57 protein-coding genes (2 of these 57 cut by a window edge) are annotated in these 57,671 nt (G+C 51.4%); 51 read left to right on the top strand and 6 right to left on the bottom strand.

The annotated features are described in order from the left end of the window. Positions 1-388, top strand: the 3' portion of a protein-coding gene (locus DWX59_RS17870; RefSeq protein WP_117560571.1) for a glutamine amidotransferase. 368 nt of this gene lie to the left of the window's left edge; 388 of the gene's 756 nt are visible here — the last part of the coding sequence; the start codon falls outside the window, past its left edge; its stop codon occupies positions 386-388. 111 nt (positions 389-499) lie between these two features. Here DWX59_RS17870 and DWX59_RS17865 read toward each other — a convergent pair whose 3' ends face one another. Then, positions 500-1,225 (bottom strand): GntR family transcriptional regulator, encoded by a 726-nt coding sequence (locus DWX59_RS17865; protein WP_117560628.1) that lies wholly within the window; start codon positions 1,223-1,225, stop codon positions 500-502. A 277-nt stretch (positions 1,226-1,502) separates the two neighbouring features. Between DWX59_RS17865 and DWX59_RS17860 the strand changes: the two genes are divergently transcribed. From DWX59_RS17860 to DWX59_RS17815, 10 genes are all read left to right on the top strand, one after another. Beyond that, the gene (locus DWX59_RS17860; protein WP_165642712.1) at positions 1,503-2,447 is read left to right on the top strand and encodes a sugar kinase; all 945 of its coding nucleotides are present in this window, start codon (positions 1,503-1,505) and stop codon (positions 2,445-2,447) included. Positions 2,448-2,457: 10 nt separating this feature from the next. Further along, positions 2,458-3,321 carry an amidohydrolase family protein gene (locus tag DWX59_RS17855; protein WP_117560569.1) on the top strand — a complete coding sequence of 288 codons (864 nt, stop codon included), beginning with the start codon at positions 2,458-2,460 and terminating at the stop codon, positions 3,319-3,321. Next, positions 3,309-3,740 (top strand): secondary thiamine-phosphate synthase enzyme YjbQ, encoded by a 432-nt coding sequence (locus DWX59_RS17850; RefSeq protein ID WP_117560568.1) that lies wholly within the window; start codon positions 3,309-3,311, stop codon positions 3,738-3,740. Before DWX59_RS17855 ends, DWX59_RS17850 begins: the two co-directional genes overlap by 13 nt. An 18-nt stretch (positions 3,741-3,758) precedes the next feature. Then, entirely contained in the window at positions 3,759-5,297 is a 1,539-nt protein-coding gene (locus DWX59_RS17845; RefSeq protein WP_117560567.1) for a sugar ABC transporter ATP-binding protein, read from the top strand. Positions 5,298-5,300: 3 nt separating this feature from the next. After that, complete coding sequence (gene mmsB / locus DWX59_RS17840) at positions 5,301-6,467, top strand: multiple monosaccharide ABC transporter permease (protein ID WP_117560566.1); 1,167 nt, start codon at positions 5,301-5,303, stop codon at positions 6,465-6,467. A 44-nt stretch (positions 6,468-6,511) separates the two neighbouring features. Next, positions 6,512-7,585 carry a substrate-binding domain-containing protein gene (locus DWX59_RS17835; RefSeq protein WP_117560565.1) on the top strand — a complete coding sequence of 358 codons (1,074 nt, stop codon included), beginning with the start codon at positions 6,512-6,514 and terminating at the stop codon, positions 7,583-7,585. 15 nt (positions 7,586-7,600) lie between these two features. Continuing rightward, on the top strand, positions 7,601-8,431 hold the full coding sequence (locus tag DWX59_RS17830) for a sugar phosphate isomerase/epimerase family protein (RefSeq protein WP_117560564.1): 831 nt from the start codon (positions 7,601-7,603) through the stop codon (positions 8,429-8,431). Between the two features lie 104 nt (positions 8,432-8,535). Further along, entirely contained in the window at positions 8,536-9,549 is a 1,014-nt protein-coding gene (locus DWX59_RS17825) for an SIS domain-containing protein (protein WP_117560563.1), read from the top strand. A gap of 97 nt (positions 9,550-9,646) precedes the next feature. Further along, the gene (locus DWX59_RS17820) at positions 9,647-10,456 is read left to right on the top strand and encodes a Cof-type HAD-IIB family hydrolase (protein WP_117560562.1); all 810 of its coding nucleotides are present in this window, start codon (positions 9,647-9,649) and stop codon (positions 10,454-10,456) included. Positions 10,457-10,779: 323 nt separating this feature from the next. Continuing rightward, the gene (locus DWX59_RS17815) at positions 10,780-11,745 is read left to right on the top strand and encodes a uroporphyrinogen decarboxylase family protein (protein WP_117560561.1); all 966 of its coding nucleotides are present in this window, start codon (positions 10,780-10,782) and stop codon (positions 11,743-11,745) included. 98 nt (positions 11,746-11,843) lie between these two features. Here DWX59_RS17815 and pepT read toward each other — a convergent pair whose 3' ends face one another. Together pepT and DWX59_RS17805 are read right to left on the bottom strand one after the other, a co-directional pair. Beyond that, positions 11,844-13,067 carry a peptidase T gene (gene pepT / locus DWX59_RS17810; RefSeq protein WP_117560560.1) on the bottom strand — a complete coding sequence of 408 codons (1,224 nt, stop codon included), beginning with the start codon at positions 13,065-13,067 and terminating at the stop codon, positions 11,844-11,846. A 255-nt stretch (positions 13,068-13,322) separates the two neighbouring features. Next, positions 13,323-13,820 carry an L-2-amino-thiazoline-4-carboxylic acid hydrolase gene (locus tag DWX59_RS17805; protein ID WP_117560559.1) on the bottom strand — a complete coding sequence of 166 codons (498 nt, stop codon included), beginning with the start codon at positions 13,818-13,820 and terminating at the stop codon, positions 13,323-13,325. 356 nt (positions 13,821-14,176) lie between these two features. On the opposite strand from DWX59_RS17805, the gene DWX59_RS17800 reads away from it, so the two are divergent. From DWX59_RS17800 to DWX59_RS17695, 21 genes are all read left to right on the top strand, one after another. After that, complete coding sequence (locus tag DWX59_RS17800) at positions 14,177-15,130, top strand: ABC transporter permease (protein WP_117560558.1); 954 nt, start codon at positions 14,177-14,179, stop codon at positions 15,128-15,130. A 12-nt stretch (positions 15,131-15,142) separates the two neighbouring features. Beyond that, positions 15,143-16,024 carry an ABC transporter permease gene (locus DWX59_RS17795; protein ID WP_117560557.1) on the top strand — a complete coding sequence of 294 codons (882 nt, stop codon included), beginning with the start codon at positions 15,143-15,145 and terminating at the stop codon, positions 16,022-16,024. A gap of 49 nt (positions 16,025-16,073) precedes the next feature. Continuing rightward, positions 16,074-17,741, top strand: coding sequence for an ABC transporter substrate-binding protein (locus DWX59_RS17790; protein WP_117560556.1), 1,668 nt, complete (start codon positions 16,074-16,076; stop codon positions 17,739-17,741). Between the two features lie 40 nt (positions 17,742-17,781). Further along, the gene (locus tag DWX59_RS17785; RefSeq protein WP_117560555.1) at positions 17,782-18,783 is read left to right on the top strand and encodes an ABC transporter ATP-binding protein; all 1,002 of its coding nucleotides are present in this window, start codon (positions 17,782-17,784) and stop codon (positions 18,781-18,783) included. Continuing rightward, a complete protein-coding gene (locus tag DWX59_RS17780; RefSeq protein ID WP_117560554.1) occupies positions 18,767-19,744 on the top strand; it encodes an ABC transporter ATP-binding protein in 978 nt (325 codons plus the stop codon). Before DWX59_RS17785 ends, DWX59_RS17780 begins: the two co-directional genes overlap by 17 nt. Continuing rightward, positions 19,710-21,206 carry a Sapep family Mn(2+)-dependent dipeptidase gene (locus tag DWX59_RS17775; RefSeq protein WP_235845093.1) on the top strand — a complete coding sequence of 499 codons (1,497 nt, stop codon included), beginning with the start codon at positions 19,710-19,712 and terminating at the stop codon, positions 21,204-21,206. The genes DWX59_RS17780 and DWX59_RS17775 overlap by 35 nt, the downstream gene beginning before the upstream one ends. Positions 21,207-21,422: 216 nt before the next feature. Then, positions 21,423-22,097: a GntR family transcriptional regulator gene (locus DWX59_RS17765; protein WP_117560553.1), complete on the top strand. Its 675-nt coding sequence runs from the start codon at positions 21,423-21,425 to the stop codon at positions 22,095-22,097. 257 nt (positions 22,098-22,354) lie between these two features. Next, the gene (locus tag DWX59_RS17760; RefSeq protein WP_227116791.1) at positions 22,355-23,119 is read left to right on the top strand and encodes a GntR family transcriptional regulator; all 765 of its coding nucleotides are present in this window, start codon (positions 22,355-22,357) and stop codon (positions 23,117-23,119) included. A gap of 123 nt (positions 23,120-23,242) precedes the next feature. Further along, positions 23,243-23,962 carry a GntR family transcriptional regulator gene (locus DWX59_RS17755; RefSeq protein ID WP_227116790.1) on the top strand — a complete coding sequence of 240 codons (720 nt, stop codon included), beginning with the start codon at positions 23,243-23,245 and terminating at the stop codon, positions 23,960-23,962. Positions 23,963-24,124: 162 nt separating this feature from the next. Continuing rightward, positions 24,125-24,544, top strand: a complete 420-nt coding sequence (locus DWX59_RS17750) for a PTS sugar transporter subunit IIA (RefSeq protein ID WP_117560552.1) — start codon at positions 24,125-24,127, stop codon at positions 24,542-24,544. Positions 24,545-24,555: 11 nt separating this feature from the next. Then, positions 24,556-25,029: a PTS sugar transporter subunit IIB gene (locus DWX59_RS17745; protein WP_117560551.1), complete on the top strand. Its 474-nt coding sequence runs from the start codon at positions 24,556-24,558 to the stop codon at positions 25,027-25,029. Positions 25,030-25,039: 10 nt separating this feature from the next. Further along, on the top strand, positions 25,040-25,810 hold the full coding sequence (locus tag DWX59_RS17740; protein ID WP_117560550.1) for a PTS mannose/fructose/sorbose/N-acetylgalactosamine transporter subunit IIC: 771 nt from the start codon (positions 25,040-25,042) through the stop codon (positions 25,808-25,810). After that, on the top strand, positions 25,797-26,615 hold the full coding sequence (locus DWX59_RS17735) for a PTS system mannose/fructose/sorbose family transporter subunit IID (protein ID WP_117560549.1): 819 nt from the start codon (positions 25,797-25,799) through the stop codon (positions 26,613-26,615). The genes DWX59_RS17740 and DWX59_RS17735 overlap by 14 nt, the downstream gene beginning before the upstream one ends. A gap of 30 nt (positions 26,616-26,645) precedes the next feature. Then, on the top strand, positions 26,646-27,644 hold the full coding sequence (locus DWX59_RS17730) for an SIS domain-containing protein (RefSeq protein WP_117560548.1): 999 nt from the start codon (positions 26,646-26,648) through the stop codon (positions 27,642-27,644). A gap of 29 nt (positions 27,645-27,673) precedes the next feature. Further along, complete coding sequence (locus DWX59_RS17725) at positions 27,674-28,531, top strand: PfkB family carbohydrate kinase (RefSeq protein WP_117560547.1); 858 nt, start codon at positions 27,674-27,676, stop codon at positions 28,529-28,531. A gap of 5 nt (positions 28,532-28,536) precedes the next feature. Further along, positions 28,537-29,181: an HAD family hydrolase gene (locus tag DWX59_RS17720; RefSeq protein WP_180215745.1), complete on the top strand. Its 645-nt coding sequence runs from the start codon at positions 28,537-28,539 to the stop codon at positions 29,179-29,181. Positions 29,182-29,411: 230 nt separating this feature from the next. Next, the gene (locus DWX59_RS17715) at positions 29,412-30,314 is read left to right on the top strand and encodes a PfkB family carbohydrate kinase (protein WP_117560545.1); all 903 of its coding nucleotides are present in this window, start codon (positions 29,412-29,414) and stop codon (positions 30,312-30,314) included. 56 nt (positions 30,315-30,370) lie between these two features. Further along, on the top strand, positions 30,371-31,855 hold the full coding sequence (locus DWX59_RS17710) for a sugar ABC transporter ATP-binding protein (RefSeq protein ID WP_117560544.1): 1,485 nt from the start codon (positions 30,371-30,373) through the stop codon (positions 31,853-31,855). Between the two features lie 2 nt (positions 31,856-31,857). Continuing rightward, complete coding sequence (locus DWX59_RS17705) at positions 31,858-32,820, top strand: ABC transporter permease (protein ID WP_117560543.1); 963 nt, start codon at positions 31,858-31,860, stop codon at positions 32,818-32,820. Between the two features lie 44 nt (positions 32,821-32,864). Then, positions 32,865-33,887, top strand: coding sequence for a sugar ABC transporter substrate-binding protein (locus DWX59_RS17700; protein ID WP_117560542.1), 1,023 nt, complete (start codon positions 32,865-32,867; stop codon positions 33,885-33,887). Between the two features lie 98 nt (positions 33,888-33,985). Beyond that, a complete protein-coding gene (locus tag DWX59_RS17695; RefSeq protein ID WP_117560541.1) occupies positions 33,986-34,822 on the top strand; it encodes a TIM barrel protein in 837 nt (278 codons plus the stop codon). Here DWX59_RS17695 and DWX59_RS17690 read toward each other — a convergent pair. Then, a complete protein-coding gene (locus tag DWX59_RS17690; protein ID WP_117560624.1) occupies positions 34,817-35,542 on the bottom strand; it encodes a GntR family transcriptional regulator in 726 nt (241 codons plus the stop codon). The genes DWX59_RS17695 and DWX59_RS17690 overlap by 6 nt on opposite strands. Before the next feature lie 219 nt (positions 35,543-35,761). Between DWX59_RS17690 and DWX59_RS17685 the strand changes: the two genes are divergently transcribed. Next, entirely contained in the window at positions 35,762-36,775 is a 1,014-nt protein-coding gene (locus tag DWX59_RS17685; protein ID WP_117560540.1) for an SIS domain-containing protein, read from the top strand. 106 nt (positions 36,776-36,881) lie between these two features. On the opposite strand, the gene DWX59_RS17680 is transcribed toward DWX59_RS17685, so the two are convergent. Next, positions 36,882-37,592: a GntR family transcriptional regulator gene (locus tag DWX59_RS17680; protein ID WP_117560539.1), complete on the bottom strand. Its 711-nt coding sequence runs from the start codon at positions 37,590-37,592 to the stop codon at positions 36,882-36,884. 256 nt (positions 37,593-37,848) lie between these two features. On the opposite strand from DWX59_RS17680, the gene DWX59_RS17675 reads away from it, so the two are divergent. The 7 genes from DWX59_RS17675 to DWX59_RS17645 all read left to right on the top strand — a co-directional run bounded on the left by DWX59_RS17675 (position 37,849) and on the right by DWX59_RS17645 (position 44,213). Continuing rightward, entirely contained in the window at positions 37,849-38,298 is a 450-nt protein-coding gene (locus DWX59_RS17675) for a PTS sugar transporter subunit IIA (RefSeq protein WP_165641877.1), read from the top strand. A gap of 51 nt (positions 38,299-38,349) precedes the next feature. After that, positions 38,350-38,835: a PTS sugar transporter subunit IIB gene (locus DWX59_RS17670; RefSeq protein WP_117560537.1), complete on the top strand. Its 486-nt coding sequence runs from the start codon at positions 38,350-38,352 to the stop codon at positions 38,833-38,835. 16 nt (positions 38,836-38,851) lie between these two features. Then, positions 38,852-39,640: a PTS mannose/fructose/sorbose/N-acetylgalactosamine transporter subunit IIC gene (locus tag DWX59_RS17665; RefSeq protein ID WP_117560536.1), complete on the top strand. Its 789-nt coding sequence runs from the start codon at positions 38,852-38,854 to the stop codon at positions 39,638-39,640. Continuing rightward, positions 39,640-40,473 (top strand): PTS system mannose/fructose/sorbose family transporter subunit IID, encoded by an 834-nt coding sequence (locus DWX59_RS17660; protein ID WP_117560535.1) that lies wholly within the window; start codon positions 39,640-39,642, stop codon positions 40,471-40,473. Before DWX59_RS17665 ends, DWX59_RS17660 begins: the two co-directional genes overlap by 1 nt. A gap of 11 nt (positions 40,474-40,484) precedes the next feature. Continuing rightward, positions 40,485-41,618 (top strand): SIS domain-containing protein, encoded by a 1,134-nt coding sequence (locus DWX59_RS17655; RefSeq protein WP_117560534.1) that lies wholly within the window; start codon positions 40,485-40,487, stop codon positions 41,616-41,618. After that, a complete protein-coding gene (locus DWX59_RS17650) occupies positions 41,615-42,262 on the top strand; it encodes an HAD family hydrolase (protein WP_117560533.1) in 648 nt (215 codons plus the stop codon). Before DWX59_RS17655 ends, DWX59_RS17650 begins: the two co-directional genes overlap by 4 nt. 277 nt (positions 42,263-42,539) lie before the next feature. Then, positions 42,540-44,213, top strand: coding sequence for an ABC transporter substrate-binding protein (locus tag DWX59_RS17645; protein ID WP_117560532.1), 1,674 nt, complete (start codon positions 42,540-42,542; stop codon positions 44,211-44,213). A gap of 61 nt (positions 44,214-44,274) precedes the next feature. On the opposite strand, the gene DWX59_RS30050 is transcribed toward DWX59_RS17645, so the two are convergent. Beyond that, positions 44,275-44,436: a DUF6783 domain-containing protein gene (locus DWX59_RS30050; RefSeq protein WP_319638818.1), complete on the bottom strand. Its 162-nt coding sequence runs from the start codon at positions 44,434-44,436 to the stop codon at positions 44,275-44,277. A 67-nt stretch (positions 44,437-44,503) separates the two neighbouring features. On the opposite strand from DWX59_RS30050, the gene DWX59_RS17635 reads away from it, so the two are divergent. From DWX59_RS17635 to DWX59_RS17585, 11 genes are all read left to right on the top strand, one after another. Continuing rightward, on the top strand, positions 44,504-45,490 hold the full coding sequence (locus tag DWX59_RS17635; RefSeq protein WP_117560530.1) for an ABC transporter ATP-binding protein: 987 nt from the start codon (positions 44,504-44,506) through the stop codon (positions 45,488-45,490). Further along, on the top strand, positions 45,477-46,493 hold the full coding sequence (locus tag DWX59_RS17630) for an ABC transporter ATP-binding protein (RefSeq protein WP_235845091.1): 1,017 nt from the start codon (positions 45,477-45,479) through the stop codon (positions 46,491-46,493). The genes DWX59_RS17635 and DWX59_RS17630 overlap by 14 nt, the downstream gene beginning before the upstream one ends. A 1-nt stretch (position 46,494) precedes the next feature. Continuing rightward, positions 46,495-47,442, top strand: a complete 948-nt coding sequence (locus DWX59_RS17625; RefSeq protein ID WP_117560529.1) for an ABC transporter permease — start codon at positions 46,495-46,497, stop codon at positions 47,440-47,442. 60 nt (positions 47,443-47,502) lie between these two features. After that, a complete protein-coding gene (locus DWX59_RS17620; RefSeq protein WP_117560528.1) occupies positions 47,503-48,474 on the top strand; it encodes an ABC transporter permease in 972 nt (323 codons plus the stop codon). Then, the gene (locus tag DWX59_RS17615) at positions 48,471-49,397 is read left to right on the top strand and encodes an acetamidase/formamidase family protein (RefSeq protein WP_117560527.1); all 927 of its coding nucleotides are present in this window, start codon (positions 48,471-48,473) and stop codon (positions 49,395-49,397) included. Before DWX59_RS17620 ends, DWX59_RS17615 begins: the two co-directional genes overlap by 4 nt. Then, positions 49,394-50,287, top strand: coding sequence for a LysR family transcriptional regulator (locus DWX59_RS17610; protein ID WP_117560526.1), 894 nt, complete (start codon positions 49,394-49,396; stop codon positions 50,285-50,287). The genes DWX59_RS17615 and DWX59_RS17610 overlap by 4 nt, the downstream gene beginning before the upstream one ends. Before the next feature lie 202 nt (positions 50,288-50,489). Continuing rightward, on the top strand, positions 50,490-51,617 hold the full coding sequence (locus DWX59_RS17605) for an efflux RND transporter periplasmic adaptor subunit (RefSeq protein ID WP_117560525.1): 1,128 nt from the start codon (positions 50,490-50,492) through the stop codon (positions 51,615-51,617). 14 nt (positions 51,618-51,631) lie between these two features. Next, on the top strand, positions 51,632-54,679 hold the full coding sequence (locus DWX59_RS17600; RefSeq protein ID WP_117560524.1) for an efflux RND transporter permease subunit: 3,048 nt from the start codon (positions 51,632-51,634) through the stop codon (positions 54,677-54,679). Between the two features lie 461 nt (positions 54,680-55,140). Next, positions 55,141-55,449, top strand: coding sequence for a hypothetical protein (locus DWX59_RS17595; RefSeq protein WP_117560523.1), 309 nt, complete (start codon positions 55,141-55,143; stop codon positions 55,447-55,449). A gap of 87 nt (positions 55,450-55,536) precedes the next feature. After that, positions 55,537-57,552 carry a V-type ATP synthase subunit I gene (locus tag DWX59_RS17590; protein ID WP_117560522.1) on the top strand — a complete coding sequence of 672 codons (2,016 nt, stop codon included), beginning with the start codon at positions 55,537-55,539 and terminating at the stop codon, positions 57,550-57,552. Between the two features lie 2 nt (positions 57,553-57,554). After that, positions 57,555-57,671, top strand: the beginning of a protein-coding gene (locus tag DWX59_RS17585; RefSeq protein ID WP_008724579.1) for a V-type ATP synthase subunit K. The gene runs 366 nt beyond the window's last position; the window shows 117 of its 483 coding nt (coding positions 1-117); the start codon lies at positions 57,555-57,557; its stop codon lies off the right edge, out of view.

Here is a 57,671-nt window from a genome sequence, read left to right as displayed (position 1 = left end):
GGGGATTGAGGGAAAGGGCAAGTGGCATAACACGGTTATTGAGGAACTGCTGCCTGTTACCATGATGGAAGGGGACGACCGGGAGGAACATCCGGAAGGACTGGTCCTGGAAATCGACCCCCAGAGCCATCCGCTGCTGGCAGGGATGCCGGAAAAATGGCCGCCGCTTTTGGGATATAATAAGCTGGCTGCCAAGGCGGATGCGGATGTTGTGATATCCTGGAAGGGCGACCCAATCCTTGCATTGGGTACATATGGGGAAGGCAGGAGCTTTGCATGGGCCAGTGATTGCGCTCCACATTGGATGCCTGCTGATTTCTGCGGGTCGGACTGCAACCGTATGCTTTGGGAGCGGGTTCTGAACTGGGTGACAAAAAGAAGCTTTTAATAAGGACAAAGATCATGATAAGAACAACGGCTGCTGTCAGCACAGGTGTGTATTACCTGTCCTGGCAGCAGCCGTTTTATTTTACCCTCATAGGAAACCGTCTCATCCGCCTTATAAATAAAAAACCATATCCTGCGTATTGTACAGCTGTTTTGCAACGAACAGCGGGGTATCAAACCCGCCTGACTGGAAATCCCTGAACAGCAGGAGGGAGGAATTGCGCTTTGTCTCAAGCAGCTCCGCCTCATAGGCAGTGGCAGTGGATATCTCCAGGGTCCGCTGGCTGGTATGTACGGATATTCCGTGTTTGTTGAAGCATTCAAAGATGGAACCTTCCAGATTCTCATGGAGAAGGAAATCATATTTCTTTAAAAAGTGGGATGTCTCAATCACGGTGGGGCGTCTGTCAATAAACCTTAACCGTACCACTTCTATAATCTGTTCACTTTCATCAATTTTCAGAAAATCACATTCGGCTTTTGTCGCATAGGAATAACCAGCTGATAACACCTGGGAGTGCAGTTCTTTGCCCAGGCGCCTGCAGGACTCGGTAAGTCCTGTTGTATCGTTAGCAGACTGAAGCTTTTTCTTTGGGGCCACAAAGGTTCCCTTTCCCTGACTGCGGATTAAAAGCCCGTCCGACACCAATTCCAGGATTGCCCCTCTGATGGTCACCCTGCTGACATTGAAAACCTTCATGAGCAGGAGTTCGGAGGGGAGTTTTTCCCCGGCGGCTATGTTTCCCATGTCAATCTCTTCGGTTATCACATTGGCGACCTGCTTATACAGAGGAATCATGCTGGTGGGGTCAATGCTGTTTGAATCGAAATTAAACATATGCTTCACCTTAATCATACCAAAATAGTCTTTGGCAAAAATCCTTTCTTAATACATTATAATACAACATAAATCAGCTTTTGGCAAGATGATACGGTGCAAACAAGGCTCCCCCTCCCTTGTTGCACATAGATATGTATTAATACAATATAAAATAATATAGTTAAAAGTGCTATAAAATAAAAATATATTCTAATTTTATAATATATATTGACAAATAGTGTATTAGAATGTATTATGACATATGAGGACAATAAATGGTGTTGGAGGTGAAGCAATGAAGTATGATTTGTTAACAGTCGGTTTTCCTATTGTTGAAATCATGCGGAAGGAAAGAGGGGTTTCCTTTGAAGAACCAGCTGATTTTACCGGCCCTTATCCAAGCGGGGATACATGTATTGTTTTAGATGTTGCGTCCAGGCTGGGGTTAAAGTGCTGCTTTTTGGGAACCGCGGGCACAGACGCATTTTCAGACGTGGTGTTAAACCGGCTGGAGCGGGATGGGATTGACCTGTCACATGTAAGGAAGGTGGATGGGGCATCCACGGCAATTGTTTTTGTAAGATATGATAAGGATGGGAAACGGGAATACCTGAATGTGATGGAGCACACTGCGTTTTCCGATTTTAATGAAAGCGATATCTGTGCGGAAGCCGTGAAAGAAGCAAGGTGGATACACTTCAGCGGGGAGGTGCTTTGCATCGCATCCGACGTGGGCAGGAGAAAGGCAATGCTCAGGCTGCTGGAGGCCATACCGGCTGACAGCAGGGTATGTCTTGACCCGAATTTCGTGGATGACCAACCAGGTATCATGGATATCATGAAGCCGTTCATAACCAGGGCCGACCTTATCCTGCCCAGTGAAGGGGAGGCGGGGAGGATGATGGGCACGGATACGGATGAGGAGGCATGCAGGGGCCTGGCTGCCCAGGGGAAGACGGTGGTGCTGAAAAAGGGCTGCGCGGGCTGTGACGTCTATACAGCAGAAGGAGTATGCCATATCCCTGCATTCCACATAGAGGAGAAGGACCCCACCGGATGCGGTGATTCATTCTGCGCAGGGTTCATTACAGGGCTTGTGGAAGGACAATGCATCCGGGACGCGGGTACGTTAGCCAATGCGGCCGGCGCCCTCCAGGCCATGTATGTAGGCCCCATGGAAGGCGCCTTATACAGGGAAGAAGTGGACGGATTCATACGGAATCACAAAGCAGCTAAATAAGGAGGACAATATGGTAATCGATGCACACTATCATCCTGCATTCATAAAAGAGGTCTGCGGGAATGAGGAATTGGCCCAAAGGCGCAGAAACGATATGGCATATTATAAGACCGGGGTTGCTGAGGTAAAGCGGATCAAGGAACGGATGAGGTCATCCGGAGTTGACAGGTGCTTCCTTCTTCCCCATGATTACTCCACGGTGTCCGGCGACCGGATTTCCAATGAGGAAATGAAGGACCTGGTGGAACTGGGGGAGGGGATGTTTTATGGGTTTGCCTCCGTGGACCCCAATCAGGAGGATGCGGGGGAAAAACTGGAATATGCGTTCAGGGAACTGAACCTGTCGGGGCTGAAGCTTCACCCCTCCAAACAGGGCTTTTATCCCAATGACAAAAAGATGTACGGCCTTTACGAAACATGTGTGAAATATAACAAGCCGATTCTGTTCCACGCAGGGTTCACATGGCAGCCGGGAACACTGGCAAAGTACTCCCATCCCCTGAACTTTGAGGAGGTTGCGCTGGATTTCCCAAAACTGCGTTTCTGCCTGGCCCATATGGGATTCCCATGGGTGAAGGAAACAGCCATGATGATCCTCAAGTATCCCAATGTGTATGCGGATACGTCGGCCCTGTACTTTGACAGCGCTTATGAATTTTACGGATATCTGTTTCAGCAGGAGCTGGGATACGGGTGGCTGGACCGCAGCCTGCGCCACAAGGTGATGTTCGGTTCCAATATGCCCAGGTTTGAGGAGATGAGGATGCTGGCAGCTTTAAAAAGACTTGGTTTGCGGGATGAAACCGTGGGACTCATAACAGAGGACAACGCGTTGGTATTCCTGGGAGAGAGGGAACAGGCATGGTTAGGTTAGAGAAATTCGTGATCCATACAACAAAATACAATGATTTCATCAATATAACGGACCGGGTGGAGGAACTGGTGGAACAGTCCGGGATCAGGGAGGGGATGGCCCTTGTGATGACAGCCCATACAACAACAGGCATCACTGCCAACGAGGCCCTGGAATGCCTGCAGAGCGACATGAAGGATATGCTGTGGAGGCTGGTTCCGGAATATGGGCATTATGCCCACAGCAGGATGCTTCATTCCTACGGCACAACGGCCGGAAACCCCACAGGCCACCTAAGGGCCATGCTTACGGGAAACCATGCGGTTTTCCCGGTATGGGACGGTAAAATGGTCCGGGGGGACGCCCAGGAAATCTTTTTCTGTGAATTTGACGGCGCCCAGAGCAGGACGGTCTACGTAGAAATAATGGGTGAATCATGATTGAAAGGAGGCACCTGGATGCCAGAGGATTACATACTCAGGATTGACAAGGTGGTTAAGCGGTTCGGCAATGTCACGGCGCTTGAGAATGTCTCACTGAATGTAAGGCGCGGGGAGATCCACGTATTGTGCGGTGAAAATGGGGCTGGCAAATCAACCCTGATGAATATCATCAGCGGCGTATATCCGCAGGGGACCTATGAGGGGAACTTTTACTACAATGACAGGGAATGCAGGTTCCGCTCCATTGGAGACAGTGAAAAAGAAGGGATTGTAATCATCCATCAGCACCTTGCCCTCATACCGTCCCTTTCCATTGCGGAGAACATATATCTTGGAAATGAAATAAAAAGGGGCGTGTCCATTGACTGGAACCGGACCAGGCGGGAGGCAGCACGTTTCATGGGCATTGTGGGGCTTCACGAAAGCCCGGATACCCTGATACAGAACATCGGAGTGGGCAAACAGCAGCTGGTGGAGATCTGCAAGGCCATATCAAAGAATGTGAAGCTTCTTATCCTGGATGAACCTACGGCTGCGCTCAATGACGAGGAAAGCGACACCCTGCTGAACCTGATACAGGAATTTAAGGAACAGGGCATTACATCCATCCTGATTTCCCACAAGCTCAGGGAGGTCACAAAGGTCTGCGATGCAATTACCATTATCCGGGACGGGGAAACCATAGAGACTTTATACAAAGGAGTGGATGAGATAACCGAAGCCCGCATCATCAAGGGCATGGTGGGCAGGGAGCTGACCAACCGGTTTCCGGCCAGGGAAAGCGCCATTGGCGGCGTAAGCCTGGAAATCAGGAACTGGAACGTATATGACCCGGTAATCGCAGGAAAGCAGATACTCCACGACATCAGCATGTATGTGAGGAAAGGGGAAGTCCTTGGGATTGCAGGCCTGATGGGCGCAGGCAGGACGGAACTGGCCATGAGCATTTTCGGCAGGAGCTACGGGACGGATATATCCGGTGAGCTGCGGATGAACGGAAACCCCATACAGGTCCGCAATGTGCCGGAGGCCATCCGAAACGGGATTGCCTACGTATCAGAAGACCGCCATGCATACGGGATGATACAGGGACAGTCCATTACCAATAACATCACCCTGCCCAGCCTGGGAAACTTTGTGGAAAGAGGCACCATTAACAGCAACAAAGAGGTGGTGGCTGCAAATGAATACAGGGAAAAACTGAGTATCAGGTGTTATAACGTGGAACAGGATGTATCCAAGCTGTCAGGCGGGAACCAGCAGAAGGTCATATTCAGCAAATGGGTGCTGGCGGGTTCGGATGTGCTGATCCTGGATGAACCCACCCGGGGCATAGACGTGGGGGCAAAATATGAGATATACCAGGTAATCAATGAGATGGTGGCCCAGGGTAAGTCGGTCATATTGATTTCATCGGACATGCCGGAGATACTTGGGATGTGTGACCGCACATACATCATGAATGAAGGCTATGTGGTAGGTGAACTGGAAGGAAACGAGATTGCGCAGGTAAATATAATGAATGCAATCATGCAGAATAGTAAGGTGGGTTAAGTCATGAAAAATAATAAAAAGATTCCTGCCATCAATTTAAGGCAGTATGGAATGATAATTGCGCTGGTGCTCATCACATTGTTTTTCGGAACCGTAACAGGCGGGGTGCTTTTTAAGCCGATGAACATCAGCAATATATTCATGCAGAACAGCTACATCATCTTTTTGTCAATCGGTATGTTTTTCTGTGTCCTGACAGGCAATGTGGATCTGTCGGTGGGTTCGGTGGTCGGTGTTTCCGGGGCGCTTCTTGGATTCATGATTGTGGAACACAATGTGCCGACCCCTGTGGCTGTGATTGTCACATTGGTGTGCGGCCTGCTGATCGGCGTGTTCCACGGATGTTTCATCGCCTTTTTAAATATACCGCCATTTATCGTGACCCTGGCCGGCATGCTTATCTTCCGCGGTCTGACCATGGTAATCCTGCAGGGACAGTCCCTGTCGCCCTTCAGCAAAAGTTTCCAGTACTTTTCCTCTGGTTTTGTTGGAACGGATATGAAGGCCGGCGGTATCAATATCCTGTGCGTGCTGCTGTTCGCAGCGGCTGCCGCAGCCATTATCCTGGCGGAACAGAATAAAAGGAAAGCAAGGATTAAATATGGGTTTGAGGTATCTTCCGCCAAGATCATGGCGGCAAAGCTGGCCGCTGTCCTGCTGGCAGTGGGCGCCATCCTTATGGGACTGGGAATGTACCGCGCAATCCCCTTTATACTGATCATCCTGATTATTGTTGCTTTGATTTATACGTATATAGCGGATAAGACGCCGGTGGGCCGCCATGTGTATGCGGTCGGGGGAAACGCGGACGCGGCCAGGCTGTCGGGCGTAAAGACCAGGCTCATCATGTTCCTTGTATATGTAAACTGTTCCTTCATGGCTACCATTGCAGGCATCGTGGTTACCAGCCGCCTGAATGTGGCCACCTCCAAGGCCGGGACCTCATACGAGCTGGATGCCATTGCTGCCTGTTACATAGGCGGATGCGCGGCCTCCGGAGGCGCCGGCAGCATCATCGGCGTGATTACAGGCGCCGCGGTCATGGCGGTCCTTAACAACGGTATGTCCATACTGGGAATCGGGACAGATATGCAGCAGGTAATAAAAGGCTTCATACTCCTGCTGGCGGTAACATTTGATATCAGGGCAAAAGCAAAAGGTAAAAATTAAATTCCAGGTCTGCTTAGCAGACCAGAAAAAGAGGAGGAAAAAAGATGAAGAAAACCACAAGAAGACTGATGGCAACGTGTATGGTCCTGGGCATGGCGGCAATGGCCCTGGGCGGCTGCAGCAGCTCAAAAAAGAAGGTCATCGGCGTATCCCTTCCCACCCAGGATCTGGCCAGGACCCAGAAGGACCAGGAGTATCTGACAAAATACCTGACAGAAATGGGGTATGAGGTAAATGTCCAGTTTGGCAAGGGCGACGCCAACATCCAGGCATCGTCCATTGAGAACATGATTACCAGCGGGGTGGCAGGCCTGATCATATCGCCCTTTGACAGCTCTTCCATGACAAAGGTCATAGAGCTTGCCCATGAAAATAATATCCCGGTCATTTCGTATGATTCCCTGTGCCTGAACACGGATTATATCGACTATTACAGCGCAGATGATCTGGAGGGCATCGGGGCCTGCCAGGCCCAGTACATTGTGGACCACCTGGGCGTTGCAGAAGGAAAAGGTCCTTTTAATATCGAGATTGTGGCAGGCGACCCGGCTGATAATAACGCTACTTACTTTTATAAAGGCGCAATGGATGTGCTCTCCCCCTATCTGGATGACGGCAGCCTGGTGGTACCCAGCGGCCAGGTTGAATTTGCGGTCTGCGGAACGCCTGAATGGGATGGATCCAAGGCCCAGTCCAGGATGGATTCCATTTTAAGCACCTATTATACGGACCGGCGTCTGGACGCTGTCCTGACCCAGAATGACGGAATTGCACTGGGCGCAATCTCCTCCCTTAAATCCGTTGGTTATGGTTCTTCCGACATGCCCCTTCCTATTACCACGGGGCAGGACTGTGACATTGCCTCCATCAAGTCCATTCTGGCCGGGGAACAGACCATGACCGTCTTTAAGGACATCAGCGTGCTGGCGAAAAATGCGGCTGACGTGATTGACAGCCTTGTAAAAGGGGAGGAACCCAAGCTGGAGAATTACACCACGTTCAACAATGGGGTAAAGGATGTGAAGGCTACCCTGGTCATACCAAAGGCCCTTGATAAAGATAACTGCGATGAGCTGCTTTTTGACAGCGGTTACTATTCAAAGGATATGCTGAACTAAATATCTGGAGGAAATATGGGAAAAATAGGACGGAGCCAATTGGCAGCCATGAACATGGTGTATAACAGGTATTCATTTACATATTTCCTGGACTCGCTGGAGCGGATGGGGGTAGGGCAGTTTGAGCTCTGGGCCGGCGCCCCCCATTTCTGCCATTTCATCCAAAGCCTCAGCGATGCGGGAAAACTCAGGAAAGAGGTGGGATTAAGGGGGCTTAAGATTGTGTGCCTGACCCCGGAACAGGTGCTGTACCCTCACAATATCGCATCGTCTGACAGGGAACTGAGACGGTTCAGCCTGGAGTATTTTTATAAATACATCAACCAGACAGCAGAATTGGGCGTGGATAAGATGCTGTGCTGCGCGGGTTGGGGAGACTATGACCAGGACAGGGAAGAGGCATGGAAACGTTCCGTGGAAAGCCTGTGGTCCATGGTGGAGCGCGCAAAAAGGGCAAATGTGACGCTGGCCTTTGAGATATTGGGCAGGTTTGAGAGCAACCTGGTCCATGACTTTGACTCCACCAGGCGTATGATGGAGGAAATCCAGGACCCGTGTTTTAAATTATGCCTGGACACGGTTCCCATGCGTACCTGCGGCAGCAGCATACCGGAGTTTTTTGAGGCGTTCCCTGGGCGCATATGCCATTTCCACATGACGGACGGGACCCCTGCGGGCCACGTACCCTGCGGCACAGGGGAGCATCCCATCGGTGCGTATATCTCCGAATTGGGGCAGCTGGGATATGAGGGATACATTACCCTGGAAATCGGGGACACATCCTGCTGTGCCAATCCACATGAGGCCACGGAATCAGGGTTTAATTATGTAAAACAGTTTTTATGAAATTAAAAATCAAATAGTACTTTACAAAATATATTATATGTTATATTATAACGACATAGGACAATATATAATGAACTATTTCATATTACAGGAGGTAGGAAAACATGTTTAACTTCAATATCCCACGTTATGAAAAGGTGGTAGGAGATGCAATTGCCTTAAGGCCGCAGATTGAGAAAGCAGTGGATGAAATCTGCGCACAGGGTTATACCAATCTTTTTTTCATTGGATGCGGCGGGACCTATGCACATTCACTGCCCATGAAGTACTGGCTGGACACCACATCGGATATCGATACATACAGCGTGATTGCAGCCGAGTTCATGGCCGCAGGACATAAGAAGTTCACCAAGGATTCTGTCTGTGTATTCTCCACCAGAAGCGGGAACACAAAGGAAATCGTGGCAGCGGCAAAGTATTGTAAGGAAGCCGGGGCAAGGACCATGGTGTATGTGTCCAATGACAATACGCCGGTATGTGAATATGCGGATTATAAGTTTGCAAGCTTTGCAGAGGATGACTGTCTGTGTGAAGCCATCTATACCTACATGATCATCCTTCTGAGCCGTTTTAAGAAAAATGCAGGGGAATTTGAGGATTATGATGAGTTCCTGGGCCAGTACGAGGCAGTGGTGCCGTATCTGATTAAGGCCAAGGAGCAGTATGAGGACAGATGCGCCGCAATGGCAGCCCGGCATAAGGATACGGATTACCATATGGTAATCGGCTCCGGCATGATGTGGGGGGAAGCCTACGACTATGCAATGTGCATCCTGGAAGAAATGCAGTGGATTAAGACAAAATCCATCCATGCGGCAGAGTATTTCCATGGAACCCTGGAACTGGTAGAGGAAGATACAAGCCTGATCCTGTTCTACGGGGAAGACGAGACAAGGCCCCTTATGGACCGCGTCATGAACTTCTCCCAGAAGGTCACAAAGGTCATCAATATATTTGACACCAAGGAGATAGAGCTGCCGTTTACCAGGCCCGATTACAGGAAGATTGTGTCACCCATGGTCATGTATGCCATGACGGAACGCTTAAGCTGCCACCTGGAAAAGGAGAGGAACCATCCTCTTACCACCAGGAGATATTACCGTCAGATGGAATATTAATCATATAAGCATCCGCCCGCTTAAGGGAATCCGGATGGAACGCAGGAATCGCTCCGCATGGACAGGCGGGGCGATTCCTTTGGGGAAAGGAAGTTGTATGAAGTATAAGCTGCTGGTCCTGGATATCGACGGGACACTGACCAATGAAAAGAAGGAAATCACAAGACATACAAAACAGACAATCCTGCGCATGCAGAAAGCCGGCGTAAAGGTGGTCCTGGCCTCGGGCCGGCCCGCCTACGGGGTGGTGCCCACGGCCAGGGAACTGGAGCTGGAACAGTACGGAGGGTTTATCCTGTCCTATAACGGAGGCAGGATTGTGGACTGTTCCACGGGAAGGACCATCTATGAAAAGACCATACCCCATAAGCTCATGGGTGGGATTTACGGCCAGGTCCATGACCTGGACGCGGCGCTGATGACATATGAGGGAGATAGGATCATTACTGAAAAACCTCAGGACGCGTATGTGGCCAAAGAATCATTTATTAATAAAATGAAGGTAAAGGGGGTGGGCAATTTCCTGGATTATGTCACGTTCCCGGTTGTTAAGTGCCTGGTGGCAGCGGACGGAGGGTATCTTGAAGCGGTTGAGGATAAGCTGAAAGGGTATTTTGGCAGCCAGTTAAGCATCTTCCGCTCAGAACCCTACTTTCTTGAGATCATGCCAAAGGATATTGATAAGGCCTCTTCCCTGGAACGCCTGCGCCTGCAGCTGGGGCTTGAGAGGGCTGAAATCGCAGCCTGCGGGGACGGGCTTAACGACATTTCCATGATACAGTACGCGGGCCTGGGGATTGCCATGGCAAATGCCCAGGAGGCAGTGAAAAGGGTCTGTGACTTTGTAACAAAGTCAAATGAGGAGGAAGGTGTGGCATATGCCATAGACCGGTTTATCCTGGGTTAGTGTGTTATGCCTCCGGCCGTCCGGTATGTGCGGACGGGCTGAGTATTGTGGGTGAGAAGTATGAACTGGAAGTGAATATGGCTGGCAGGGATAAGAAGTACAGTGAATAGGCATGGCCTGTTCACTGTATTTGTATATAGTGCATAAAAAACAGCCGTGCAATGTGTTGAATATGCAGAAATAAATAAAACCCCTTGAAGGCTGATAATATCAGTGATATATTATAGACAACATCAATACAGGAGGGTGCGGCCCGGCGGAATCACGCCGGGGTATTTTAAAGGCGCCTTATAAGATAAACAAGAAGAAAAGGAGATTGAACCATGACCAAGAGAGAACGAGTAATTGCAGCAATCCAGCAAAAGGATTTAGACGGGATTCCTTCCGGCTTTTCCCTTCATTTCCCGGAGGAAAAGAAACACGGGGAAGCATGCGTCAAGGCCCATCTTGACTTTTTCCACGATACGGATACGGATATATGCAAGATCATGAATGAGAACCTGATTCCAGTGTTTGGCACAATCCATACCCCGGATGATTATAACAGGCTGATTCCCAGGATGACCATGGAAGACGGGTTCATGAAGGACCAGATGGCGCTGACCAAAGAAATCCTGGCCCGCTGTGACAAGGATGTGTTTACCATGGGAACCCTTCACGGTATCTGCGCATCCGGCATCCATCCCATTGAGCAGTCCGGCGTCAACTACTTTGCGGCCAGGCAGATGCAGGTGGATTTCCTGCGCTGGGATGAGGAGAAGATGCTGTCCGCCATGCAGCGCATCACGGATGTGCTCTGCGACCTGGCCAGGAGCTACATAGAGGCAGGGCTGGACTCTGTCTATTACGCATCCCTGGGCGGCGAGGAGTGCTTCTTTACCGACGATGAATTTGCCAGATGGATTAAGCCCTTTGAGATTCAGGTCATGAAGGCGATTAAGGATGCAGGCGGATACTGCTTCCTGCACATCTGCAAGGATGGCCTGAACATGGAGAGATACAGGGATTATGCTCCTTACGCCGATGTTGTGAACTGGGGCGTATTTGAGGTACCCTATGACCTGGAAAAAGGCAGGGAGCTTTTTGGCGGCAAGACCCTGATGGGAGGACTTCCCAACCGTCACGGCGTACTGGTGGAAGGAAGCGATGCCCAGGTAGAGGCAGAAGTGAAGAAGGTTATTTCTGATTTTGGAAGGAAAGGACTGATACTGGGCGCAGACTGTACGCTGGCCACGGAGCAGGACCTGGATAAGGTGAGGCTGGCTGCAAGGACAGCCCGCGGCTGCTGATAGGAAACAGGAAAAAACAAAAGGAGCAAAAGCGGCAGTACGCTTTCGCTCCTTTTAACATGTCCCGGCATTTGATGGGGGCCTGGCAGGCCCCGGTCCTATGCATACAGCTCAACCAGATATTTAAGGATCTCAACCACCTTTTCCATGGACTGTATGGATACAAATTCATGGCGTCCATGGCCGTTCTGCCCGCCGGTACACAGGTTGGGACAGGGAAGTCCCATGTAGGATAAGCGGGAGCCGTCCGTGCCTCCCCGGATTGGGTCCACAATGGGGGTGACGCCCGCCCGTTCCATGGCAGTGAATACATGATCAATCATTTCCTGATGGTCCTTTATCTTCCCATACATGTTCAGGTAGCTTTCCGTTATCTGGATTTCCACGGTTCCCGCGCCGTACTTGCGGTTCAGGTATTGGGCGGCGTCCTTCATCAGTTCCTGGCGCCTCATGTAGTTCCCATGGTCGTGGTCCCGGATGATATATTTCATGGTGGCTGTCTCCGTACACCCTTCCATGCGGTCCAGGTGGAAGAAGCCCTCCCGTCCCTCGGTGCAGGCAGGCGTTTCGTAAACCGGAAGCAGGCCCTGGTATTCCATGGCCATGAGGATGGCGTTCTTAAGCACGCCCTTGGAATAGCCGGTGTGTGCAGTCACGCCGTGGACTGTCACGACCGCCCCTGCGGCATTGAAGTTTTCGTAGGAAAATTCCCCAAGGATTCCGCCGTCCACCGTATATCCATAGGCGGCGTCCAGCTTCTTCACATCCACATGGTCCGCGCCCCGGCCAATCTCCTCATCTGGTGTGAAAAGGATGCTGATTGCCGGGTGGGGATGTTCCGGATGCTCCATCAGATACTGTGCCAGCGTCACGATCTCCGCAACACCTGCCTTGTCGTCCGCACCCAGAAGGGTGGTTCCGTCCGTGACAATCAGGTCCTGTCCCTTAAACTGTGCCAGGCTTGGATAATCGGAAACCCTGGTGACAATGTTCTTTTCCTGGTTGAGGACAATATCCCCCCCGTCATACCCGGTTACAATGCGCGGCTTTATATCGGCCCCTGACATGTCCATGGCCGTATCCATATGTGCAATCAGGGCAAGGCCGGGCCTGGCGCATCCGGCTGAGGCCGGTATATGTGCGTAGACACAGGCGTATTGGTCCATCTCCACATCATGAAGGCCAAGCCCTTTTAGCTCGTCCGCCAGGTACGCGGCCAGTTTCAGCTGTTTTTCAGTGGACGGCACTGTGCTGCTGGAGCTATCGGACTGGGTGTCAAAGCTTACATACGTAAGAAATCTGTCTTTCACATTCTGGTTCATGAAATTCCTCCTGTTTTTGCGTGGTGTACTCCCGGAGTCTCCTCGATATTCACCTCTGCGGCTGATGGTCTGCCGGCCGCATACAATTTTAATCAGCCTGCACACCGTGTCATGGATCCGCGCACAGCGCTCAGACAATCATCCCTATGTGGATACTACCGGTAGGATACCCATATGATACCACTATCATGCGGATAATAAAAGATGCTGCCATATGAAAATGGCAGCATGGATGTAGTTGCTGGGTATCTGTTTTTATTTGTGGAAATGCAGATGGCAGCATCCGTCGCCTGCAGCAATGGTCTTGGTGATGTCCAGGGTCAGTCCCATCTGGTCTGCAATACCGCGGTCGCCGTCCATGGCCATGTCACAGAGCAGTTCCAGCTCCTTGCCTTCGTAGCCAAGTTTCTCCCATGCCTGTACAAGGGGACACTGATGGAATTCTGCAACCAGGTCGTCATGGGTTGCCTCAAGGACATCAATCTCCATGTTCTTTGCGCCCTGTCCGCTGAAGAACGCCTTGCCGAAATCGGCTGCGCTTTCAGGGTCCTCACACTGTGGCTTATACATATTGTCACCGTGGATGTGGCCGCACTTGCGGATTGCCTCACGGCACATCTTCTCAGCGTCAGCGCCCTGTTTTTTGGCCTGATCATAAAGAAGGGCCATCCAGGTTGCCCTGTGCTCTACGGCACCGCGGCAGGCCATGGTTGCTGGGTCGGTAAATTTAGGTTCGTTGTGTTTGATAGACATTGTAAAATCCTCCTTAAATAAAATCAGTTGTACTGTCAGTACTTTGTACCGGCAGCCATATTTACACAATGGATATCCTGATTTTATCCAGGCACGCAGGAATAACTGGTACCTATTTAAGCATGTAAAAATAATTTAGTCAATAGTTTTAACGCTTTATTTGTTTTTTTGTCGGTTTTTACAATAAAACATCGAAAATATGAGCATTATAACCAAATATTATTAATAAATACCTGAAACCATTGACATTTTGTCATCTTGTGATATTATCAGTGATATAACAATGATATTCTTAAAGTTCAGGCACGCAGCTACTATTAAGAAGTATCACGGAAATACGGAGGTCGATAAACAACATGTTTAAGTACACAGTCAAACGTCTGTTGGTAGCGATTCCCACCTTTTTCGGAATAACTGTACTTGTCTATCTGATTTCTGCAATGGCTCCCGGCAGTCCTTTGGAAATGCTCATGGCTGACCCCATGGCAACCAAGGAAAGCATGGAAGCCTTAAAGACGCAGATGGGGTTGAATGACCCGGCGATTATACAGTATTTCCGTTGGCTTGCAGCCATGCTGCAGGGTAATCTGGGAATCTCATACCGGAACAGCCTTCCTGTATTGGGACAGGTACTGGAAAAATTGGGACCCACACTGATACTTACCCTTTCATCCACTGTTTTATCAGTTCTGATTGCAGTACCCCTTGGTATCATGTCAGCGTATAAGCCTTATTCTGCATGGGATTACGCTTCATCCGGCTTTGCATTTGTGGGAGCGTCCACTCCTACCTTTTTTACAGGCCTTGTGATGATTTACATATTTGCAGTCAAGCTTCGGGTACTGCCCATGGGAGGAATGTATGATGCCGGAGTACATACGGTAGCTTCGGCAGTTAACCATCTGATCCTGCCCTGTCTGGTCCTGACCATATTTAATATAGGCAGCATACTGAGGCAGACCCGGGGCAGTATGATGGAGGTATTCAGCGAAGACTATATAAGGACTGCCAGGGCCAAAGGCCTTACAGAGCCAAGGGTGGTCATCATCCATGGCCTGAGGAACGCACTGATTCCCGTGGTTACCGTGCTCAGCACCATGATACCGTTCATGTTCGGCGGAGCGGTTGTGGCAGAGCAGGTATTCAGCTGGCCGGGACTTGGAAGCCTGATGGTACAGTCCATTAATGCAAGGGATTATCCCATGATCATGGGGATAACCGTAGTGATAGCAGCAGCCGTGCTGATAGGAAATGTCCTTACCGATATTGCCTACAGCCTGCTTGACCCGAAGATAAGAGAGAGCCGTTAGGGAGGTAAGAGGATGTCAGAGACAACAGTTATAAAAAAGGACTCGTATTATCGAGACGTGCTCAAAAAATTCACGGCCCACAAGCTGGCCATGATTGGCGTGGCTATCATTGTATTAGAAGTGCTGCTGGTAATATTCCTGCCAATGATATTGAAGCTGGACCCGTATACATCCGATATACTGGCGTTCAGCGCCAAACCCGGCCCAGGGCATTTCCTTGGGACCGATGACACGGGACGGGATGTGTTTGCAAGGCTGGTATACGGCGGACGGGTATCCCTGATGGTAGGCCTTCTTTCAGCCGTCATAAGCCTTTTAATCGGGGTTCCCCTGGGGCTGGTTGCAGGTTATTACAAGGGTATCTGGGAAACCATTGTCATGAGGGCAGCAGACATTTTCATGTCATTCCCATCCATGATACTGGTGCTGGTACTGGTGTCTGTGATCGGACCTTCCGTATGGACCGTAACACTGGTAATCGGTGTGCTGGGGTGGACGGATTTTGCCAAGCTGATATACGGCAATGTATTGTCGGTCAGGGAAAAGGAATATGTGGAATCGGCCAAGGCCGTCGGTACCAGGGACCTGCCCCTGCTGTTAAAGTATGTGGTGCCCAATGCATTCGCGCCCATATTGATAAACTTTACATTCCGTACCGCACAGGCCATCATCCAGGAATCCGCACTTAGCTTCCTGGGCATGGGCGTCCAGCCGCCGCAGGCTTCCTGGGGCAATATCCTGTACGCTGCCCAGTCCATCACCGTGCTTTCATCCAGGCCGTGGCTCTGGGTACCGCCGGGCATCCTTCTGGTGCTGACGGTTTCCAGCATCAACTTTGTGGGTGACGGAATCAGGGATGCGCTGGATTCCAAGACAAAGATTAAGAAGAAATAAAAAGGAATAGTTAATATAAAAGAAAATCATAAATAACAGGAGGAACATTATGAGACGCAATTTTGTAAGAGTAATCGCAGCTTCCCTTGCATCCGCCATGCTGCTTTCAGCATGCGGCGGTTCATCCGCAGGGACATCAGACACAACTGCCAACGCGGCAGGCGGCGGGGCGCAGACAGAGGCGCCAAAGGCAGAAGGCGGCGGCAGCACGGGTGAGAAGATTGTCACCATTGCCCAGTCCGGCGACTGGGACACCTTCATGGTCATGAACACCACCAACGCAGGTGCTGACAATGTAAATGAATTGATGTTCGACCGCCTGATGACCATCAATACCGACGGGACCTTTGAACCACGCCTGGCAAAATCCTGGGAGACCAACGAGGCTCAGGACAAGATTACATATCATCTGTACGAGGATGCCAAGTGGCATGACGGGGAGCCTGTAACCGCTGAGGACGTTGTGTACTCTGCCCAGGTTGCGTCTTCCTCAGAATACAACTATCTGCGCCGTATCCGCATGCAGTATTTTGCAGGCACGGACGAGACCGGCTGTGAGACCTCCACGGACAGCGTTGAGGTAAAGGCGCTGGACGACCACACGGTTGAGTTTACCTTAAAGACACCCATGGACCCATCCATTGTATACGCATTGGTGAACCGTGACTTCTTCATCATCCCGAAGCATCTGCTTTCCGGAATCTCAGACGCGGACCTGGTTAACGACCCGTTCTGGCAGAAGCCGATCGGTTCCGGCCCATGTATCTTTGACAGCATGGAATCCGGCGTGTCCATCGAGTTCCTGGCTAATAAGGATTACTACCTTGGGACACCTGACTTTGACAGGCTGGTATTCAAGAAGGTACAGTCATCCAATATCCTTTCCGGACTCATGAGCGGCGAGATTGACGCCCTTTCCGGCAATACACAGATCCCGTTAGCTGACTGGGAAGCAGCCAACAACACACCAGGCGTGAAGGCCATGTCCGTTCCCACCTTCGCATACCAGTACATGGCAATGAACACAACCAGGGAATACCTGCCGGAGGAAATCCGCCACGCAATCAGCCTTGCAATCAACCGCCAGGTTATCGTGGAGCAGCTCCTTCAGGGACAGGGCCGTGTTGCAATCGGGCCTCTTCCCGAAGACCACAAGTACTATAATACTAACCTTAAGGTTGAATATGACCCTGAGAAGGCAAAAGGCATGGTAGAGGCAGCGGGCTGGGATCCCAACCGTGAACTAGAAGTTCTGGTTTCCACAGGCAACGAGGTACGTGAGAAATCCGCTATCTTAATCCAGCAGGATCTTCAGAAGATCGGCATCAAGACAAAAATCCAGACCCTTGACTTCCCGACCCTTCTGACCAATGCCCGCAACGGCGACTATGACCTGTGCTTCATCGGTTCCGCTGGTTCTGTTGACCCATCTGAGTCCGTGCCCAACGTAACCGCAGGCTACATGAATAACTTTACCCAGCTGACCGACCCGACCCTGGGCGAGGTAGGTGAGTCCGGCGCCAAGGAAATCACATTTGAGGCACGTAAGGCAGTTTATGACAAGTACCAGGAGATCCTGTTCCAGCAGATGCCTATGGCATTCCTGTACTTTACCAATGACCTGTTTGGATACAGCGATAAGCTGGAGAATGTCCGCGTGGGAGCCATTGATTACAATGTAAATAAGAATGTATGGGCTTGGAAGGTTAACAAATAATCTGGTTCAGGACGTTCCATACGAAAAGCGAGGTATTTAAATGTCTGAGAATTTGATTGAAGTAAAAAAACTCGTAACCCAGTTCTCCGGTAAGAATGGAACGGTTACTGCTGTGGACGGCGTATCCTTCAATATAAAGAAAGGGGAAACCCTTGGTATTGTAGGTGAGTCTGGCTGCGGTAAATCAGTGACGAGCATGTCAATTTTGAGGCTGATTCCTCCCCAGTCCGGTAAGATTGCATCTGGTGAAATCCTGTTCGGGGGCAAGGACCTGACCAAGCTTTCCGATAAAGAGATACGCCAGATACGCGGAAACGAGATTGCAATGATCTTTCAGGACTCCATGACAGGACTGAATCCGGTGATGACCATCGGAAAGCAGCTTGTAGAAACAATAACCGCGCATAGTAAGATGGATAAAAAAGAAGCCTGGGAAAGGGCCCGGGAGATGCTTATGAAAGTAGGCATTCCCTCCCCGGCCCAGCGCCTTAAGGAATATCCCCACCAGCTTTCAGGCGGTATGAGGCAGCGTGTCATGATTGCCATGGCCCTTTCCTGCAACGCGGCGCTGTTCATTGCCGATGAGCCAACCACTGCGCTGGACGTTACGATTCAGGCACAGATACTGGAGCTTATGAGGGAGTTAAAGGAAAAGGAAAACAAGTCCATCATGCTGATTACCCATGACATGGGCGTGGTTGCGGAGATGGCGGATGACGTCATGGTCATGTATGCGGGCAAGGAGATGGAGTACGGTGATGTGAAGAGCATTTTCAAGCATCCCCTCCATCCTTACACCCAGGGACTTCTTAAGTCCATCCCCCGTCTGGACCAGGATTCCTCTGAGCGTCTGTTCAACATCCCCGGTTCCGTGCCGGACTTAAGTGAAATGCCAAAGGGGTGCAGGTTCTGCACCAGATGTACAGAGGCATGCAGCAAATGCTTTGACCAGGAGCCGGGCCTCTATGAGATAGGGGAGCAGAAGGTACGCTGCTGGAAATACGCGCCGGAGGGAGGTTTTGGAAATGACGGACAAAAGTAATGTATTAGTTGAATTGAAAGATGTGAAGAAGGAATTTGTCACTGCCAAGACCTTCATGGGAAAACCTCTGAAAACCGTACATGCCGTTGACCAGGTGAACCTTTCCATTTATGAAGGCGAAACCATTGGCGTGGTTGGGGAGTCGGGCTGCGGAAAGTCCACCCTGGGGCGGTCCATACTAAGGCTGATCAACCCCACGGCGGGCCAGGTCCTTTACCGGGGAGATGACATTACAAAGTATGACAAAGAGCAGATGCGCCAGATGCGCAGGAAGATGCAGCTTATATTCCAGGATCCATACGCGTCCTTAAACCCAAGGATGACGGTTCTGGAACTGATTAAGGCTCCCCTGGATGCCTTTGGCACGGGAACCAATGAGGAGAGGATCCAGAAGGTAAAGGAAATCATGGAACTGGTAGGAATGCCTGAAAACATGATGAACCGCTATCCCCATGAGTTCTCCGGCGGTCAGAGGCAGCGTATCGTGATTGCAAGGGCACTTGTGCTGGATCCTGAGTTTGTGGTATGCGATGAGCCGGTGTCTGCCTTGGATGTATCGGTCCGGGCGCAGGTGCTGAACCTGATACAGGATCTGCAGAAGACCAAAAAGCTGACCTACCTGTTCATTTCCCATGACCTGAGCGTGGTCAAGTATGTGTCTGACCGTATCGCGGTCATGTATCTGGGCAGGATCGTGGAGATTGCCACCAAGGATGAACTTTATAATAATCCCCAGCACCCATACACAAAAGCCCTGCTGTCCGCAATCCCCATTCCGGATGTGGATAACAAGATGAAGAGGGAGATCCTTACAGGCGATGTGCCCAGTCCCTTGAACCCGCCGGCAGGATGTTATTTCCATACCAGGTGCAGATATGCCTCAGAGCGGTGCTCCGCAGAATGTCCAAAGCTTCACGATATCGGCAATGGGCATATGGTGTCATGCCATCTGTGTGAATGACAGCATCGGATATCATAAAGTGGATGAAGGAAGGAACCGTACCATGTTTAAACCTGACAGCAGCTTAATGCAGGGAATTGATGAGTGGATTGAGAAGAATAAAGAAGCATTTGTAAAAGACCTGGACCGGCTGGTGGCCATTCCCAGTATCTCGGAAAAAGGGGATGACACATATCCTTTTGGAAAGAACTGCGCGCAGGTGCTGGACGAGATGACGTCCCTGGCAGCCGGTTATGGGTTCCATGTGGAAAACCATGAATATTACTGCGGCAGCCTGCTGGTAAAGGGAACTGCCCGGAACCCGCGCAGGATCGGCATCTACGCCCACCTGGATGTGGTGCCCCTGGGGGAGGGATGGCATAACCCGCCCCTTAAATGTACCATGAAAGACGGCTTCCTAATCGGACGGGGTGTGGGGGACAATAAAGGGCCGGGCATCTGCGCCCTGTACGCCCTTCGCTATCTGAAGGAGCACGGCATGGAACTTAAGAATGATGTCCTGGTTTATTATGGCCTGTCTGAAGAGACGGGGATGCAGGACATTGAGTATTTCTGCAGGACCCAGCAGGTGCCGGATTTCAACCTGGTGGCTGACACCAATTTTCCTGTGTGTTACGGGGAAAAAGGGCTGATGCGCGCTGACATTGAACGGGGGTTTGAGGGAAACCTTGTTTCCTTCCACGCCGGAAGCGTGGTCAATGTGATACCGGCCAAGGCAGAGGCTGTCATAAACAGCGTGGACCTAAAGGATGCCAGGCAGCAGCTGGACGGTGTCCGGGGAATCAGTGTGGACCAGGACGGGGAATATGTAAAGGTAACCGCCCTTGGAATCTCCCGCCACGCCGCATTTCCGGAAGGCTCCGTCAATGCGGTCCATGTGCTGGCCAAAGCCCTGACAGGAAGCGGCCTCCTTACCGGCAGCGGGGCAGAGGCGGTAAAGGCCGTGGCTGAAATGACTTCTGACTATAACGGCGGATGCTGCGGCATTCCCTTTGAAGATAAGGAGTCCGGCAGGCTTACCTGTGTGGGCAGCGTGGTCCATGCAGGCAGCGGTGTGATGAAGGTGTCCTTTGATACCAGATATCCGGTTACCGTGGATGGCGCACAGGTGGTGGAAGGATTTAAGAAACGGGCTGAATCCCTTGGTTTTGCGGTATCAGTGGGCGAATTGTCGGCTCCGGCCTATGTGCCTCTTGACAATCCCTACATTCCGGTGCTCAGTGAAATCTGCGACCATGTCCAGGGCAGGCACTATGAACCCTACACAATGGGAGGCGGAACCTATGCCAGGCACCTGCCGTGCGCCATTGGTTTCGGTCCCGGAGTGCCGGACGCCCCCAACCCCTTTGAAAATGGCCATGGCCAGGGACACCAGCCGGATGAATGTGTGCCTTTTGACATGTTGCTAAAAGGCCTGAAAACATATATAATATCCCTATTAGAGTTAGACCGTATGTTGTAGTGCAGCCTTGCGCAAATACCAATGAATTCAGCACCCGCTATCTGGACCAGGAGCACGCCTGCAAAGCTAGTCGTAGCACCCACTACGCCGTCGCTTTGCAGACGCACTCCTGGTTCAGATATCAGGCACTGACTTCACCGTTATTTACACAAGTCTGCACTAAGGGGAACAAAAAAGAAATACGTTTGGCTGAACAGGACATGGAGGGGTAAGTAAATGGGAAGAGGTAAGCCTTCGTCGCTTAAGACTGAGATTTATGATTCTATTCTGAAGGACATCATAGAGGGAAATTACAAGCAGAATGAGATTATCAATGAAAAGCAGTTAATAGAAAAGTATGGGGTCAGTAAATCCCCGATCAGGGACGCGCTGATTGAGCTTTGCAGTGAAGGCGTACTCATAAGTCACCCAAGGTACGGGTATGAGGTGGTCAGGATTAACGAAAAGGAGATACGGGATATTGTTAATTTCCGTATCATGATTGAGACCGGCTGCCTAAGGGACGCGGCTTCCATCATGACCAGGGCGGACATCCGGGAGTTAAGGGAGTTCACCCTTACAGAGTGCCATAACAGTGATGAGGACACCACCATCCTGGAGCACTGGGACAACAACAGCAGGTTCCACCTCAAGCTGCTTTCCTACAGCGGCAATGATTACTGCTACAGCATGCTGCAAAAAAGCATAGGAATCATGACAAGGGCCTATGCCCAGAGACACTGGGAGCGGTGGGGGACCATTTCCATACGCATGGGGTGTGAGAACCACCTGAAGGTGATTGATTATCTGATGGACCAGAATGTGGGCAGCGCGGTGGATGAGCTGCGCAAGGACATTGATTCATTTCTGGATATCCTGTATCCTAATTATGGGAACAGGATGTATGTGTGATTATAGTGAAGCGTAATAATCAGGATGGCGCCAGCCATCCTGATTTGGTCTGTTCAGGTTCCGGTAATGGCCGTGCGGCACAGAATATTTGTATAAAAGTGTATTCCAATTTCCCCCACATCTGATATAATGTAATATAATATTATATTAACACATAAAACAACATTGCCATCTCTTTATGGAACCTTTGTGTCAAGCCCTGTATTAAGGGAAGATATCCATAAGGGATGGCCGTATGTCTTTGAAAGAGGTGGAATATGCTGAATGCAAACAGTGCAGTGCCCTTGTACCAGCAAGTGGCGGAAGATATCAGGAACAGGATTACCAGCGGGGAGTACAGTCCGGGACAGGCCCTGCCCAGCGAGTCCAGGCTCTGCGAACTGTACAATGTAAGCAGGATTACCATCCGCAATGCAATTGCCGACCTGGTGGAGCAGGACCTTCTGGTCACGCATCACGGTAAGGGGACATTTGTACAGACCCCTAAGATTTCTTCAAGCCTGAATACATTTAAAGGCTTTACCGTGTTCTGCCATGAGAACAATATCAACGCCTATACCCATATGCTGGGCATGAACCGGCAGAAGCCCAATACGGCCATCATGAAAAAGCTGGAGCTTACGCCTGAGGATGACGTTGTATATCTGAAGCGGCTGCGCCATGTGAATGACAAGCCTGTCATGATTGAGCATGTAAGCCTGCCCTGCAGCCAGTTTGAATTCCTTCTGGATGTGGATATGGAAAACCAGTCCCTTTATGAGGTGATTGAACGCCGTACCGGTATGCGGCTGGAGGATAACTGCTATACATCCATCACGCTGGAGACAAGTATTGCAACGGAAGAAGAGGCACAGCTGCTTAAGTTCGATTCTCCCCAGTCTGTTTTCGTACTGATGGAGACCGTCATCACCCATACAGGCATACCGGTGCACTATACCAAGCAGATACTTTCAGGCAGGCACTTTAAGTTTTTCCTATCCAATAAGGTGAACCAGCTGTCCATGAATTGGAGTGAAGTTTAGGGTGTGTGTGAAAATCCGCTCCCACCATCTGAATGTATCTCCGATTTCTATTGAAATATGTTGTGAAATGTATTATGATGTATTATAATATATCTATTACAGACAATGGAAATGGAGGGTGTGATGGGGACAAGTAAAAATGTAAATCCGGACAGTATGACTCCCATGTACAAGCAGATAATCGACATACTGAGCCGGAAGATGGATGAGGGGGAACTGAAGCCAGGGGACAGGATCCCGTCTGAGGCAGAGCTGATGCAGACATACCACGTGAGCCGCATCACGGTGCGCTCAGCCATCAATGAGCTGGAGGAGGATGGGATGGTGGTCCGCTCCAGGGGGAAAGGGACCTTTGTGGCTTCCAGGAAGGCCCTGTATTCCGTGGATGACCAGATCGGCTTTACCCATTCCTGTTTTCAGGAGGGAAAGGTGCCAAGGACAGAAGTGTTAAGCGTGTCATGGATTTATCCCACCAGGGCGGATGTGGAATTCTTCGGCATGGATGAAGACGAGACAATCCTGTGCACAAAGCGTCTGCGTTACGTGGACGATGTGCCCACTATGATTGAGGTGAACCACTATAACGGAGGGTTCGGGTTTCTGGAAAGGGAGGATTTAAGCCAGTCGCTGTTTGAAATCCTCCAAAAACATAAAATCAGGCTGGGAGAACATATACGCATTCTTGAGGTGTGTTACGCCAATTCCTCGGATGCAGGAATCCTGGGAGTGAAGCCTGGGGCGGCATTGCTGCTGTTTACGGATAAGCATGAGGACTCCGGGGGCAGCCCCCTTTATATTTCCAGGCAGATGTACTGTACGGAGCGCCTTAAGTTTTATGTGTGATTGGGTATGATGGTTGTATATCGAGAGATAGCATTTTAGACTGAATATCAGTTTAAGATGCTATTTTTATTTTCTGGTATTGACAGGCAATATTAGATGATGTATACTTGTGGTAACATAATGTTATATAATGTATTATAAACAGAAGAGAGGAGTGGGAATATGGAACAGTTCCTGTTGGCCAGTCATGGTTCCCTTGCGCGGGCCATGAAGGAGACAGCGGCATTTCTTTTAGGGACAAATGAGAATGTCCATTGTCTCTGCGCCTATGTGGATGAAGCGTCCATGAACCTGGAACAGATGGTGGGGGAGTGGGCGGCGGGAAGGAAAACAGAAGAACACTGGACTGTCATTACGGACATTTTTGGGGGCAGTGTGAACAATGAATTCATGAAGTACGCCGGGGACCCGGGGGTTAACCTGGTTGCAGGCATGAGCCTGCCTCTGGTCATCGGGCTGCTTAACCAGCCGGGCCAGGTGGGTCCGGATGCCATCCGGGCCGTGCTTGCGCAGGTCAGGTCATCCATTGCTTACTGTAATGATATGATGGAAAAACAGGATATGGAAGATGAGGACTTTTAAGGAGGAAAGGTATGATTAAATTAGTCAGGGTAGACCACAGGCTGCTTCACGGGCAGGTAGCCATGGCATGGACACAGTCCCTGGACGTGGATTGTATGCTCATTGCCAATGATGCGATCATGAAGGATGAAATCAGGAAAACCACCCTGAAGCTGGCCAAGCCCAACGGGGTAAAGCTGGTGATGAAGAACATCGAGGACTCCATCACGGCCCTGAACAGCGGGGTTACGGACAAATATAAGCTTTTCATCGTAGTGGAGAGCATTGAGGACGCCCACCGCCTGGCAGTATCCTGCAGGAATATAAGGGAAATCAACCTGGGCGGCTTAAAGCCCAGGGAGGAAGCGGTTAAGAAGCTGTATAAGACCATTCCGGTATCGGCCCAGGATGAGGTCCTTTTAAGGGAATTAATAGAGGCGGGAACCAGGATTGAGATACGGCAGGTTCCAGGTGATGCAAAGATTGAAGTAAAGGAAATCATTTAGGAGGACTATTATGTTAGTGCAGGCAGTTTTAATCGGATTCATAGCAATGTTTGTAACATTCGAATGGATGCTGGGCACCAATCTGGGGTCGCGTCCCATTATCACCGGGGTGCTGGTGGGGCTTGTGCTGGGGGATTTAAAGACAGGAATCATCCTTGGCGCCACCCTTGAGATGGTCTTTATCGGTTCCATCACCCTTGGGGCAGCGGTTCCGCCGGACGTCATAACCGGAGGGATCCTGGGGGCGGCCTTTGCCATCTCAACCGGCAAGGGGGCGGATGTGGCCCTGGCCCTGGCATTTCCCATAGCAACCCTGTACCTTGTGGTGGATAACCTGCTTACCCTTGTACTGCTTCCTGTCTTTGTCCATAAAGCGGACAGGTATGTGGAAGAAGGCGAATTCAGGAAGATGGAAATGATGCATATCCTGGGCGGATTTGTGGTCAAGAGCCTTCCCCGCGGGATTATCTGTGCCGCTGCGTTCTACCTGGGGACACCGGTGATGAACCGGGTGCTGGAGTCCATCCCTGAATTTGTCCAGAACGGCCTTGTGGCCGCCGCCGGATTCATCCCCGCGCTTGGTATTGCGCTGCTGACACGCATGATCCTTACAAAGAAAACCGTTGTGTTCTTTGTGCTGGGCTTTACAATCAGCGCGTATTTACGGATTCCCATGCTTGGGATCGCCCTGCTTGCAAGTGTGCTTGCAGTGATACTGGTGGAGCTGCAGGGCAGCCAGACCGTTGTAAGACAGGAGGTAATGGAAGATGAGGACTTCTAATAACCAGATTACGAAAAAGGACCTGATGTCCATTTACATACGTTCACTTTCTCTTGAATATTCCTGGAACTATGAACGCCAGCAGCATATGGGGTACTGTTTTGCAATGCTGCCTGCAATCAAGCGGATATATGAGAAAAAGGAAGCTCAGATAGAAGCGGCCAAACGCCATATGGAATTTTTCAATACAACCCCCTATGTATCCACTGCCATCATGGGGATATCCGCTGCCATGGAGGAGAGCAATGCCGATAATGCCGACTTTGACACCTCCTCCATCAACAGTGTGAAGGTTGCGCTGATGGGCCCCCTTGCCGGAATCGGGGATTCCATGTTCTGGGGGACCCTAAGGGTAATTGCCACCGGGATCGGAACGTCCCTGGCGCTGAACGGGAACATCCTTGGCCCTATCCTGTTCTGGCTGATTTACAACATACCCGCGTACCTGGTGCGCTACTGGTGCCTGAAGTTCGGATATGGTTTCGGGACCAGCTTCTTAAACAAGGTGGAAGAGTCTGGCCTGATGCCCAAGCTGACCTACGGCGCAGCGGTTATCGGCCTCATGGTAATTGGCGCAATGATTCCCAACATGATTAACATCCAGATAGCGGGAAGCCTGGGCGCCGGGGATTCAGCCACGGCGGTGCAGGGAATCCTGGACGGGATCATGCCAAGCCTGCTGCCCCTTATGATGACCCTGGGCGTGTACGGGCTTCTTCAGAAAAAGGTTAAGGTTTCATGGGTGCTTGTAATCCTTACCTCACTGGGCATCATTGGAGCGCTGTTTGGGATATTCGTGGTATAAAATGAAGATATAGCAGGAGGAGAATGAAAAATGGTAAAGTTTGATGAACGTGCGATTCTGGATAACGGAGCTTATATCTACGCGATGAGACAGGAAATTGAGGCGATTGCCGATGCGGTGTGCGAAAAGGGATTTGACAATATCCTGTTCACGGCCTCCGGCGGTTCCCTTGCCATGATGCAGCCCTTTGATTATATGATTTCCGTCATGTCCGGTCTGGATGTCCGATCCCAGGTGTCGGCAGAGCTTCTTGGGATTGGCAATAACCGTCTGACGGACAGGACCCTTGTGTTCATGGCGTCCAAGTCAGGGGACACCAAAGAAACTGTGGAAGCGGCCGGATATGTGAAGGAAAAGGGCGCTGCAATCATATCCGTCCTCGGCGTGGAGGGTTCCCCCCTGGGAGGGCTTTCCGACTACACGGTCGTCTATAAGGACGGCCGCCCCCAGGAGTTCGTACTGTATATGCTGGTGGGAAGGATTTTGCACAATAAGGGATATTTTGATGATTACGTGCAGTTCGCGGATGAGCTTAAGAACCTGCCCGCAGCCCTTGTGTCCGTGGGAAAGGCAAGTGATGAAAAGGCCAGGGCGTACGCCATGAAGTACAAGGACGACCCATATCAGATCTGGATTGGATCAGGCAACCTGTGGGGCCCCACCTATTCCTTTGCCATGTGCGTGCTGGAAGAGTCCCAGTGGCTCCGCACAAAGTCCGTTACCTCCCCTGAATTTTTCCATGGCACCATAGAACTTGTGGAAAAAGGAGTGTGCGTTGCCCTTAACATGACGGAGGGGCAGACCAGGGGACTGGATGAGCGCGTTAAGAACTTTGTCCAGGCATACACCGATGACTTTACCGTGTTTGACACAGCGGATTACCAGCTTCCCGGAATCAGCACCAAGTTCAGATGGCTGCTCTCGCCGGTGGTGATTAACGCTGTCCTGTCCAGGGTAAGCAAGAACTTTGAGGAAATCAGGAACCATTCCCTGGATATCCGGCGTTATTACAGGAAGCTGGAGTACTGATCAGATGAGACAGGAGTGGGAAGACAGACATGAAGGTAGCTGGTATAGGTGATAATGTAATAGACCGGTATATGAACATGGGCATCATGTATCCAGGCGGGAACGCGGTGAATGTGGCTGCCCACGCAAGCAGGCTGGGGGCCCGGGCAGCCTATGTGGGAAGCATTGGGGCTGACCGGGAAGGCCGTATCATACGGGACGCCCTCACGGCCCTTCATGTGGACCTGTCCCAGTGTATATTCCATGAGGACAGCACCACTAAGAAGTGCGATGTGAACGTGTATGACGGGGAGCGGGACTACATAGGGGCGGACGAAGGAAAGAACTGGGCGCACACCACGCGCATAAGGGACTGTGACGTGGATTACCTGAGGGATTTTGATGTGGTGCACACCAGCTGCAATGCCAAGCTTCATGAGGATGTCCATAAGCTTCAGGACCTGGCGGCCATGGTCACATTTGACTTTTCCGTGAAAGATAAGTACCGCACCCATGAGTTCCTGGAACTGACCTGTCCCTATCTGGAACTGGGACAGTTTTCCTGTGAACATATGGAGACGGACGCAATCCGGGAACTGATGCAAAAGGTATACGGACACGGGTGCAGGAACGTGGTGGCCACCATGGGGGAGAGGGGACAGATGTTCTATAACGGCAGGGAGTTTGTGGAAGGAAAAGCCCGGTATGTCAAGGCCCTGGACACCATGGGGGCCGGGGATTCCTTTATTGCGGCCGTGATTGTATCCCTTTTGAACCAGGGATGGAGGAAAGGAACCACATTGACAGGGGATGCAGTCCGCCAGGCGCTGCAGGACGGTGCGTCTTACTCAGCAAAGAACTGCCTTCGCGGGGGCGGTTTTGGATTCAGGAACCTGATTGAGGAGTGACGGGTATGAAGTGGGTTATATTTGATTTGGACGGAACTTTGAGCAGGACGGATATTTTCATCGTACCTTCCATCCGGGCTGCCATGGAGGATACAGGGCTGGGGGAGTGGACCACCGAGGAAATCCGTATGACCATAGGGGAGCGGACCGAGGAGACAAACCTGAAGCTGTTCGGCGAGGAGCGGTGCGCCCGGGCAGACGGGTTCTGGAAGCTGGTTGAATATTATCAGGACAATGTGTACAAAGACATGGAAACCGTGTACGATGGCGTCCCGGAGCTGCTTGACAGCCTGCATCAGAAGGGGTACCGGACAGCGGTCTGCTCCAATGCGGACCGTACTTATATTGAGATGATGTTAGGCAGGCTGGGGATACGGGATAAGATAGATAAAATCCGCCCCGTGATACCTGGAAAGGATAAGGCAGGTTCCCTGGCAGCCCTTATGGAAGAGGTAAAGCCTGAGGCGGCTGTCATGGTGGGGGACCGCATCTATGACGTGGCTGCGGCAAAGGCCAACCAGGTTCCCTCCATTGCATGCCTTTACGGGTGCGGGACAAGGGAGGAGCTTAAGGAGGCCAGCTGTTTTGCCGGGTCCCCGGCAGAGGTGGGCAGGCTGGCGGACACCCTGCTTTATGTGGAAAAAGAATAAGGACATGTGAAAAGGACATCCCGTACAGGGATGTCCTTTTTTGAGGGCTGCAGGGGGGAGGGACGGGAAAGCGCCGGCATTTGTGCCAGTTTCCGGTTGGCAAAATCATTTTTTATCAACAAAATATATAAAAAAGTATTTACAAAAGACAGGTGGTGTGATACTATAACGTCATAATACATTATGTATCGATATAATGATAAATGAAACAACTAAAGGAGAGGTGAAGTATGCTTAGACTCATAGGGGTAGGGGACAACGTGGTAGACTGCAACTACACCACAGGCATCATGTACCCGGGAGGAAACAGCCTGAATTTTTCAGTTTACGGCCGTCAGCTTGGACATGAAACCGCATATGCAGGGGTTCTGGGCACGGATATCCAGGCAGACATGGTGGTCCATGCGCTGGAGGATAAGGGAGTGGATATCTCCCGATGCGTCAGGGTACAGGGCGAGACAGGAATCTGCGGCATCCGGCTCAAGGACGGGGACCGCACCATCACGGATGAGAATGACGCTGGCGTGGTCAAGTCCCATCCGCTGCAGATCACAGAGGAACTGCTGGAATACATTAAGACCTTTGACGTGGTCCATTCCAGCTGTTTCAGCCACATTGAGGACCAGCTGGTCAAAATCAGGGAAACAGGAGTCCCGCTGCTGTATGACTTCTCAGATGTGTGGGAGGAAAAGGACCTGGCAGCGGTGTGCCCGGACATAACCATTGCATTTTTTTCCGGCAAGGACCTGGGGGAGGAGAAGTTAAAGGAGCTTCTGCACCGGTGTGTGCACGGTTACGGGTGCAGGCTGGCGGTGACCACCATTGGGAGCAGGGGAGCCATTGTGTATAACGGAAGGAAGTATTACAGGAAGCTTCCTTATAATTTTGAGGCGCCGGTGGCGGATACCACAGGGGCAGGGGATTCCTGGATAACAGCCTTCATTTCCTCCTACATAGAGAATAAAGGACGCATGGACAGGCTGCATGAGGAACAGCTGCCTGATTTCACAAGGCAGGCGGACAGGGAGGATTATGAGGACCAGCTGATTGAATTCAGCATGTGCGCCGGCAATCTTCTGGCCAGGCACAACTGTCTGGTGGAAGGGTCCTTTGGATACGGGACGGCATTTTAACCTTCTGATTTGAGAAAGGAGGCAGGACCTGCAGTCAGGGACCGCAGGGAAAGCATATGAATGACACGATATTGAAAATGCAGGGAATTTCTAAATTTTACGGAGGTATTAAGGCTCTGGAGAAAGTGGACTTTGAACTGTACCGGGGAGAAATCCTGTGCCTTTTAGGGGAAAATGGGGCGGGCAAGTCAACGCTGATGAAAATACTCTCCGGCGTGATTGAACCTTCCGAAGGTGAGATTTTCCTGGAAGATAAGAAGATAAATATTAAAAACCCAAACATAGCCCATCACCTGGGAATCAGCACGGTCCATCAGGAGCTGGTACAGTTCGCGGACATGACCATCATGGAGAACATCTATATGGGAAGGTATCCAAAAAAGGGCGGCCTGGTGGATTTTAAGACGCTGAAGGAAAAAACGCTGGCACTGATGGACAGCCTGGATATCCATTTCAATCCCTTTTCCTATATCAGGGACCTGAGCGTGGCGCAGAGGCAGATGGTGGAAATCATGAAGGCAGTGTCCTTTGACTCAAAAATCATTATATTTGACGAACCCACCTCTTCCCTGACAACCGAGGAAACCACGGTGCTGTTCCGCATCATTGCGGACCTTAAGAGCAGGGGCATTTCCATGGTCTACATATCCCACAGGCTGGAGGATATCTTTGCAATCGGGGACAGGATCACGGTCCTTCGGGACGGCAGGAACTCAGGCGGCGGAATGGTAAGTGAGCTGAATACGGACCAGGTCATTTCCCTGATGGTTGGAAGGAATGTGGAAAATCAGTTCCCCAAGGTCCATGTGGATATCGGCGAGGAAATCCTCAGGGTGGAGCACATCAGCAATGAGTATGTTAAGGACGCGTCCTTTGTACTGCACAAAGGGGAAATCCTGGGCTTTGGCGGATTGGTGGGCGCAGGGCGGACCGAACTCATGAGGGCCGTCATGGGGCTTGATAAGGCAGCGGGGACCATTTATAAGAATGGGAAGGTGATTGTGAACCACAACCCCACAGAGGCCATCCGCAACAAATTCGCCCTGGTTCCGGAGGACAGGAAGGACCAGGGGCTGGTACTGCTGTTGTCCATCCTCAAGAATATCGAGATGAGTTCCCTTCCGGAACTGTCCTTGGGAGGCTTCATGAACTCCCAGAAGGAAAAGGAGTGCGCGGCTGAATATATGAAACGCCTGCAGGTAAAGGCAGCGGATGTGGATCAGGCGGCCGGGGACTTAAGCGGCGGAAACCAGCAGAAGGTAGTAATTGCAAAATGTCTTGCCACAAAACCGGATATCCTGATTTTAGACGAACCCACCCGGGGCATTGACGTGGGGTCCAAGGCAGAGATTTATGAGATTATGAATCAGCTGGTACTGCAGGGCGTATCCATCATCATGATTTCCTCTGAACTTCCGGAACTGCTTAATATGAGCGACCGGATCATCATCATGCGGGAAGGGAAGATAACCGGTGAGCAGAACATGGGGGAAGCAACGGAAGAAACAGTAATGAAGCTGGCAACGAAGGAGGCAGTTTAATCATGAAAAATAAATCAATCCAGAAAGTATTGAACAATTCCAATTTTAAATCGTATTCCGGCCTGATCCTGGTCATCATCGTGGTGAGCGTGTTCATGAGCATACGAAGCGAGAACTTCATGACACCTACCAATATCCTGAATGTATTAAGACAGATATCCGTCTATGGGATCCTTGCCTGCGGCATGGCATTTGCCATGATGACAGGGGGAATCGACCTGACGGTGGGCTCCACCGCAGGTGTGTGCGGCGCCCTGGTAACCAAGTTTGTGGTGGAAGGCAATATGCCCCTGGTACCGGCCATCCTCATAGGGCTTTTCGTGGGCGCCCTTTTAGGGCTGCTCTCAGGTGTCTTTATTGCCAAGACAGGAATCCCGCCCTTTATCATGACCCTGGGCATGCAGATTACCCTGAGGGGGGCATGTTACCTGATCTGTGAGGGAAAGCCCATCGGCAACATACCGGACAGCATGCTTTCCCTTGGCATCGGCTCCCTTGGCGGGATCCCCATACCCATTTTCTTCATGCTTGGGACGTTCGTGGTGGTTGGGATCATCCTTTCAAGGACCTCCTTTGGCCGCTCCGTGTACGCGGTGGGCGGCAACTACCAGGCAGCCCATCACTCCGGCATCAATGCCAGGAGGGTCATCATGTACGCCTATATGATCAGCGGCATCTGCGCGGCCCTGGCAGGCGTCATACTGTCGGCCAGGAATGCCTCCGCACAGCCCACGGCAGGCAATGCGTTTGAGACAGAGGCCATTGCTGCCTGCGCAATGGGCGGCGTGTCCTTCAGCGGAGGAAAAGGCGCGGTGGTGGGCATATTCTTTGGCGCGCTCCTCATGGGCATCATCAACAACGGGATGAACCTTCTCTATATCAGCTCCTACTGGCAGCTGGTGGTGAAGGGAATCATCATCATAGCGGCCGTTATCTACTCCATCTTTAACAGCAGAAAGAAATAAAAATGAAACCATAAAAAAATTAAAAATCTCAGGAGGAAAACAAAATGAAAAAAAGACTGGCAACCATGATCCTTTGTGCGGCAATGACGGCATCCATACTGGCTGGATGCAAAACAGGCAAGGAGAGCAATGCACCGGCAGACACTGCGGCAGGAACAGCCCAAGGCACGTCCCAGGATACCGCGGCAGCGGACCAGGGCGAGGAAAAGGACGGTTACACCATTGCGGTCCTGGCATGGTCCCAGGCAGAAGAATTTGGCGTGGACATCATATCCGGGGCTGAGAAAAAGGCGGCGGAGCTGGGCAACGTAACGGTTGTCAAGCCTGACCCGGCCGGAGACATGCAGAAGGAGATTGCAATCCTGGAAGACCTGATACAGCAGGGCGTGGACGCCATCTGTGTGGCGCCGGTGGATGCCAATGCCATTGTCCCCTACATTGATAAGGTAAGGGAAGCAGGAATCGTTCTGGTGGACTATGACATTGACACGGAAGCCCAGTGTGATGCAAAGGTGCTTTCTGATAACGCGGCAGGCGGGGCCATGGCAGCGGATTATCTGGTACAGGAGATGGGGACCGAGGGCAAGGTGCTGATCCTCACCGAGGTTCCCGGGGTCACGACCGCAGAAGAGCGTATCGCCGGATTCAAGGAGCGCATGGCTCTAATTGCCCCCAATGTGGAGATGGTCGAGCAGCTTTCCAATGGTACGAGGGATACCCACAGGGCCACAACCGAGAACATGCTTCAGGCACATCCTGACATCACCGGTATCTTCTGCTTCATGGGCGACAATTCCCTGGGCGCGTATACTGCCTGCAAGACCAACAACAGGCAGGATGTGCTGATTGCCGGATATGATGCAACACCGGAACAGCTGGATATCATGAAAAATGACGGGCCTGACTGCAACCTGATCTGCTCCGTTGCCCTGTATCCCAAGAAGATTGGTTACGTTGCCCTGGAAACCGCCTACAACATCCTGGAGGGCGAGGAAATCAACGATGTTGTCTGGACCGAGCTGGGGCTTCTCACTGCAAAGGACGCTGATTCCTTTGAGGCAGAGTAGGCCATGTCCGGGCAAAAACCGGCACCATGGCATGCCCGGGACCCCATGGCTGACGGAAAGCAGTTTTCATTACACCGGATGGTTCAAGGAGGAAACAGATGAAATTTTCGTTCTTAACATACCAGTTCTGCCGCTTCGGCCTGGAGCACTCATTTAAGATGGCGCAGGAATATGGGTTTGAAGGGGTGGAAGTCTGGGGAGGAAGACCCCATGCTTATGCCCATGACATGGGCAGGGAGGAGATACAGGCCATCCTGGGCTGGAAAAAACAGTATGGGGTGGAGATATCCATGTTCACACCGGAGATACTGGCATACCCGTACAGCCTTACCTCATCCATGGAAAAGGAACGCAGGGAAACCATTGAATACCTGCTGAAAAGTGTGGAGACAGCCGCAAGGCTGGGCACCGATAAGATGCAGATAACCGCCAAACACCCGGGATATGGGGTGAAACGGGAAACCGTGTGGGGGTACCTGGAAGAGGGGACATCCATCCTGTGCAGGAGGGCCGGGGAACTGGGAGTGGACATTATCCTGGAATCCCTGTCGCCCTCGGAGGGGAACACCATCACCTGTGTGGATGACATCCTAGAGCTGCAGGAGCGGGTTAACAGCCCCGCCCTGTGCGCCATGATTGACATGGTCCCGCCCTTTATTGCCAATGAACCTTATTCCGACTACTTGGAGCGTCTTGGGACGTCCATGAAATACGTACATATATGCAACGGGGACGGGACCACGGAATTCCATATGCAGCTGGATGACCGGAACGGGGTGATTCCCGTGGCCGACTTCTTCCGTATCCTGAAGCGGTACGGTTATGACGGATGGTGTTCCCTGGAACTGCTAAATCCCTACTTCAGGGACCCGGAGCTGTACCTGTCTGAGGCGCAAAGATGCATCCGGCGCATCCGGCAGGAACTGGAATTATAAGTAGAATATCATGTTCTGGGTATTGTAGAGCTGTTTGCAGACAAACAGGGGATTGCCCTGGCTGTCCGACTGGTAATCCCTGAACAGCAGCAGGGGGGAGTTACGCTTGATTTCCAGCAGTCCGGCCTCATTGGAGGATGCGTTGCTGATTTCAAGGGTCCTCCTGCTGTTGTGCACCGTGATGCCATGGGCGTGCAAAATTGAGAACACGGACCCCTCCAGGTTTTCATGGAGAAGGAAATCATACTTTCTTGGGAAGTAGAGTGTTTCCAAAATGGACGGGTGTCCGTCTATGTAGCGGAGCCGTTTGATCTCAATGACCTGCTGGCTCTCATCAACAGCCAGGAATTCACTGTCGGCATGGGTGGGATAAGCGTACTCCACGGACAGCACCTGGGACTTAAGCACCTTGCCGGCCTGGCGGCAGGAATCGGTCAGTCCGGTGGTATCATTGGCGGACTGGAGCTTTTTCTGCGGCGCCACAAAGGTGCCCTTTCCCTGGCTGCGCACCAGAAGCCCGTCCGTTACCAGTTCTGAGATTGCGCCCCGGATGGTCACGCGGCTTACGTTAAAGTCCTTCATCAGTTCGAACTCAGAAGGAAGCTTTTCTCCTACCTTCAGTTCCCCTGTGCGTATGCCTTCGGAAATAATGCCGGCCACCTGCTTGTACATGGGGGTAATACTGGAAGGGTCTATGCTGCCTGCATCAAAATGAATCATAAATATCACCGTCATTCTGCCCTGTGGGGCGCTGTGTCCGAATCCGTCCCGGGCAGGAATCCTTTCTTAATACAATATAATATGACATAATCCGTGTTTTTGCAAGTTCCCTGAAAGAAATTGAAAAAAAGAAAAAAAGTGCTTTACAAAACATATTATGTGATGTAATATAACATCATAGGACGACATAACAAATTAAAATCCAAGGAGGAAACAGATATGTTTAATTTTGACATTCCACGTTACGAAAAAGTAGTCGGCGACGCAATTGCCTTAAGGCCGCAGATTGAGAAAGCAGTGGACGAGATATGCAGCCAGGGTTATACCAATATTTTCTTTATTGGCTGCGGCGGCACATATGCCCATTCCCTTCCCATGAAGTACTGGCTGGACACCACATCACAGATTGATACATACAGTGTGATTGCGGCTGAGTTCATGGCAGCGGGACACAGGAAGTTCACCAAGGATTCCGTATGCGTATTCTCCACCAGAAGCGGCAATACAAAGGAAATCGTAGCAGCTGCCAGGTACTGTAAGGAAGCCGGGGCGCGCACCATTGTATATGTGTCCAATGACAATACCCCGGTCTGTGAGTATGCGGACTACAAGCTGTTCAGCTTTGCAGAGGACGACTGCCTGTGCGAAGCCATTTACACCTACATGATTGCCCTTCTGGCAAGATTTAAGAAAAACGCAGGGGAATTTGACAAGTACGAAGAATTCATGGATCAGTATGCAAAGATTGTGCCGTACCTGATTAAGGCGAAGGAGCAGTACGAGGCCAGATGCGCGGACATGGCCAGGGAGCACAAGGATACGGATTATCACATGGTAATCGGCGCCGGCATGATGTGGGGAGAGGCCTACGACTATGCAATGTGTATCCTGGAGGAGATGCAGTGGATTAAAACAAAGTCCATCCACGCAGCCGAATACTTCCATGGGACCCTGGAACTGGTGGAAGAGGATACAAGCCTAATCCTGTTCTATGGCGAGGATGAGACAAGACCCCTGATGGACCGTGTGATGGATTTCTCCAAGAAGGTGACAAAGGTAATCAATGTGTTTGATACCAAGGAGATTGAACTGCCGTTCACCGATGCTGAGTACAGGAAGATTGTTTCCCCGATGGTGATGTACGCCATGACAGAGCGTCTCAGCTGCCACCTGGAGAAGGAGAGGAACCATCCGCTTACAACCAGAAGATATTACCGTCAGATGGAGTATTGATTCAGGAATAAATCAGCTTTGATTCAGATTTGATTCAGGGAAATCAAGGCATTGATATAAAACATGGGCCTGGCTGCCAAATACGGCAGCCAGGCCCATGTTTTCATCAGAGGGTAACCCGATAGGTATACATACTCCCGATATAATAGGTCTCAATATATTCCAGTATATCCCCATTATCCAGATACGTATTGTGGAATGATTTTAGCAGCGCCTCATTTTCTATGCCCAGCAGCCTTTTCTGCTCCTCAGTGGGCAGCGTGGCTGTCAATGACAGGTCCATGGACTGTACATTTAACCCAAGTTCCTTTACATATTCAAAAAAAGAGTGCTCCAGCCGGGTTACATCAATGGCTGGAAGGACCCTGCAGGGGACATAGGTATAACTGATGCAGATTATCATGTCATTGCCGGTACGGATGCGGGAGAAATAATGCACCATGTCGTCCCTGGCCACGTTCAGGGCCTGGGCAGCGGCTTCGGGCAGTTCGCTTCCCCGGTATATCCTGTAATCCACCAGCCGGGAACCGGGAGTCAGGCCAATGGAGCGCATGTCTTCTGAAAAACTCTGAGGTATCTTTACAATGGGTTTCTGTATATGTACATTGGTCACAAAGCTGCCTTTGCCTGCCACGCGGTTGATATAACCCTTAGATGCAAGGGATTGGATGGCTTTATTCACAGTCATCCTGCTGACCATAAACGTGTCGCACAGCTCTGCCTCGGTGGGAATCTGGTCACCAGGCCGCAGGTTTCCTCCTTTTATCTGATTGAGTATGGAATCTTCTATTTGTATATACTTAGGCTTGCCTGACATGGATATATCTCCTTTTATCTCACAATCATTCTAGTCTATTATATAATGAAAACCAACAAATGTCTATACATAAACTACCGAATCCCGGAAAAAACTTTATAAAAATAACTAAATACCTCTTGAAAAGTATATGCAGTTATGGTAATATATAACCACGCGAATAAATGTATATACAAAGAAAAGCGAAAGATATATGCAAATGACCTGGTTTGAGGAAGGAAATAGAAATACAAATACACAGAAAGGAGGGCTGGCAATGAAAAATATGGTGTTGGTCACCCATGCGGATTTTGCAAGGGGAATCCTGACATCCCTGGATTTGGTGCTGGGACAGGTGGGGCACGTGGATTACGTGAGCATCACGGCAAAGGAAACCATACCTGAGATAGCTTCCATGATTGAGGAAAAAGTCACAGGCTTTGGCGGCACTGACCCCACGGTGGTGCTTACGGATATCGCAGGCGGGAGCACCACCCAGGCAGCCATGCAACTGCTGGGAAACCGGCGGAAGGTGTATCTGGTAACAGGGCTGAACCTGGGGCTGCTTTTGGAGATAGCGCTGCTTCCGCTGGGAGAAGGGGAAGACGCCGACAAGGGAATGCTGCGCATGGCTATTGAGAATTCCAGGGCATCCATGTATCTGGTGAATGACCTGGTGGAATCCCAAACAGATACGGATGCCCCCGGGGATTTGGGTGAACTGTAAGGAAAGAAAGGAACACAGCAGTGTTTTTAGAAAACCGTAGGAGGAAAAGGAATGATTAAGTTATTGAGGGTAGATGACCGTTTAATCCATGGACAGGTGGCTGTCAGCTGGACTTCCTATCTGGGAGCTGACACCATTGTGGTTGCCAATGACAAGGCCATTACGGATAAGCTGATGCAGATGGCGTTTAACATGGCAAAACCTCCGCAGGCCGTGCTGTCCATTAAATCCATGGATGGCGCTGTGGCTGTCATCAATAATCCGAAGCATGCGGCCAGGACCATTTTCGTGGTAACGGCAAGTGTGGAGGATGCGCAGTACCTGATGGGGAAATGTCCGTCTATCACCAATCTGTGTGTGGGAGGCATCCGCCAGGCGCCGGGAAAGAAGATGGTGGAACGCCAGGTATACCTGGATGGCAAGGATATGAAGGGACTGGAAGAAATCCATGCCATGGGAAAGGATGTGTATCTCCAGGCAGTGCCCACTGAAAAGAAACTGTCCTATGAGGACATTGTGAAAGAATACAACAAGTAAAAAGGGGGAATGTGTGATGTTGTTTAAAGCATTAATTTTGGGAATCCTTGCAGGTTTTGCCATCTGGGACGGCCGTGTATGCGGACAGCATATGTTTGACCGGCCAATTGTGACTGGTCCCATCGTAGGTCTGATTCTTGGGGACATACATACAGGCATCGTGATGGGGGCTTCCCTGGAACTGGTCATGATGGGGATTGTGGGCATTGGCGCGGCGACCCCGCCGGACGTGGTCTCGGGAGGCATTCTGGCAACGGCATTTGCCATCATGTCAGGCCTTGATATGGATGCGGCCGTGGCCCTGTCACTGCCAATCGCAACACTGGCCCAGTCCGTGGGCATCCTGGACAGGACCATTAATACCACCTTCCTGCACTGGGCTGACAAGGCGGCTGAGGAAGGGGATTACAAGGGAATCTCAAAAGCGCTGTGGGCAGGAGCGTGGCTGTTCTGGTTCAGTTCCTTCCTGGTGGTGTTCCTGGGCGTACTGCTTGGCTCCAATACCATAGCCGGTTTTGTGGCTGCCCTGCCTCCGTTCATCCTGGGCGGACTGAAGGTGGCAAGCGGGATGCTTCCTGCACTGGGAATCGCAATCCTTATGCAGCTTATATTTGATAAGACCAATGCGGCATATCTTTTTGTGGGATTTGTACTGACCGCCCTGCTGGGTATGAGTACGGTAGGTGTGGCGATTGTGGGCGCTACCATTGCCTACGTGGTTTACCAGCAGGCCATGCAGAGAAAACGGGACATGGCATCCCTGGCAGCTAACACAATGTCTGATGATTTGGGAGGTGAATTATAATGGCAGGCATCAATGAGACTTTTAAAGAGGGCGGGATTGTTACAAAAAATGATATGCGCAGTGTATTCTGGCGCTCCTTCCCATTACAGGCATCCTTTAACTATGAACGTATGCAGAACGTGGGATTCTGTTATTCCCTCCTTCCGGTATTAAAACGCCTGTACCCGGAGAAGAAAGAGGCATCCGAGGCATTAAAACGCCATCTGTCCTTTTTCAATACAACGCCTCAGCTGGTAACTTTCATCACAGGCGCATGCATTGCCATGGAGGAGGAGAATAAGAAATCCGGCGACCAGTTTGACATTGAGTCCATTGCAGCTTTAAAAGCAGCCCTTATGGGACCCATTGCAGGAATCGGCGACTCCTTTTTCTGGGGTACCTTCCGCATCATCGCGGCAGGAATCGGCTGCGGGCTGGCGGCCCAGGGCAGCATACTGGGGGCAATCCTGTTCCTTCTGATATTTAATATCCCCCATTATGTGGCCAGATGGTACGGGTTAAAGCTGGGGTATAAGAGCGGCGTCGGCTTTGTGGAAGCGGCCCAGGCATCGGGGATGATTGAAATACTGACGAACTGCGCCAAGGTCATGGGCCTTTGTGTGGTGGGGGCCATGATAGCCTCCATGGTATCCTTCTCAACGCCCCTGGTGCTTACCATGGGGGAGGCAACCGTTGAGATACAGGGCGTATTTGACCAGCTGCTGCCTTCCGTACTTCCTCTGGGACTGACCTTTGGCACATTTGCATTATTAAAGAAAGGATTTAAGACCACCACGATTATGTTTGGCATGATTGCCATCGGCATAGTGGGCGCGTTCTTTGGTATTTTATAATGGAATCTAAGATGTTTGACTATATATGTGAGACACCGGCCGCGCTGACCGGTATCATCAGCAGGAGAAAAGAGATTACAAAGGATTTTGTCAGCCGCTTCAAAGATGTGGGGATTGAGCAGATTTATGTGATTGGATCCGGCACCAGCTATCACGCCGGCCTGGCTGCAAAACTGTATCTGGAGGAGCTGCTGGGAATCAAGGTATTTAACATGTACCCCACCCAGTTTGCCAGGGAGGAAAAGGTATTTAATAAGAATACACTGGTAATCGGCATGTCCCAGGGCGGACAGAGCCTTTCCACGGTGGAAGGCCTGGATTCCGCCAGGGAGCGGGGCCTGCACACGGCGGCCGTGTCCGAAAACCCCACGGCCCTTATATTTGAACACGCCGACACATCCACTAAGATTGAGGTGGGAAATGAAAAATGCGGGGCAAAGACCAAGGGCTACGCGGGAACCACCGTTACCCTCATGATGATGCTTACGGAACTGGCCATTGCAAAGGGCATGGTCACGGAGGAAAAGGCGGCCGGATACAGGGAGCGCATGCTCCGGGTCATCGGCAACCTGAAAAAGGTTACGGATGCCTCCGTGGAGTGGTATAAGAGGATTAAAGACGAGTTCCTTCCGGCAAAGAGGGTGATTGTCGTGGGATATGACGGCATGTACTGTGATGTGCTGGAGGGCGCGCTTAAAATCCTGGAAACAGTCCGCCAGGGCGTGGCCGGATATGATATAGAGGAATTTTTCCACGGTATCTATAACTCCATCACGGACAGCGCCCACATCTTCTACCTGGCTTCCAGGGGAGACTATAAGCCAAGGACCATGAAACTGGTTGGGATACTCAGTGAGTGGACGCCCCATAACTACCTGATTGCATCGCCGGATGGCGTGGATGTGCAGTCTGGCAAAAACCTGATTGTGGAATTCGTGGAAGACCCCATGTTCTCCTGTTGGGAATACATCATCCCCCTTCAGGTGGTGGCCTGCATGGCTCCCCAGGATCTGGGGATTAATCCGGATATACCTAAGGATCCCGAATTCCATAAAAGGATTGGCAGCAAGAAGCTGGACGGGGTGCGCGACCACTATGTGGCCCAGGAGGATACATTTTTGAAAACAGCGGTCCTGGAGAAATGATGATCCGTGCGGCTATATTTGACATGGATGGGCTGATGTTTGATACGGAGCGTCTTTATGGGGATGCCTGGCTGTATGCCGGAAGGGCAACCGGTTTCCCCATTACCCGGGAACTGTTAGACCGTACCAGGGGAGCGGACCGTGAATCCTGTATCAGCGTGTTTAGGGAAGCGTTAGGGGAAGCATTTGATTTTTATGGTGTACGCAGGTACAGGCAGGAGTATGTGGACGGGTTCCTGGAAAAGAATGGAATGCCTTTGAAGCCGGGATTAATGGAACTTTTAAGTTATCTGAAGAACTCGGGCTATGGTATTGGACTGGCTACCTCCACGGATGGGGCCACTGCCAGGGAATACCTTAAGATGGCGGGAGTCAGGGGATATTTTGACTGTATGATATTCGGGGATATGGTAGAGAGAGGTAAACCGGCCCCTGATATCTACCTTAAGGCGGCAGCGGCACTGGGCAGATGCCCGGATGAATGTATTGTCCTGGAGGATTCAATCCTGGGCGTCAGGGCGGGGGCCGCTGCCGGATGTCATGTAATCATGATACCGGATGGGGTGGAACCCGGGGAGCGGGAACAGAAACTGATAACCCGCAGGATGGACAGCCTGATGGATGTGATTACGTATCTGGGATAGGGGATATCTGAATACAATAAAAGGAAAGGGCCGGGGCGCTCCGGGAACGGATGGGGCGCTCCGGCTGCTTTTATGGGCAGGATGACGCCTTTATCTGGTGTATTACTGGTATTTTATGCACAAGATTCAGCTTTTCATTTAAAATCACATATGCTAAAATAGGTACAGATAAATCGCAGCTATTGACTTTTCACAGCTGTGATGATATAAATAAAACCATACTAATTTACTATGAATAGTGTGCTTTGAATGAGGGATATTCTCAGGAGGAAACAGGATGAAGAATAAAAATACAATGGCTAAAAGGTGCGTATCATTTGCCCTGGCCACAGTTATGGCCCTGTCGCTGGCAGGATGTAAGGCTGGGGGGAACGATGGGTCCCAGCCAGGAAGCGGGACAGCGGGACAGTCCCAGACAGGACAGGCCCCGGGCGGCGCGGCCGGGGAGAAAATCGTGAATATCGGCGTGACTAATACCCTGAATACCCTGAACCCCCTTCTGATGGACGGGATGGAGATGAACAAATACGCGACCGGCCTTATGTTCCTTCCTCTCATGGAGCTGGACAAGGATATGAACTTTGAGGGAATGCTGGCGGATTCGGTTACGGCTGAGGATGACCGGAATTTCCTTGTGCATATTGACGACAAGGCGGTCTGGTCTGACGGGCAGCCCGTGACAGCAGACGATGTGGTATATACGGCCCTGCGCATATGCAGCCCTGCCATTGGCAATATGGCCATGATGTATTATGTGTTCGAAGGCGTTGGGGATGACGGATTCGTGGAGGAAGGCGCCGACCATGTGGAAGGAATCACCAAGGTGGACGACAAGACCGTCCGCTTCACCACCAAGGCCCCCATGTCCCTGATTACGTTTAACAGCTCCTATGCACGGTATCTCATGACCCTTCCAAAGCATGTGATTGAGAACATGAGCGAACAGGAACTTATGTCCGACCCGTGGTTCAACCGCCCGGATGTGGTGAGCGGACCATATAAGGTGACGGAATTTGACAGGGACCACTATGTTTCCTATGAGGCCAATGATAAGTATTGGAAAGGAGCCCCCAAGATTGACAGGCTGAACATCAAAATCGTGGAGGGCAGCCAGCTGTACGCGGGTCTTAAGTCAGGTGAGATAGACGTGACCCAGAACACCATGAGCGCCATTCCGCTGGAGGACTATGAGAGCATCCAGGCGCTGGAGAATGTGAACACATCCTTTGGCGAACCCATAACCAACCAGTCCGTGTTCATCAACACCGCCAGCATAACAGATGCCAGGGTGCGCCAGGCCATGGTCTATGCCATTGACCGGGGCCAGATCCTGGAGCAGCTGTTAAAGGGCTATGGAGAGGTTTCGGAGGGGTTCCTGTCCTCGGCAAGCCCCTACTATGACGATACCGTCACACCCCTTCCATATGACCCCGGGAAGGCCAGGTCCCTTCTGGAGGAAAGCGGATGGGACAAGAACCGGACGATTAAATTCAGCATTAACTCGGATGACAGCACCTTTGTCAATGCTGCTTCCGTCATTGCCGCACAGTGGGCCAGCGTAGGCATCAAGGCGGAAATCCAGACCATGGACATTAATACCCTGATGGCCAATGCCTCGAAAGGTGACTTTGACGTGATGGCAATCCAGTATACCTACCCACCCGTGGATCCATACGCCGATGTGGCCTGGCTCCTGGGGGGCGAGGGCAGTTGGACCGGATACGGCAATGGCAAGATTAATGAGGCCCTGTCCAAGGTATCCCTTACAGATGATGTGGACCAGTTAAAAGAACTGTACTCCATTGTTGACAGGCAGGTGCAGGAGGACGTGCCCATGTTTTCCGCTTATATCATCAAGACCATGGCAGGCGTGAACAAGCGTCTTGTGGGCGTGGAGCCTAGTGTCTACGGGTTCCTGAACCATGTGGAACAGTGGGATATTGTCCAGTAAGACAATTGAATCGCTAATATACAGAATCCCGGGGGGCTTTTGCTCTCTGGGTGTTCTTGATTCAGACCTGTTTCGGCAGGAACGCTGCCCCAGAGCGTGTTTGAAAATTCATTCCCGCCATCTGCACGCCCCACTTCGCGGTATATTTGGTCCCAATTCGGTCAACGTAGCCCGCTACGCCTCCCTCATCGGGACCAAATCTCCCACAAAGTGGGACGCACACCTGACGGAAAGCAATTTTCAAACACGCTCCGGGTCTGATTCATCAGTTTATAGAAATGAGGAATATTATGTCACATATCCTGGAGGTCTCGGATCTGGAGGTGTCCTTTTCCGGCGACGGAGGAAAGAATATAAGTGTGGACCACATAAGCTTCTATGTGGATCCCGGCGAAGTGGTCTGTATCGTGGGGGAATCCGGCTGCGGGAAAAGCGTCACGTCCCTGTCCATCATGGGCCTTCTTGGCAGGGGAGGTTCCGTGACCTCCGGCCGCGTGCTGTTTGAGGGGAAGAACCTGCTGGCCATGACGGAAAAGGAACTGGACCAGATCAGGGGGGACAGGCTCACCATGATTTTCCAGGACCCCCTTACATCCTTAAACCCGGTGTTTACCATCGGAAACCAGATGACGGAGAGCATACGGGCCCACATGGGATTGGGGAAAGAGGAAGCGGCTGTCCGCGCCCTGATGCTTCTTAAGAAGGTGGGGCTGCCCGATGCTGCGGCCGTGATGCGCCGGTATCCCCATCTGCTTTCCGGCGGCATGCGCCAGCGGGTGATGATTGCCATGGCCCTGTCCTGCAGCCCTTCCCTTCTGGTTGCGGATGAGCCCACCACTGCGCTGGATGTGACAATCCAGGCGCAGATAATGGAGCTGATTCTGGAGCTGAAGGAGGAACTGGGCATGTCGGTGCTGCTGATTACCCATGACATGGGGCTTGTGGCCCAGATGGCGGACCGGGTGCTGGTCATGTACGCGGGCCAGATGATAGAGCAGGCGCCGGTGCTGGAGCTGTTTGACCATCCGGCCCATCCATATACCAAGGCCCTGCTGCGCTCCGTGCCAGGCATCATGGACCGGAGGGACCGGGTGCTGGAGTCCATTGAAGGCATGGTTCCGGAACAGTATGACATGATTACGGGCTGCCGGTTTGCGGACCGGTGTCCTTACAGAAGGGATATCTGCGGCCGGCCCCAGACAGACAGGATGATACGGCACAGCCATCTGGTAAGGTGCTGCCGGGCAGGGGAGGTAGAGAGCGATGCTGGAAAATGACGGTATGGACACCAAACCTCTTCTGCAGGTGGAGGGACTGAAGAAATACTATACTGCTAAAAGCGGTATTTTTTCCCGGAACATAGGTGAGATAAGGGCTGTGGACGGGGTATCGTTTTCAATCCATAAAGGCGAGACCCTGGGATTGGTTGGTGAGTCCGGCTGCGGCAAGTCCACCCTGGGCAGACAGATTGTGGGCCTGGAGCAGCCCACCGGCGGACGTATCCTGTATAAGGGCAGGGATTTGTCCCATATGAGGAAACCGGAGCTGAAGGCCATCCGCACCCAGCTGCAGATGGTGTTCCAGGATTCCTATTCCTCCCTGAACCCGAGAAAGCATATATTTGAAATCCTGGCAGAACCCATGCTGTATCATGGGCTGGCTGACAGGAACAACATACATCAGAAGGTGGAATACCTTCTGGATCTGGTGGGCCTTGCCAAAAATGCCCTTGGCCGTTATCCCCATGAGTTTTCCGGCGGCCAGCGCCAGCGCATCGGCATTGCCAAGGCCCTTTCCCTGAATCCCAGCCTGCTTGTCTGCGACGAGCCGGTCAGCGCCCTGGATGTGTCCATCCAGGCCCAGATCCTGAACCTGCTTAAGAACCTGCAGAAGGAGCTTGACCTAACCAGCATATTCATCGGCCATGGACTGGGCGCTGTCAATTATGTCAGCGACCGGATCGCGGTCATGTATCTGGGCCAGATTGTTGAACTGGCTGACAGCAGGGAACTGTTTGACCATCCCCTCCACCCTTATTCCAAAGCGCTGTTTGATGCAGTGCCCCTGGCTGACCCAAGGACCAGGAAACGGCTGGGAGGGGGAGTGATTGAAGGGGAGGCGGAAATCCTGCCGGGGCCGGGAGAGGGATGTCCTTTTTATCCCAGATGCCCCAGGCGCAGCCGGGAGTGTTCGGCGGCCAAGATGGAACTAAGGCCTGCCTCAGAGGGCAGCAGCCATCTTGTATCATGTATCCATGCAGGGCAGGAGGGAGTTGACTGATATGACAAAATATATTATAAAGCGGCTTTTGATAGCCCTTCCAACCCTGATTGGGATCACTATTATTGATTATGCCATCATGTGTTTTGCGGGAAGCCCCCTGGAAATGATGCAGGGAGCGCGTATTTCCCAGGCAGCGGTGGCTGCCAAGGAGGCTGCGCTGGGGCTGGATAAGCCCTTTTATATCCAGTACATCATGTGGCTGGGCCAGCTGCTCCAGGGCAACATGGGATTTTCCATTAAATCCTATGAGGCGGTGAGCAGCATGATCGGAAGCCATCTGGGCCCTACCCTCCTGCTTATGGGGGTATCCCTGATCGTGAGCCTGATCATGTCCGTGCCTGCCGGAATATACAGCGCAATCCACCAGTATTCCAAGGGGGATTATGCCGTGGTCACGGCGTCCTTTTTTGGCAGCAGCATACCTGGTTTTTTCCTGTCCCTGCTGCTGGTTTATATTTTCAACGTGACCTTAGGCATCCTGCCCTCTGGCGGTATGGTTACCCTGGGAACCTCAGGCGGGGCCGGGGATGTGGCGGCCCACATGGTAATGCCGGTGCTGGTGCTGTCCGTATCCATGGCAGGCACCAACATCCGGTACATCCGCAGCGCTGTGTTGGAAATCCTCCAGCAGGATTACCTGCGTACGGCCAGGGCCAAGGGCATCGGAAGACGGTCGGTCATCTACAAGCACGCGCTGCGCAACGCCCTGGTACCCATTGTTACGGTCATAGGGATGCAGATTCCCGTGCTGTTTGGCGGGGCCGTGATTGTGGAACAGCTGTTCTCTTGGCCCGGTCTTGGACTGATGACCATGAGCGCAATCCTTAATCGGGATTACCCGGTCATCATGGGCGTGTGCCTGCTGTCCGCCGTGGTGGTACTGCTTGCCAACCTGGTGACGGATATTGTGTATGCGGTGGTGAACCCGGCCATCCAGTATGACTGACAGACGCCTGATACGGACATGGCGGATGTATTGCTTTAACAGGAGTAGGATAGGGATAAAATGGACAAACACAGAGTAACGACATATGAAGATATAGCAAGAGAAAATTATTGGCAGACCGTGTGGCGCAGGTTCCGCCACCACCGCCTGGCCTGTGTGAGCCTGGCAGTGCTGGCAGTTATCTGTACCGCAGCCATACTGGCGCCCGTCATAGCGCCCTATGACCCGGAAGAGATAGCCGGTCCCTTTGGGGCGGCGCCCAGTTTTAAGTTTATCCTGGGCACGGACCAGATTGGGCGGGATATGTTAAGCCGCCTGCTCTACGCCACCCGTATCTCCCTTCTGGTGGGCGTCCTGGCAACAGCCATCTCCACTGCAATCGGTGTGATATTGGGGCTGCTGGGCGGTTATTTTGGCGGGTGGCTGGACATAGCCATCATGCGGTTTACGGATATGGTGATGTCATTTCCCTATATCCTTCTGGTACTGGTGGCGGCAGCCATCTTTGAACCCGGTTTGTGGAGCATCATCCTGATACTCGGGTTTGTGGACTGGCCGGGCATAGCACGTCTGGTCAGGGGCAATGTATTAAGCCTGCGGGAAACCAATTTCGTGAAAAGCAGTATTGTGGCCGGCATGCCGGTGCGGCATATCCTGTTTTCCGATATCCTGCCTAACACAGTGGCCCCCATCCTGGTATATGCGACCTCGGTCATGGCGCTGTCCATGCTGGACGAGGCGTCCTTAAGTTTTCTCGGCATGGGCGTACAGCCCCCGGCAGCCAGTCTGGGCAATATGTTAAACAGCGCCCAGTCCATGACCGTGCTGACGAAGCAGCCATGGCTGTGGCTGCCTCCGGGCCTTTTGATTGTCATCCTGGTGGTTGCCATTAACTTTGTGGGGGATGCCCTCAGGGATGCCCTTGACCCGTCCGCTGTCATGACCATCAGAAAGGCGGGAACCGCGGTTCCGGGAGATGAAAAAGAAGATGGGAAAGGCAGCCATGCAGAAAAAGGAGAAGGTGCGGTATGAGCCATTATATAGAAAAAACACATGTAATCCATTCATTTTCCCCGGACCACCGGCCTGTGTGCCGGGTGAAGGCCGGGGATACCATTGTATTTGAGACATACGACTGCCATATGGGCCAGCTCCTTTTGGAAGGTTCGGATTTTGCCCATGTGGACCACAGGCTGGCCAATCCGGCCACCGGACCCATATATATAGAAGAAGCGTGTCCCGGCGACATGGTTTTGGTGGAGATACTGGACATAGATTTGGACCAGGTGGGGATCCTGGACAAAGGACCCACAGGAGGCGCGCTTAAGGGGCATTTCCCTGAGTATGTGATCCGGCGCCTGCCTGTAAAGGATGGAACCATATTATACGGGGAGCTGGAAATACCGGTCCGTCCCATGGTCGGGGTAATCGGCACCGCGCCGCGCCGCGGGGAGGAGAGCACACTGACCGCAAAGGACCACGGCGGCAACATGGATTGTACCAGCATTGCCCCGGGTGCGGTGCTTTACCTGCCTGTGAATGTGCCCGGGGCCCTTCTAGCCATGGGGGACCTGCATGCAATCATGGGAGATGGGGAATGCGGCAACTGCGGCGTGGAAATCGGAGGAAGGGTCACGGTGCGGGTGGATGTGTTAAAGTCACCGGATCTTCCGTGGCCCCTTGTGGAACTGGCGGACCGGTGGATTGTGATTTCCTCCGGGGAAACCGTGGACAGGGCCTGTGCACAGGCGGCGGAGCAGATGTTTATGTTCCTCACCGCTAAGGCGGGGCTGTCCCCTCTGGATGCAGGGATGTATATTGATATGTTCGGCAACCTGGTGGTCTGTCAGATTGTCAATCCATATAAGACCGTGCGTCTGGAGATGCCCAAGTGGCCTTTGGAGCAGAAGGGCTTTTATGGATTCGGCAGCAAGGCGCAGGAGGACTGCTTATGACCATTCATCAGATAGAGTGTTTCCTGGAAGCTGCCAAGACCCTTAACTTTACCGAGGCGGCCAGCAGGCTCTATATATCACAGCAGGGCTTAAGCAGGCAGATTGCTTCGCTGGAAAAGGAGCTGGAGCTGCGCCTGTTTGACAGGACCACAAGGGATGTGCGACTTACCAGAAGCGGCGAACTGCTGCTCTGGAGGTGGAAGGATATTCCTGCGGAAATAAAGGATTCCGTGGATATGGCCAGGGAAGAAGGCGAGCGGGCAAAAAGCAGGATTAACCTGGCAGTGGTGGGGATGAACGGCATCATAGAGAGGGCGGGAAGCCTTCTGGCCGACTATATGGCCATTGACCCCGACACGGAATTTGAGATAAATGAATTTACCTGCATCAAGGATATGACCAATGGCAATCCGGACCTGATGATGACGGTCAGCTTCCTGCCCACCCATGAACAGCTGAGGGAGCGCTACGGGGTGCTGTGCATTGGTAAACTCCCTCTGTATTATGTGCTGTCCAGGAAGAATCCCCTGGCAGAAAAGGAAACAATAACCATTGAGGACTTTAAGGGGGAAACCATGCTCTGCCTGTACAAGAATTTTTTTGCAGGCGCCGAGATGCAGCTGTTCGAACTGTTGTCAAGACAGGAGCATATCCTTCAGAAAGCCCGTTTTTTTGAAAACGTCAACAGCCTGGAGCTGGCGTTGATAGCAAATGAGGGGATCCATATCGGCTTTAAGGAGTTCTACCATAACTATGGGGAGCGCCTGAAAATGTTCCCTCTTCCCAATAAGGAAAACCAGGTCAGCGCCAACGTGATTGTGGTATGGCGTAAAGAGAATGAGAAGAGATTTGAAAATTTTATTAAATATCTGAAAAAACTTTATAATTAACAACTTGCTGTTGTTAATTATCCGTATTTTGATGTTAGACAAAAATGGGTATAACTGTCTAAAATACTAGATGGTTGGTCTTATATATAAAGAGAGCTTATATGGGGAAGGGCGCTGGCGGCAGACGCCCATTTCCCTTGTTTTTTTCTAACATTAAGCAGCATCTCAAAATAATAAAGGATATGAAAGGAAAGAGGAGAAGATGAAAAAGGCAAAGACACGCATTATCTGGGGAATCATTATTGTAATCATAGCAGTAATCCTGATTGCCCGCATCGTGAAAAAGGAAGAGCCTGTTGCCCCCACCCCGGACCCGGTAGTTACGGCTCAGACCCCGTTCATGGGGGATATTGAACTGACAACGGATCTGGTAGGCACCATCGAACCCGCGGATATTGTATACATATATCCGAAGGCTGGCGGTGATGTGACAGCAGTGAATGTTAAGGCTGGAGATACAATCGCAGCCGGGCAGGTACTTGTGGAGATTGATACAAAGCAGGTGGCATCAGCCAAGAACGCCATGGATACCGCTAAGGTTGCATGGGATGACGCCGTCTCTACATTAAACCGTATGGCGCCCCTCCATGCCTCCGGTTTTGTATCTGACAAGGAGTTTGAGGGATATCAGACAGCGGCTGAGGCAAAGCGCCTGCAGTATGAGGCTGCCAAGATCGGTTATGACAACCAGATGGAATTCAGCCACGTCACATCCCCTATCAGCGGACGGGTGGAACAGCTGAACGTGGAAGTCCATGACAGTGTGGGAACCTCTGGGCAGCTGTGTGTGATTGCAGGCGATGGAGGCAATAATGTGACCTTCTATGTGACTGAGAAGGTTAAGAATAACCTTAGTACAGGCACACCTGTAACAATTACAAAAGAAGGGACCCAGTACGGCGGCAGCGTGATTGAGGTCAACAACATGGCCGAGGCTTCCATTGGCCTGTTTAAGGTAAAGGCCTCTGTGGAGGATAATGAAACCATGGCGCCCGGAACCAGTGTGGAAATCAAGGTTCCCTCAGCAACCGAAAAGAATGTAATGCTGATTCCTACCCATTGTGTATACTACAAGGCAGGGGACGCATATGTCTATACATACGACCAGTCCCAGGCCGTCATCCATGAGGTTCCTGTGGAAGTGGGTATATTTGATAAGGACAATATTGTTGTGACCTCAGGGCTTACCCTGGATGACATGGTACTAACCACATGGACTTCCGAGCTTAAGGAAGGAACCAAGGTGACCCTGGATACAGGCGCAGTGAGTGAGGACAGCCAGACAGGTGAACCTGAAAGTCCAGCCGCAGACCAAAGTGAAGCACAGTAGAAGGAGGCAGGAAAATGGGCTTAACGAAACTCGTCTTAAAAAGACCGGTCAGTACGGTTCTTGCAATCCTGTGCCTGATTGTGTTCGGCTTATCCTCTGTGATGAAATCACCGTTGGAATTAATGCCGGATATGAACATGTCCATGATGATTGTTATGACTGTCTATCCCGGAGCCAGCCCTGATGATGTAAATGAGCTGGTTACAAAACCCATTGAGGACAGGGCCAGTACACTAAGCGGTCTGGATACCATATCCTCACAGTCAAAAGAGAATATGTCCATTGTAATGTTAAAGTATGATTACGGCACGGATATGAACGATGCCTATGATGACCTTAAGAAGCAGATGGACCTTGCAAAGACGGAACTTCCTGATGATGCGGAAGACCCTATCATGCTGGAACTGAACACCAGCTTAAAGCCGAATGTAATCATGGCTGTCAGCCACGGCGAGGACGATGACCTTTATAACTATGTCAATAATAATATCGTACCTGAGTTTGAGAAGCTGTCCTCTGTGGCAGAGGTATCCCTTGCAGGCGGCGTACAGAAGTACATCAAGGTGGAACTGCTGCCTGAGAAGCTGAAGCAGTACGGCGTTACCATGAACTCCATTGCAGGCGATATCACCGGCGCGGACCTTACATATCCCGCGGGCAACACGGAGGTGGGCGACCAGAAGCTGGCCGTGTCCACGGAGCAGCCCTTTGAGACCATGGAAAGCCTCAATGACATCCCCCTTACGGTGAATGGCAGCCAGACCGTATATTTAAGCGACGTGGCCAACATATACATGGGCGCGGACGACATTGAGAGTATTGCACGTTACAAGGCGGAGAACGGGGTGCCGGAAGATATCGTGGCCCTGACCATCAGTAAGCAGCAGGATGCGGCCACCCTTACCGTGTCAAAGGATGTGAGCAAGGTGGTGGACCAGCTTACAAAGCTGGATCCCACTCTTCAGATTACAGTGGTAAATGATGATAAGGACTCCATCATGTCCTCCCTAAGTTCTGTAATTGAGACCATGATTATGGCTGTTATCATTTCCATGGTCATCATATGGCTGTTCTTCGGGGACCTGAAGGCCTCGCTGATTGTAGGAAGTTCCATCCCTGTGTCTATCCTGGCCTCCCTGATACTCATGCAGCTCATGGGCTTCAGCCTGAACGTCATCACCCTGAGCGCCCTGGTGTTGGGCGTGGGTATGATGGTGGATAACTCCACGGTTGTGCTGGAGAGCTGCTTCAGGGCCACGGATGATACGGGCTTCAGGGAATTTTCAAAGGCAGCGCTCAACGGAACCGGGGTTGTGTACCAGTCGGTCATCGGCTCCACGCTGACCACCTGCGTGGTGTTCCTGCCCCTGGCCATGCTGGGCGGCATGACAGGCATGATGTTCCGGCCCCTGGGCTTTACCATCGTATTCTGTATGACGGCCTCCCTGATATCCGCTATTACGGTAGTGCCCTTATGTTACATGATATACAAACCAATTGAGAAGAAGACAGCGCCGTTATCAAGGCCGGTTGAAAAAATGCAGGAAGCTTACCGGACCATCATGAGAAGCCTTCTTAAAAAGCGCGGCCTTGTCATGCTGGCATCCGTACTGCTGCTGTTATTCTCATTCTTCCTTGCCAGATTCCTGAGGATGGAGCTTATGGCTGAGGATGACCAGGGCCAAATCACCATCACGGCGGAAGTTAAGCCGGGCATGGAGATTGACAAGGTGGATGGGATCATGAAGCAGGTGGAAGGAATCATTTCCCAGCAGCCTGATGTGGAATCCTACTTCACCATGGCAGGAAGCTCAGGCCTTAGCATGAGTTCCGACCCCAATATAACCGTGTATCTTAAAAAGGACAGGAAGATGGAAACGGATGAGGTTGTCAAGCTGTGGAAACAGCAGCTGGCAGGCATCTCCGATACCAACATAACGGTTGAGGCCTACTCCCAGGTAAGCGCCATGATGGGCTCTGAGAGTGATTATACGGTTGAACTTCAGAGCACCAACTACGATGACCTGAAAGCGGTCAGCGATGACATTGCCCAGAAGCTGAGCCAGCGGCCTGAACTGACCAAGGTGCATTCATCCCTGGAGAACGCGGCTTCCGTTGTAAAAGTTACGGTGAACCCCATCAAAGCCAGGGCGGCAGGCCTGTCGCCGGCGCAGATCGGCGGTACCCTCAACAATATGTTAAGCGGCGTGACCCCAACTACCATGAACATCAACGGCGACGATATTGATGTTAAGGTGGAGTATCCCAAGGACCGTTACCGTTCCCTGGACCAGGTGGAAAGTGTTACGCTCCAGACCCCAAGCGGCAGGTCCGTGGCCCTGACAGATGTGGCGGATATCCGTTTCGCGGACAGCCCGGCATCCATTACAAGGCAGGATAAACAGTACCGTGTGACGGTGAGCGGCATCTACACGGAGAACTCCAATAAGAATACAAAGACCCAGCTGATGGACGAAGTGGTAAAACCCAATGTAGGCGGCACGGTGTCCATTGCCCAGAATGCCCAGGAAGAATCCATGGCAACTGAGTTCAGTGCGCTGTTCCAGGCCATTGGACTGGCAATCTTCCTTGTATTCGTAGTCATGGCGGCCCAGTTTGAGTCACCCAAGTTCTCCATCATGGTCATGACCACCATCCCGTTCTGCCTCATAGGCGCCTTCGGCCTTCTGTGGCTGGCGGACAGCGCCATCAGCATGACATCGCTTTTGGGCTTTTTGATGCTGGTAGGTACGGTTGTTAACAACGGTATCCTTTATGTGGATACGGTGAACCAGTACAGGAGGGAGATGGACCTGAATACGGCCCTTGTGGAAGCAGGAGCCACCCGTCTGAGGCCTATCCTCATGACCACCCTGACCACGGTGGTGGCCATGGTGCCCATGGCGCTGGCTTTGGGGGACAGCGGTTCCACAACCCAGGGACTTGCGCTTGTTAACATCGGCGGCCTGACCGCTTCCACCATATTGTCCCTGCTGATGCTTCCTGCATATTACAGCCTGATGAACGGCGGCGGGAAGAAACGGGTGATTATATCAGATTAAATGGCGTTAAGAAGATGTTAAAAATTTACTATTTGCAAAACTGAAAAATAGTGGTATCATAAGAACAAATGTGGCTGCAGCAGAGAGGTCAACCGCCCCTTTGACCTGCAGCCTATTTTGGTATAAGGAATTGTTATTTTCATAACAATTCGGAAGGTGCAGAATGGGTAGGAATATGGAAGTCTTTTGACGTTTTTTGTACGATATACAAAATTTTTTAGAAATCCTAAAAATTTTTCATGAAAAAGTAAGAAAGTGGATTGATAATTTTTTAGTCATGGGTTATAATCTATTCATATTGTACAAAAATAATAGGAAAGGTGTGGACAAATACTATTAACTTGTCATTTTATAGTTGAAACGTATTTGCCATAGTATTCCTACAGGCTTATCTGCACAGACTATTTACATATACCGGAGATAAGCATGGAGGAATTCCGGGAAGGAAAGGGGGATTTGGATTGGCCCAGGAGACAATTGATGCGATCCGGCAGGCAGAGGCAGCTGCCGAAGCAGCTGAAAAGGACGCGGTAAAACAGGCGGAAGCAATTGTGGCGGAGGCAAAGGCCCAGGGCGTGCAGTTAAAGGCAGACATGACAAGTGCTGCCAGGGAAGCTGCGGCGCGGGCCGAAGAAGACGCAAAGGCTCAAGGTGAGCAGATGATGCAGGCTGCGCAGGCAGAGGAAGTAAAGGAATTGGAAAATCTGCGCAGCGCCGTGGCCGCGAAACAGGATCAGGCAGTCAAGGTTATCTTATCGGAACTGCTGTAAGGTGAGTCCACGGTAAAAATCGTGGAAAGGTAAGGAAGTTCCACGATAAAAGCCATCGTGGAAAGGTAAGGAAGGAGGCGCTTAGGGTTGGCAGTAGTGCCCATGAAAAAAGTGCTGATCTGCGGACTGAAAAAGGACCGCAAGGGCACCCTTGAGCTTCTGCAGCGCCAAGGGGTACTTGAAATCAGCAATGTGCTGCAGGAAGATGATATGTTCAGGAAAATGGATGTAACGTCTTCCAAAACCGTATTTGAACGCAATGCCATCATAGCGGAACAGGCCGTCGGTATTCTGGATAAATATGCGCCGGAAGACAAGGGCATGCTTGACTCATTCGCAGGCAGGGAAATCCTGACCGTGGAGCAATATGAGGCCAATGCAGGCCAGCATGATGAGACCATGAAGAAAGCCTACCGCTTACAGGAACTTGCAAAACAGATTGGCGAGAACAGTGCCGTCATCCCGAAGCTGGAACAGCAGATGGAAGCACTGGCGCCATGGAAGTCCTTTGATCTGCCCCTTGACTTTAAAGGGACGAAGAAATCCGTGGCATTCATCGGCTCCATCCAGGAAGAAATCTCACTGGAACAGCTGAGGGAACAGCTGGGCGCGCTTGCGCCTGAGGCCGAGACAATTGACCTTAACATTGTCAGTTCATCCAAGGAACAGACCTGTCTTTTCATTGTGTGCGCCAAAGGGGACGCGGATGCAGTGGAAGACGCGTTAAAGAAGCTGAATTTTGTGAAGCCGCCCCTCAGCTCCCTGGTGCCTGCCAAACGGCAGCAGCAGCTGGAGGAGGAACTTTCCAAGGTAAAGGCTGAGATTGCAGGAGCCGAGAAGGCAATCGCCGACATGGCGCCTGACCGGGACTCCATCAAGTTCGTAATGGATTACTATACCATGCGGTCCGAGAAGTACGGGGTGTTAAATGGTCTGGTACAGTCCAGAAGGGTATTCCTTATCACGGGATATGTTTCCGTGGAGGCGGCCCCCGCGCTTGAAAAGCTGCTTCAGGATAAGTATGAGGTGGTAATTGAATTTTCCGAACCGGAAGAAAAGGACGACGTGCCCGTGGTGCTGCGCAACAACAAGTTTGCACAACCCGTGGAGGGAGTCATTGAGAGCTACAGCCTTCCGGGCCAGGGCGAGATTGACCCGTCCATGGTGGTGGCGTGCTTCTACTATGTGCTTTTTGGGCTGATGCTGTCTGATGCGGCTTACGGGCTCATCATGATTGCAGGCACCGCATACTGTCTGACCAAGTATAAGAACATGGAAGACGGGATGAGGAAGTTCATGAAGATGTTCATGTACTGCGGTATTTCCACCGCGTTCTGGGGCTTTATGTTCGGAAGCTTTTTCGGGGATGCGGTCAATGTGATAGCAACCACATTTTTCAACAGGCCGGACATCAGGCTGGCGCCTATCTGGTTTGAGCCGGTAAGCCTGCCCATGAAGATGCTGGTGTTTGCATTCCTGATTGGCATCATCCATCTTTTTACAGGTCTTGGGATTAAATTCTATACCTGTGTCAGGAACGGAAGCCTGAAGGACGGTATCTATGATGCCGTATTCTGGTATATGCTGGTGGGCGGCGGTATTGTTTACCTGCTGACCATGTCCATGTTCACCGATATGCTGGGCTTAAGCTTCACCCTTCCGGCGGCGGCAGGAACCGTGGCAGCCGTGCTGGCGGTGATTGGCCTGATCGGAATTGTACTTACCAGCGGACGGGAATCAAGAAGCTGGTTCAAGCGTATCCTGAAAGGCCTTTACGGGGCGTATGGGGTCACCTCATACCTGAGTGATATCCTTTCCTATTCCCGTCTTCTGGCCCTGGGGCTTGCTACCAGCGTCATCTCCACCGTATTCAACAAGATGGGAAGCATGGTGGGAGGAACCATTCCGGGAGCAATCGTATTCATCCTGGTATTCTTAATCGGACACAGCCTGAACCTGGCAATCAACGCGCTGGGCGCTTATGTCCATACAAACCGTCTGCAGTTTGTGGAATTTTTCGGAAAGTTTTATGAGGGAGGCGGAAGGAAATTTGAACCCTTCGCCATTCACACCAAATATTATAAAGTCAAGGAGGACATTTAGTTATGGAGAATATGGGAGTTGTTTTAGCGTTATTAGGAGCAGTTCTGGCAGCACTTTTTGCAGGGATTGGTTCTGCTATCGGAGTTGGCATCGCAGGTGAGGCTGCTGCCGGAGTTGTA

The sequence above is a fragment of the Enterocloster aldenensis genome (assembly GCF_003434055.1).
Taxonomy (GTDB): Bacteria; Bacillota; Clostridia; order Lachnospirales; family Lachnospiraceae; genus Enterocloster; species Enterocloster aldenensis.
This window is presented reverse-complemented; position numbering and strand designations above follow the sequence as displayed.

Bases quoted from the DNA above. Each gene is read 5' to 3' on its own strand.
- DWX59_RS17865 (WP_117560628.1), bottom strand. From the start codon at position 1,225: ATGTTTAATTTCGATTCAAACAGCATTGACCCCACCAGCATGATTCCT.
- DWX59_RS17860 (WP_165642712.1), top strand. From the start codon at position 1,503: ATGAAGTATGATTTGTTAACAGTCGGTTTTCCTATTGTTGAAATCATG.
- DWX59_RS17855 (WP_117560569.1), top strand. From the start codon at position 2,458: ATGGTAATCGATGCACACTATCATCCTGCATTCATAAAAGAGGTCTGC.
- DWX59_RS17850 (WP_117560568.1), top strand. From the start codon at position 3,309: ATGGTTAGGTTAGAGAAATTCGTGATCCATACAACAAAATACAATGAT.
- DWX59_RS17845 (WP_117560567.1), top strand. From the start codon at position 3,759: ATGCCAGAGGATTACATACTCAGGATTGACAAGGTGGTTAAGCGGTTC.
- mmsB (WP_117560566.1), top strand. From the start codon at position 5,301: ATGAAAAATAATAAAAAGATTCCTGCCATCAATTTAAGGCAGTATGGA.
- DWX59_RS17835 (WP_117560565.1), top strand. From the start codon at position 6,512: ATGAAGAAAACCACAAGAAGACTGATGGCAACGTGTATGGTCCTGGGC.
- DWX59_RS17830 (WP_117560564.1), top strand. From the start codon at position 7,601: ATGGGAAAAATAGGACGGAGCCAATTGGCAGCCATGAACATGGTGTAT.
- DWX59_RS17825 (WP_117560563.1), top strand. From the start codon at position 8,536: ATGTTTAACTTCAATATCCCACGTTATGAAAAGGTGGTAGGAGATGCA.
- DWX59_RS17820 (WP_117560562.1), top strand. From the start codon at position 9,647: ATGAAGTATAAGCTGCTGGTCCTGGATATCGACGGGACACTGACCAAT.
- DWX59_RS17815 (WP_117560561.1), top strand. From the start codon at position 10,780: ATGACCAAGAGAGAACGAGTAATTGCAGCAATCCAGCAAAAGGATTTA.
- pepT (WP_117560560.1), bottom strand. From the start codon at position 13,067: ATGAACCAGAATGTGAAAGACAGATTTCTTACGTATGTAAGCTTTGAC.
- DWX59_RS17805 (WP_117560559.1), bottom strand. From the start codon at position 13,820: ATGTCTATCAAACACAACGAACCTAAATTTACCGACCCAGCAACCATG.
- DWX59_RS17800 (WP_117560558.1), top strand. From the start codon at position 14,177: ATGTTTAAGTACACAGTCAAACGTCTGTTGGTAGCGATTCCCACCTTT.
- DWX59_RS17795 (WP_117560557.1), top strand. From the start codon at position 15,143: ATGTCAGAGACAACAGTTATAAAAAAGGACTCGTATTATCGAGACGTG.
- DWX59_RS17790 (WP_117560556.1), top strand. From the start codon at position 16,074: ATGAGACGCAATTTTGTAAGAGTAATCGCAGCTTCCCTTGCATCCGCC.
- DWX59_RS17785 (WP_117560555.1), top strand. From the start codon at position 17,782: ATGTCTGAGAATTTGATTGAAGTAAAAAAACTCGTAACCCAGTTCTCC.
- DWX59_RS17780 (WP_117560554.1), top strand. From the start codon at position 18,767: ATGACGGACAAAAGTAATGTATTAGTTGAATTGAAAGATGTGAAGAAG.
- DWX59_RS17775 (WP_235845093.1), top strand. From the start codon at position 19,710: ATGGGCATATGGTGTCATGCCATCTGTGTGAATGACAGCATCGGATAT.
- DWX59_RS17765 (WP_117560553.1), top strand. From the start codon at position 21,423: ATGGGAAGAGGTAAGCCTTCGTCGCTTAAGACTGAGATTTATGATTCT.
- DWX59_RS17760 (WP_227116791.1), top strand. From the start codon at position 22,355: ATGCTGAATGCAAACAGTGCAGTGCCCTTGTACCAGCAAGTGGCGGAA.
- DWX59_RS17755 (WP_227116790.1), top strand. From the start codon at position 23,243: ATGGGGACAAGTAAAAATGTAAATCCGGACAGTATGACTCCCATGTAC.
- DWX59_RS17750 (WP_117560552.1), top strand. From the start codon at position 24,125: ATGGAACAGTTCCTGTTGGCCAGTCATGGTTCCCTTGCGCGGGCCATG.
- DWX59_RS17745 (WP_117560551.1), top strand. From the start codon at position 24,556: ATGATTAAATTAGTCAGGGTAGACCACAGGCTGCTTCACGGGCAGGTA.
- DWX59_RS17740 (WP_117560550.1), top strand. From the start codon at position 25,040: ATGTTAGTGCAGGCAGTTTTAATCGGATTCATAGCAATGTTTGTAACA.
- DWX59_RS17735 (WP_117560549.1), top strand. From the start codon at position 25,797: ATGAGGACTTCTAATAACCAGATTACGAAAAAGGACCTGATGTCCATT.
- DWX59_RS17730 (WP_117560548.1), top strand. From the start codon at position 26,646: ATGGTAAAGTTTGATGAACGTGCGATTCTGGATAACGGAGCTTATATC.
- DWX59_RS17725 (WP_117560547.1), top strand. From the start codon at position 27,674: ATGAAGGTAGCTGGTATAGGTGATAATGTAATAGACCGGTATATGAAC.
- DWX59_RS17720 (WP_180215745.1), top strand. From the start codon at position 28,537: ATGAAGTGGGTTATATTTGATTTGGACGGAACTTTGAGCAGGACGGAT.
- DWX59_RS17715 (WP_117560545.1), top strand. From the start codon at position 29,412: ATGCTTAGACTCATAGGGGTAGGGGACAACGTGGTAGACTGCAACTAC.
- DWX59_RS17710 (WP_117560544.1), top strand. From the start codon at position 30,371: ATGAATGACACGATATTGAAAATGCAGGGAATTTCTAAATTTTACGGA.
- DWX59_RS17705 (WP_117560543.1), top strand. From the start codon at position 31,858: ATGAAAAATAAATCAATCCAGAAAGTATTGAACAATTCCAATTTTAAA.
- DWX59_RS17700 (WP_117560542.1), top strand. From the start codon at position 32,865: ATGAAAAAAAGACTGGCAACCATGATCCTTTGTGCGGCAATGACGGCA.
- DWX59_RS17695 (WP_117560541.1), top strand. From the start codon at position 33,986: ATGAAATTTTCGTTCTTAACATACCAGTTCTGCCGCTTCGGCCTGGAG.
- DWX59_RS17690 (WP_117560624.1), bottom strand. From the start codon at position 35,542: ATGATTCATTTTGATGCAGGCAGCATAGACCCTTCCAGTATTACCCCC.
- DWX59_RS17685 (WP_117560540.1), top strand. From the start codon at position 35,762: ATGTTTAATTTTGACATTCCACGTTACGAAAAAGTAGTCGGCGACGCA.
- DWX59_RS17680 (WP_117560539.1), bottom strand. From the start codon at position 37,592: ATGTCAGGCAAGCCTAAGTATATACAAATAGAAGATTCCATACTCAAT.
- DWX59_RS17675 (WP_165641877.1), top strand. From the start codon at position 37,849: ATGAAAAATATGGTGTTGGTCACCCATGCGGATTTTGCAAGGGGAATC.
- DWX59_RS17670 (WP_117560537.1), top strand. From the start codon at position 38,350: ATGATTAAGTTATTGAGGGTAGATGACCGTTTAATCCATGGACAGGTG.
- DWX59_RS17665 (WP_117560536.1), top strand. From the start codon at position 38,852: ATGTTGTTTAAAGCATTAATTTTGGGAATCCTTGCAGGTTTTGCCATC.
- DWX59_RS17660 (WP_117560535.1), top strand. From the start codon at position 39,640: ATGGCAGGCATCAATGAGACTTTTAAAGAGGGCGGGATTGTTACAAAA.
- DWX59_RS17655 (WP_117560534.1), top strand. From the start codon at position 40,485: ATGTTTGACTATATATGTGAGACACCGGCCGCGCTGACCGGTATCATC.
- DWX59_RS17650 (WP_117560533.1), top strand. From the start codon at position 41,615: ATGATGATCCGTGCGGCTATATTTGACATGGATGGGCTGATGTTTGAT.
- DWX59_RS17645 (WP_117560532.1), top strand. From the start codon at position 42,540: ATGAAGAATAAAAATACAATGGCTAAAAGGTGCGTATCATTTGCCCTG.
- DWX59_RS17635 (WP_117560530.1), top strand. From the start codon at position 44,504: ATGTCACATATCCTGGAGGTCTCGGATCTGGAGGTGTCCTTTTCCGGC.
- DWX59_RS17630 (WP_235845091.1), top strand. From the start codon at position 45,477: ATGCTGGAAAATGACGGTATGGACACCAAACCTCTTCTGCAGGTGGAG.
- DWX59_RS17625 (WP_117560529.1), top strand. From the start codon at position 46,495: ATGACAAAATATATTATAAAGCGGCTTTTGATAGCCCTTCCAACCCTG.
- DWX59_RS17620 (WP_117560528.1), top strand. From the start codon at position 47,503: ATGGACAAACACAGAGTAACGACATATGAAGATATAGCAAGAGAAAAT.
- DWX59_RS17615 (WP_117560527.1), top strand. From the start codon at position 48,471: ATGAGCCATTATATAGAAAAAACACATGTAATCCATTCATTTTCCCCG.
- DWX59_RS17610 (WP_117560526.1), top strand. From the start codon at position 49,394: ATGACCATTCATCAGATAGAGTGTTTCCTGGAAGCTGCCAAGACCCTT.
- DWX59_RS17605 (WP_117560525.1), top strand. From the start codon at position 50,490: ATGAAAAAGGCAAAGACACGCATTATCTGGGGAATCATTATTGTAATC.
- DWX59_RS17600 (WP_117560524.1), top strand. From the start codon at position 51,632: ATGGGCTTAACGAAACTCGTCTTAAAAAGACCGGTCAGTACGGTTCTT.